Genomic DNA, 56,115 nt, shown 5'->3' with positions numbered 1-56,115 from the left:
CCAGGATCACCGCGATCAACAGTACCACGATGGCAATGCCGAGGACGGTGCCAAGCAATTCATCAGAAGTCATATCTCAAATCTCCTTTGGGAAAATACTGCGGAAGAAATGCGTCTCGCACCACAAAAGGAACTAATCCCCGCCGCTCGCATCTCCTCCTTCAAAGCTTCCGAAATCTTGGCCCTGTTTCCGCAAGCGTCCGGAAGGAGGTCCGCGAGAAATAAGGGCTGTATCAATCGGATCAATGCTCGTGTGAACGTCGTCTGTTCGGCGACGACTGATGTGATCATATCCACCAGCGCGCAGGGTGAGAAGAACGCGGGCAATTGCCCAAATCAAAACGCCCAGACCAATCGTCAATACAATGGCGAGAGTGAATTCCATCGGGATACCGCGCTCCATATTGGCTTGAACTACACCATTAAGAATATTCGAGGTTAATTATGTCTGACTATAATTTTGCATACCTTGACGAACAAACCAAGCGGATGATCCGCCGCGCCATCCTGAAAGGTCTGGCTGTGCCGGGCTATCAGGTGCCCTTTGCCAGCCGCGAGATGCCGATGCCCTATGGCTGGGGCACCGGCGGCGTGCAGGTCTCGGCGGCGACATTGACGCCAGAAGACACGCTCAAGGTGATTGATCAGGGCGCGGATGACACCACCAATGCGGTGTCCATTCGTAAGTTCTTTGAACGCACCGCAGGGGTTGCCACTACCGAGGAAACCACCAAGGCCAGCGTTATCCAGACCCGCCACCGGATCCCCGAGGCGGAGCTCACCGAGGATCAGATTCTGGTTTATCAGGTGCCAATTCCGGAACCGCTGCGCTTTTTGGAACCGCGCGAGACCGAGACCCGCAAGATGCACAGTCTTGAGGAATATGGCCTGATGCATGTGAAGCTCTATGAAGACATCAGCCAGCATGGCGATATCGCTACCTCCTATGCCTATCCGGTGAAGGTGGAGGATCGCTATGTGATGGATCCTTCGCCGATCCCAAAATTCGACAATCCCAAGCTCGAGATGGCTGCGATCCAGCTGTTCGGCGCGGGACGAGAGCAACGCATCTATGCGGTGCCGCCCTATACACGCGTCGTCAGCCTCGATTTTGAGGACTACCCCTTTGTGGCCAGCAAGGCCGACCACGCCTGCGATCTCTGTGGATCTGAGCAAAGTTACTTGGATGAGGTGATTTTGGATGATGCGGGTAACCGGATGTTTGTCTGTTCTGACACCGATTTTTGCCGTTCGCGCCGTGCTCAGGGTCATGTGGGCCGTTTAGGTGAAAACGAAGGGGAGGCCGCGTGATGAGCCCGCAAACAGGAGCACAGGATATGACACCGCTGTTGCAGGTGAAATCACTGACAAAAATGTATGGCCCCCGGATCGGTTGCAAGGATGTGAATTTTGATCTCTACCCTGGTGAGGTCATGGGCATCGTTGGTGAAAGCGGATCGGGGAAGTCGACGCTGCTGAACGCCATGGCGGGACATCATCCGCCGGATCGCGGCGAGGTGGTGTTTGACACCCGCGCAGATGGGCCAAGGGACACATTGCAAATGTCCGAACCCGAACGGCGGATGCTGGGGCGCACCGACTGGGCCTTTGTGCATCAGCATGCCCGCGATGGTTTGCGCATGTCGGTTTCGGCCGGCGGCAATATTGGCGAACGTCTGATGGCTGTGGGTGGGCGGCACTATGGGGACATCCGCGCGCAGGCCGCCGATTGGCTGGGCCGGGTGGAGATCTCTGACGCCCGTATTGATGACCGACCCAGCGCCTTTTCCGGTGGCATGCAGCAGCGGCTGCAGATCGCCCGCAATTTGGTGACCGGCCCGAGGCTGGTGTTTATGGATGAACCCACCGGAGGCTTGGATGTTTCGGTGCAGGCACGGCTGTTGGATCTGCTGCGCAGCCTGGTGCGTGAAATGGGGCTGAGCGCCATTATCGTCACCCATGACTTGGCCGTTGTCCGCCTGCTGGCGGATCGGTTGATGGTTATGAAAGACGGTCATGTGGTGGAAAGCGGCCTTACCGATCAGGTGCTGGACGATCCGCAGCATGCCTATACCCAGCTTCTGGTTTCCTCGGTGCTGCAGGTTTGAAGGACAAAGACGATGATTGAACTCAACAATGTGAGCAAAAGCTTCACCCTGCACAACCAGGGCAGCGCGGTGATCCCGGTGATGGAGCGGGTGAACCTGGCCGTTTCTGCCGGGGAGTGCATTGGCCTGGTGGGCGCTTCTGGGGCCGGGAAATCCACCCTGATGCGGCTGATCTACGGCAACTATCTGGCGGCCGCTGGTGAGGTCAAAGTAGGTGGGCTGGATGTGGCCCAGGCGGAGCCGCGCCAGATCATCGCGCTGCGGCGCGAAACCCTCGGCTATGTCAGTCAGTTTCTGCGGGTGGTGCCCCGGGTGCCCGCGCTCGATGTGGTGGCAGAGCCTTTGCTGGCCGTTGGCTCTCCGGTTGACGCCGCGCGGGACAAGGCCGCCAGCCTGCTGGCGGAGTTGAACATTCCCGAGCGGCTCTGGAGCCTCAGCCCGACGACCTTTTCCGGCGGCGAGCAGCAGCGGGTGAATATCGCACGCGGCTTTGCCTATGACTATCCGGCGTTGTTGCTGGACGAGCCCACCGCCAGCCTGGATGCAAAGAACCGTGCCACCGTGCTGCGGTTGATCGAGGGGGCCAAGGCACGCGGTGCGGCGATCATCGGCATCTTCCATGATGAGGCTGCCCGTGACCAGGTCTGCGACAGCTCCATAGACGTCTCGGCATTCTCGCCACAGGCGGCGGCATGACTGCCAGCTCTGAAAAAGGGCCGGTGATTGCGGTTGTCGGTCCCTCGGGCGTTGGCAAGGACAGTCTGATGGAGGCCCTGGCAAAGACGGATCCGCGACTTTGCCTGATGCGCCGGGTGGTGACCCGCGCACCAGAGGCCGGGGGGGAAGATTACCACGCGGTCAGCGAAGAGGAATTTTTCAGGCAGGTGAAGGCCGGGCAATTTGCCCTGCATTGGCCCGCGCATAGGCTGCACTACGGCATTCCGGAGAGCATCGAGGCGCTGCGCGCTGCGGGCAGAGGCGTGTTGGTCAATCTGTCGCGGGCGGTGCTGCTACAGGCGCAAGAGATCTTTGGCGATCTGATTGTCTTATCTGTCACGGCCAGCCCAGAGGTTCTGGCTGAGCGGCTGGCAAAGCGCGGGCGTGAGGACGCCGCCGAGGTTCAGCGTCGTCTTGCCCGCGCGCGCCAGCCCTTGCCTGCGGGGCTACGGCAGCTGCACCAGATCGACAACAGTGGCGACTTGGCGCTGGCGGTATCTGCCGCCCGTGCGGTGATCTACCCGGCCTCGACGCCAGTGAGGGCATAGCGGTGGAGCAGATGAAACCGCCCCTCTGGATCTTCCCCCACCAGTGCAAAATTGCGGATCACCAGCGGTTTGGGCAGGAGTGGGATAAGATGTGTGTTGAGGGCCGCCTCGACCGCGGGCAGGTCTGCTTTGGGCAATTTGCCAGTGAGGGTCAGGTGAAAGCGGAACTGATCCAGCACATAGGGATAGCCCCATGTGGTGAGGTTTGCCTCCTGCGCCGGGGTGAGCCCCGCAGCGCGGCGTTTGGCCAGTTCCGCCTCGGAAGCGGGTGCGCGAAAACGGTCGAGACCCTGCACGCAGGCGGCGGCAAACTGAGAAAGCGCTGTTTCAGCGCCACTGACCTGCACGACCAGAAACCGTCCCAGGCGCGCCAGATGCAGCCCCTCCAGGGTCACAGGCGCCAAATGGGAGGCCAGCGCAGCGCAGGCCGCCTGCAGATCCTCCAGCGTGCAGCCCGCAGCCAGGCGCATTGGCGGCTTCAGCGTCGCATGCAGCCCGTATTTGCGCGGCACCGCAGTGATTTCCGCCAGATCAAGACCGGCAATTTCCGGCTGTGTAGCGGCGTGTCCAGCCTCCATGTCCCACCCCAGCCATTGGGTGGCAAACTGGCTCCACTCGGCATCCGCCGGGGGGGCGTAATAAATCGCGTATCGCGTGAATGTCACATTGGCCTCCTATACGTGGCCGTTCCTATAGCTCGAAAGTTGTGAAGCTCAGATGACAGATGAATTGATCCTTGCCAATGCCACCCTTGTTTTGCCCGTTGAAACACTGCGCGGACAGGTGAAAATCCGCGGCGAAGAGATTGTGGAGATCTCCACAGGCGCGGCAGTCCCCAAGGGGGCGCTGGACTGTGAGGGCGACTACCTGAGCCCCGGAATGGTCGAGCTGCACACGGATAATCTGGAGCGCCATATCCAGCCGCGCCCCTCGGTCGATTGGCCCCATTCTGCCGCCATCATGGCGCATGATGCCGAGCTGGCAGGGACCGGGATCACTACCGTGTTTGACGCCATGCGGGTGGGGTCGGTCAGCCGCAAGGAAAGCCGCTATGGGTCCTATGCCCGCGGTCTGGCGATGGAACTGCTGGAGATGCGGGCGAAGAATGCGCTGAAGATCTCGCATTTTCTGCACCTGCGGGCAGAGGTCTGTTCTGACACCCTGCTTGAGGAATTGGCAGAGTTTGGGGAAGAAGACCGGGTTGGTCTGGTCTCCCTGATGGATCACACGCCGGGGCAGCGTCAGTTTCGTGACATCTCCAAACTAGAGGCCTATGTCAAAGGCAAGCACGGTTTTGATGAAGCTGGCTTTCAGGCGCATGTGGCGCATCTGAGACAGTTGCGGGAGACCTATGGCGACCTGCATGAAGTCGAAGCGGTCAAGGCGGCGCGGCGCTTTGGAGCAGTGCTTGCCAGCCATGATGATACCACTGCCGATCAGGTTGCGACCTCTGCCGATCATGGCATTCATTTGGCGGAATTCCCCACTACGGTGGAGGCGGCGCGGGCCTGCCATGCTCATGGCATCAAGGTGATGATGGGGGCGCCCAATTTGATCCGGGGAGGCTCGCATTCGGGCAATGTCGCAGCACAGGAGCTGGCCGAGCTGGAGCTTCTGGATATCATCTCTTCTGACTATGTGCCCGGAGCGCTGCTGATGTCGGCGGTGAAACTGGGGCAGATCTGGGGGGATATGGCGCGTGGGCTGTCCACCGTGACACAGGCCCCGGCGGATGCGGTTGAACTGTCTGATAGAGGCCGACTTGAAGTTGGCAAACATGCGGATCTCATTCGCTTCAAACTCATCGACAACACGCCAGCCCTGCGCGGCACCTGGGCACGCGGGCAGCGGGTGGCCTGAACAACCCAAACAAGGGTGACCCGTTTCTTGCGGTTTGAAAGCAGGCTTTGCAACAGGCGCAAGAAACGGATCGCTTGGGCGTCACACCTGACCCTAGACCATGGGCATGCAACAGAGGAAAGGCATGTCCATGGAACTTCAAGGTAAGACAATCATCATCACGGGGGCGAGTAGTGGCATTGGCGCGGCGGCAGCCTTGCTGTTTGCCTCAACCGGGGCAAACGTCGTATTGGGTGCCCGACGGCAGGGAGAGCTCGACAGGCTGGTCGGTCAGATCACCCAGAGCCATGGCAATGCGGTTTGCCTGGTGGGCGATGTCAGCGAAGAGGCCTACAATCAAGAACTGGTGACGCTTGCAGAACAGCAGTTTGGTGGCCTGCATGGCGCCTTTAACAATGCTGGCACAACAGGAGACATGGGGTCGATCCCGGACATGAAGACCGAGACCTGGCAAGAGGTGCTGGCGGTCAATCTCACCAGTGGGTTCTTTGCGGCAAAACATCAGATCCCATCTCTGCGCAAAAGCGGCGGCGGCTCTTTGGTGTTCACCTCATCCTTTGTGGGCCATACCATTGGGTTTCCCGGTATGGGCGCCTATGCTGCTGCCAAGGCAGGGTTGATTGGCATGACGCAGGTTCTGGCCGCAGAACATGGGGGTGAGGGCATTCGCGTCAACGCGTTGTTGCCCGGAGGAACCATGACCCCCATGGCCGGGGAAGATGCCGATTTTCATGCGATGGTACGCGGATTTCACGCCCTCAAACGCATGGCAGAACCAGCCGAGATCGCACAGGCCGCATTGTTCCTACTCTCGGACCGGGCTTCCTTTGTCACCGGGAGCGCCATGCTCGCAGATGGCGGTAACTCCATAACCAAGCTGTAATTTGGACAGAGGTCACAAAAAAGGAGGGGGCTCTGGGTTAGATCCCAAAGCCCCCTCTGTTGGGTGAACACATCGGCCAAGCCCTAGGCGCGGTAGAACATGTAGCGGCCTTCGGGAATGCCTTCGGGGCCTTTTAGCTCTTCAAATCCGACCAGGGGCTGGCCTGAAACCACGATGCCGCCTTTGGCCATAACGGAAGCGATCACCGGTGACATAGCGGCGGCTTCTGCCACATCCTGTTCTTTGACACCAAAGCCAAAATCATAATGGGCCAGAACGATCTTATGGCCCTCGGCCTTGAGGCGCTCCAACATCGGAACCGCTTCGCCTTGTAGGAAATCCTCTTCGGGTGGCACACAGGAGGGGTGGCATTGAAGGACCCGGTCGATGACCCAGACGCGGCGGTCGGGCAGGGTCTCGCGCAGGTGATCATAGGTGCGGCCATTGCCTAGCCCCATATCCAGCACATCGCCCGCAACCCCGGAAATTTCAGCGGCGGCCCAGTTCAGCCCGTCGCGTTGAGCGGTAAAACGGCGCAGCATTGAATCCAATCGGCTCATGTCAGATCTTCCTTGTTGTCAAATGTCCAGACCACTCCAGGGCCTTGCATCAGGTGCGAGATCAATGCCTCGGTAAAATCCCAGATGGCCCTGTCATGCGCCAGATGATGGGTGAGGATACCATAGGGCTCGGTATTCTCTGCAGTGCTGGTCCGGCGTGCCTGCAACTGTTCGCTGACTTGGTTGATCAACCGGTCGGGTGCAACCAGCGACCGGCTGCCCTTCCAGTCAATCGGGTCCAGATGGGTGTTGATCTGCGCCAGTCCCGGCGCGGCCTTAGGGCTTTTGCGTGGGGTAAAGGTCGACAGGGCGGTAAATCCCAGATCTGCCATCTTTGGAGGCAGTTCAGCGGCAATCCGGTTCCAGGGGGGCACAAACATCGGCAGCAGACGCGGGCCAAACAGGGTGTTTAGCCGGGCCAACCCCTGTGCCATATCCGCTAGGGCGTCATCGGTGGGCCGGTCTGCCGGGAACTCGCATTTTTTCCGGCTTGGATCTGCGCGGTTCTGATGCGCCCAGCCATGCACAACAGGGATCAGTTCTGGATGCTGCTCGAGATAAGCGGCGAGTTCAGGCGTTGCGGTCTTGGGGATCACCGCAAGATGCACTGGCAGGGCCAGTTTGCGCGACAAGGCGCTGAGCTGGTCCAACTCTGGTGTCGGCTCAGTCGCGTCATCGTCGCGCCACCACAAGGGCAAGGTCATCCCGGTGTCGCGCCATGTAGCCAGCTCGGCATCCAATTGGCTCCAATCTGGTGTCATGCACCTGCTCCTGCCAGTTCATGGGCAATGCCCACCGCGCGCTGGGCGCCATCAAATTTAAACTGCGCGGCGGAGCGGCGCGGGGATTGGAGCACCTTTTCAACAGCGGCTACCAGACGTTCCGGAGTGAGATCTGCGGTGCGCAGGGCCTCAAATCCTGGCAGCTGCGTCAGGCTCTTGGCACGCAGGCCCTGTTCGACCTCTTTGCCAGCATCAAAGGGGATCACCACGGCAGGGGTCTCTGCCTGCAGCAGGTCTAGTGCAGTGTTGTAACCACACATGCTGACAGAAGCCGCCACATGGGTCAGCATCTGGCGAAAATCAGGACGCGTGGATTCTATCTTGGCCGGAGAGATGGATTTTGACAGCGCGGCAATGCGAGCCGTCGCATCTGTGCCGCCTACTAGGAGCCGCCAGCGATGATCTGGCATCAGCCGTGCCGCCGCCAGAGCTGCCTGATAGATTTCATCTCCGACGCTGCCGCCCCCGGCGCTTACCAGGATCTCACCTAGACCTGCGGCCTGCGGGTGAGCCCCAGCTGCAGCCGGCGCGACAAAGCCCGTGTAACGCAGTTTGGCAGCCAGCATGTCAGAAACTGGCCAGCTGAGCTCAAGCCGCGCGGCCTGTGGATCGGCATGCACCAGAACCGCATCGTAGAAATCTGCTATCACCGCATCGGCCTTGGTGGCCTTTTCCGGTTTGGAGGGCGGCGCCAGGATATCGCGAATCGAAGCCAGGATCTTGGGCGGTTTTGGCAGCGCCTTGGCAGTGCGCAACAGGGCAAGGAATTCATGCCGCAAAGACCGACGGCCAAAAGGGTAGAGCTCGGTGATCAACACATCTGGCTGCATCTGCTGCAACGCTTCGCAAAGTGCAGTCTGGCGGTGCTGGTGATATGTTTCATCAGCCAAGTCGCCCTGGGCCGTTAAAAGCTGGGTGAAACTCACCCCGTCTGAGCGCAGCGGCGGCAGTTGCAGCAGGTCAATCCCCTTGCTGTCCAGTTGTGGTGCAGGAAACCCACCTGAGACAATCTGCACCCTGTCGCCAGCCTCTTGAAAGGCCCGCGCCAGCGTCAGTGCCCGAGACAGATGCCCGGTGCCCAACAGGTGGGTGACAACGATCATCACCTTCATGCTGCGGGCCTTTTCAGCAGGCGCACGGGCTCGGCCCAGGGGGTGAGGGTCCCACCGTCCAGCTCAACAACAAACAGCCGATTGCGTTTGATGCGGAAGGGGGCGGGACCGTCAAAACTCCAGCCATAGGCCTGCGCCAGGATCATCCGCATGATGCCGATATGGCAAACTGCAACCGTGTCGTGCTGCAGGCTGGCAAGCCAGGGTTTGATGCGGGCCCAGACCTCGGCGGGGCTTTCGCCCTGTGGCGGGCGATAGTCCCAGCCCCAGTGCTCGATATCGCGAAAACCACTCTGCGGATCGGCCTTGAGCTCAAGCCCCTTTTTGCCTTCCCAATCGCCCCAGAACATCTCTGTCAGGTTTGGCGCTGTTTGGGGTGTCTGGCCGGTGACCAGTTCGGCGGTTTCCACCGCGCGCGACAGCGGGCTGGACCATAGGTCAGCCTGATCCCAGGGGGCAGGTAGGGAAAATTCGCGAAGCTCTGCACGGGCGGCCTCATCCAATGGGATGTCGCTGCGGCCCTGGATCTGACCAGCGCGGTTCCAGGCGGTATGGCCATGGCGTAAAAGGGCAAGGCGGATCATCTGCTTTTCTCCAACAAAGGCGCAACAGCACTCCAGAAGCGGGCAGAGGCTGCCGGGGCGAGATGGTGGCCCGCGATCCTTTCACGGGCCTTCTTTCCCAGTTTCTGGCGCAGTTCTGGATTGGCCAACAGCTCTTGCAAACGACTGGCCAAGGCGTCGGCTCCAAGTTCCGGGTCAGGATAGCTACCCGGTGCAAGAATGTCCCGCATACCGGGGCGGTCCTGGGCCACAACCGGGAGCCCATGGCTTTGCGCTTCGAGATAGACCATGCCAAAGGCCTCATTAACGCCGGGCCAGAGGAACAGGCTGGCCTGTTCGTAGGCTGCCGCCAGTTCAGATTGAGAGCATTGTCCCAAAAGGGTGACGCGGGTTCCAAAGGGCGCCATCAGGGCCTTAACCTCGGGCCGGGCCGGCCCATCCCCGGCGATCTGGAGCTGCCAATCGCCGTCAAGCGCCTGTAGGCAATCGGCGATGATCTGATAGGAGGCGAGCTTGTCGCCGGGGCGCATCATGCCCACCGTCAACATCGGACCGGATGTTGCGCTGGCTCTGGGAAGGGAGGCGTTTGGTAAAAATGGCGCTAGGCAAACTAGCGTCTGATTGGGATGCTTTTCCCGCTCCAGGGTGATCAGATCATTGGCGGTCAGATAGAAAATCAGCGCTGCGGCATCAGCCGCATCGTGGGCGGCCTGGGCAAACTCGGACCAGGCACCGCTGAGGCGGCTGGTGGCGCGGGTACTTTCGATCTGCACATAGGGGATGTCCCGGGCGCGGGCCACTACTGGGCCGACAAGATCCGGCGCCTTATAGTAGTTGTGGTAGGTCACCCAAAGGTCCATCTTTGGCATCTCTTCGATCAGCCGCCCGGCCTCTAGCGCGGCCTTTTCCCGCAGGTTCTCTTGCAGACTCTGGTCGCCATGTTTGTCAAAGACCTTGAGCTCGGTCACCAATTCGACCTCGGCGCCGCCTGCCTGGATGATCGCCATCAGATTGCGGGCCATTTCCCGATCCCCTGAAGGCACCGGGTGGCGCGGCGATTTCATTGGCGCATAAAAGGCAACTCGTATGGGAGCAGGTTTTTTCATGACCCCTGTAGCATGGCGTCCAGTCGGGCAACCAGCTGGGCAATGCCGGGATCCATGCCAAAGTCACGGCGCAGTCGCTCCAGCGCGGCCTCGGCCATGTTTTGGGCCATGCGTGGCTGCTGTGCCAGCGACAGGAGGGCTGCGGCCAGCGCCTCTGGGTCATCCTTGCTGAGCAACCCATGGGCGCCGCTGTCGATGAATTCCGGGATGGCAGAGACCGGCGTTGACAGGATCGGCAGCAATTGCGAGGCAGCCTCCATCAGCACATTGGGCAATCCGTCGCGATCGCCATCCGCCGCCACCCGACTGGGCAGAACAAAGAGATCAGAGGCCCGCATCGCCGCAATGACCTCGGGTTGGTCACAGGCACCGCGCCAGGTAATGCGCTGGGAGACACCAGCGTCCTCTGCCATGTCCTGCAGCAGATCGTTCAACCCGCCACCACCGATATGAGTCCAGTGCCAATCCAGTTCAGGTGGCAACAAAGCCAGCGCCGCGATCAGCCGGTCAAAACCCTTCTTCTCCACCAGACGCCCCACGGACATCAGTTTGAGCGGATCCTTTGCGCTGCGCCATTTGCGGGCTGGGGGTTTAGGAAACCGTGCCAGATCAAGCCCGTGATAGATCAGATCAATGCGGGTGGGATCATCTGACATTTCTTGCAGGTGACGCGCGCCAAATGCGGTGCAGGTGGCGCCAAAGGCGGCGCCATGGTGCTGGGAGGAAAGTTTCTCGGAAATTTCCCAATCGGGCGAGGTCCAGATGTCCTTGGCATGAGCCGAGAAGCTCCAGGGCAGCCCGCGCATGATCGCCGCATAGCGCGCGACGGATGCGGGTGTATGCAGGAAATGGGCGTAGAGCCCGAGCACCTCGGCAGGGGCTTCGGCTGCCAGCACACAGGCCTGCCCAAAACGGCGGATGCGATTGCGGCTGGGATCGCGGCGCAGGTCTGCCCGCCAGACCCGATAGGCTTCGCCGTAGCCAGGCAGGGCCTGGGCTGTTGTGCGGGCGGCCCAGACGCGACCGGGCTCTTGATAGAGATATTCCGGCAGGTAGCGCACCCGCGCCTGCAACCTGTCGTGCAGCGGGTGGCGTTTGACATCCGTAGGATGACGCAGCGACCAGATCTCAAAGGCCTGCCCGGCTTCTTCCAAGGCCACAAGCTCCTGCGCAATAAAGGTCTCTGACAGCCGCGGCCAGCCTTTGACCAGAACCGCCAAGGGCGGAGTGTTGGAGCTCATTCGGCGGCCTTTCGCGGCTGTTCTTGCAGCAGGGTCGCGACCCGTTTGGTCACGCAGTCCAATCCGTCCAGCAGCCCTTCTGAGAAGGCCGCCGAGGGTGGCTTTTGATTTTCCAGGGCGGCAATGGCCCTGGTCATGGCTTCTGGCGTCCAGCCATCGCGGGTCTCATCGAGCATGGCCACAAGGCCCAGCTCTTCGGCGCGGCTGGCGCGGATCCATTGTTCCAGACGCGGCGTGGTACGCGGGACTATGACGGCGGGTTTGTCAAAGGACAGCACTTCGCAAAAGGTGTTGTAGCCACCCATGCAGACCACGCCCTGCGCTCCGGAAAACAGGTTCTCGATCCGCGATTCAAACCCGACCGAGGTGACCCGCCCCTGCAGGGCCTCAACACGGGCCTCAAAGGCCTCGCGGGTTTCACCGGACAGGAAGGGACCATAGACCAGAACCGCGCGGGGGGACAGGTCAGGATTTTGCTCATAGGCCGAAAGCACCAGATCAACCATCATTGCGCCATCACCGCCACCGCCGGGGGTGATCAGTACATAGGGCTGTTCCTGTGGCGCATCCCATGCGCCCAGATCGCGGCGCAGATAACCGGTCCAGTACATTCGATTTTGCGCCGCCGGGCTGAGGTTCAGCCCCTGGGTCGGGTTATAGATAGAGGCAAGCCCATAGACCCAGATTTCGTCGTAAAATGTCTCGGTGGCCTCAATGGCCTCTTTTCGGGCCCATTCTTCGGCCAGAACCTCTGGCTCGTCCAAAACATCGCGCAGACCGAGCACCAGTTTGCAGCGGCCCTGATCAGCCAGGAATTCCAGCGCAGGCAGCAACTCGCCGCGAAATCCGGTGGGCTCCTTGTCGACAATCAGCACGTCAGGTTCAAATTGCTCGGCCATGGAGCGGATCAGGCCACTGCGCAATTCGGTGGTCTCTTCGATGCTCATGCCCATGGTGCGCGAGGCATAGCTGCCATCGGAGCGCTTGATCACGCCGGGCAGGCGCATGTGGTCAACACGGGTTGGAAAGGCGAAGCGTCCGGCCACGGGTGATCCGGTCAGGATCAAGGCAGAGGCAGAGGGATCGGCGGAGGTGATTGCCCCGGCGAGGGCACGTGATCGGCGCAGATGGCCCAGTCCAAAAGTATCATGACTGTACAGCATCACCCGAGGGCCGCGTTGGGGGTGGTCTGGCTCGCAAGAGGAGTCTGTGGTCGAAGTCATGGGCTAGCCTGCAGGTGTACTACTAGAAGGTGGTGCAATAGGAAGGTGCTGAAAGCAAGGGGGTTACCCTTTGAAACACCCGATTTTGAAGCGAAATGGCGCCGAGAGGGCAAAAGCAGCAATCCTCTGCATCGTTTCCACCTTTGGCTCAGGCGATTTTGCCCTCTCAGCGCCGATTTGACCCTGCTGGGCCGTACAAAAAGGCTTCCGGTGTCCGTGGCAGCATGATTGCCCATTTGCATCGCTGACAGGTCATTGGGGGCCGGCGGGAGGTGTTCAATTGCGCAATCAAATCAGCGCGGTTACTTTGCTTCAACTAATATCGGAGCCTGTTTGGTATGATCTCTCGTTTTCTTCAGTTCATCTGGTTGAGCCTGGCGCTCATGTTTTTGTCCTTGGCGGTACCACAAACTGGGCTGGCGCAGGAGGCTGTGGAGGGCGCCACGGATCCAGTCGCCCGTGCGGTAGAACTGGCGGCCGAAAGCGGACTTGGCGTCATCATCGTTGATGGCAGTGGGGTCGTGACCGGCGGAGATGAACCCGCGGTTGCGCCCGCTGCCAATTCGATGGAAGGGGCGTCAGCGCTGATGAAGGCGCAGTCGGAATTCCAATCATTCCGACAGGAGCTGCGCAGCCGTCTGGAGGCGCTGCCCTATTCGATCTTTGAGATGAAGTATATTCTGCGCCAGACCAGCCCGGACGGGCGCATCATCACCTATGTCGAAGTGTTGGGCTGGAGCTTGTTGTTTTTGTTTATCGGGCGTTGGCTGTCGGTGGAAATCTACGGCAAACGCATAGCCAAACGCTATGTGGTGGCGCGGATTAAGGAAAACCCGGAGGGCTATTACGAGAAGATGCCCTTTTTGGTCTATCGGTTCTTCATGGGGGTCTTGGGGACTATCTTTGCGATGGTCTTTGCCCTGTTGCTCTCCTATCTGATTTTTGGGGCTTCGGGGGACAGCTCAATCGAATTCACCGTCACTGCGATCTACACGGCCTTTTTTGTCGCCAGTGTTGTTTCCGATCTGTGGCGGATGGTTCTGTCTCCCTATCTGAGCCAATACCGGATGCCGGTGTTTTCTGACGGGGATGCAAAACGGCTGTATTTGTCTGCCTCCCTGCTGGCGACCTATGATGTCTTTTCCCAGATCTTTGCCACCTGGGTTGGTGATTTTGGTCTGAACTATAACGTCTTTGCGCTGGTATCCGGCTTCCTAGCTTTGATTGGTGCCTTGGCCAGCGTGTTTTTGATCGCAATCAACGCCCGTGCCATTTCCAATGCAATTCGCGCGGGGCAGAGCAAGGAAGATTGCTCCTGGTTGCTGCGGATCCTGTCGATGCTCTGGTCACCCGTCATGGTCACCTACATCATCTTTGGTTGGCTGAAACTGGTGTTTGATCTGGTGCTGGAGCGGGAGATGTCGATCCCATTGATGGCGGGCACCTATATGGTGCTGACCTCGATTTTAGTGGTCTATGGCGTGATCAATTACGGCATTGAGGCCTATGCCCAGCGTCGCCGCCTGCCAGAAGTGCTCGACCCGCTGCCCACTGCGGGCGAAGAGGGAACAGGCGAAGATGGCGCTGTTGCGGAGATCTCTGAGGAAGAGATCAAGGCTATGGCGCAGAGCCAGGGCTATCAGCTGTCAAGCTATGAAGACCTGGCGCGACGGGTTGCAGGAATCCTCGCCTTTCTGGTTGGCGCCTATGCCCTCGTTATGGTTTGGAACCCCGAAGCCAAATGGATGACAACCACTGCCGCCGAGCGAGCCTTTGATGTGGTGGTGATCCTGTTCATGGGCTACGTTGTTTATCATACCGCGCGGATTTGGATCGACAGCAAGATCGACGAAGAGGTCGGTGATGTCCAAGAAGCCGAACTGGGGGATGAGGGCGGCCATGGCGGCGCCAGTCGTCTCGCCACCCTGCTGCCATTGTTTCGCGGCGTTATCCTGGCCGTAGTTGTTGTCTCCATCATTCTCATCGTGTTGCTGGAACTGGGCGTCAATGTGAGCCCGCTGTTTGCCGGTGCTGGTGTGGTGGGTCTGGCTGTTGGCTTTGGCTCGCAGACCCTGGTGCGGGATATCTTTTCGGGCGCGTTTTTCCTGGTGGATGATGCCTTTCGCAAGGGGGAGTATATCGATATTGGCGATGTGAAAGGCACGGTTGAAAAAATCTCGGTCCGGTCTTTCCAGCTGCGTCACCATCTGGGCGCGCTGCACACCATTCCCTTTGGCGAGATCAAGGTGCTGACCAATTACTCGCGCGATTGGGTGATGATGAAGCTGCCGCTGCGGGTGACCTATGACACCGATGTCGACAAGGTCCGCAAGATGATCAAGAAGTTGGGGCAGGAACTGCTAAGCGATCCGGTGATTGGCGACAGCTTTATGCAGCCGCTGAAATCGCAGGGCGTCATCGAGATGCAGGATTCAGCAATGATTATCCGGGTGAAGTTCATGACCAAACCGGGGGATCAATGGCTGATCCGTAAACGCGTCTATCAGGATATCCGCGAACTCTTTGCCCGCGAAGGCATCAGGTTTGCGCATCGCGAGGTCACGGTGCGCCTGGCGGAAGATCAGGCTGAGGACATTCCGCAGCAGAAAAAAGAAGCCATGGCAGGTGCCGTTCAGGCCGCCATTGATGAAGACATAATGGATGTGAATGGCGGCGGCGATGACCGCTAAGACGATTTAGGGCGGGCGTGTTTCCATCTGCAGAAGCTGTTCTGCAGGGCAAAGGGGGGGCTCCCGCCCCCAACACGGTCCGCTGGCGCGCCTCGTTTGGCGTTGGGCTTGGCGCCGGGCCAGAGGCCCGGCGCGCGATCGCTTTGCCGCAGCCCGTATTGGTCACTAATAGCCTAGGAAGATGCCAACCACTGCGGTGATGCGCTGCCACAGGCGCGGGCCGGGCTGTCCCATTGCATTCGGGTTTCGCCAATTTGCAGCGCAGGTTTCAGGCGCCGCGCCGGTCCCCAGCTGCTGTTCTCAACCTCTTCGGCGTAGTCCTCTGGGGTGGGGGCGGTGATTGGGGCGCCTAAGAGCTGCCTCGGGATCTGGACCAGCTCTTCGGCCATGCGGGCTAGGGAAAGCCGGGCGCTGGCGGCAGCTTGGGTCGTTTGTGCCCTGGTGAGGGCATTCAGAACCGCGGCGGCGAGCAAATAGCCGGTCGCATGATCCAGGGCCTGAACCGGCAGGGGTGTTGGCTTGTCGGTCGCAGCCCAGTGGGATCCGGCCTCAGCGATACCCGCACTCATCTGCACCAGGCTGTCAAAACCGCGCCGCTTGGCCCAGGCGCCGGTCCAGCCATAGGCATTGAGGCAGACCTCGATCCGGTTGGGGGCAATTTGTGTGCGCTTGGGACGGCTGAGGCCAAGACCGTCCAGAGCGCCGGGGCGATAGCCGTGCACCAGAACATCTGCCTGAGCCAGCAGTTCTTCGAAACGTTGCAAATCCTCCCTGTCACGAAGATCTAGTGTGGCCATGGACTTGCCCAAGGAGATATCCTGTATCACGCCGGGCTCGTCCCAGCCGGGGGGGTCAATGCGCAAGACCTCTGCTCCAAACCCCGCCAGGGTTCGGGTGGCAATCGGACCGGCCAATACCCGCGTGAGATCCAGCACCCGCAGTCCGGCCAGAGGGCGCGCAGCTGTTGCCTCGGGACGATTGCGGAGCAGAACGGGACGCGGGGCCACCCAGTTCACCAGCGGCTCTTGCGTGACGGCCTGCCCCTGTGGATGTTCCAGCCACTGCGCCCGACTGCGCATGAAGGCGGCAACGCCACCGCGCTCCACCACGGCGCTTTCCAGCTCTGACCCATTCCATGTCTCCACGGCGCTACGCACCGCTGCGGGGTCTTCGGCGCAGCCCAGAACAGACAAGGCCGCCGCGCGGTGATGCGGCAGGTTGGTGTGCAGCCTGATCCAGCCATCCCGGCAGGGGTAGTTGCCGGCAATCGGGTCCCAGAGGCTGGGCAGTTCCCAGCCCTGGGCGGCAAAACTATAGCCAAACCAGAGCGAGGCTAGGCGCTGATTTACAGTCACCGGCAAGACCTCAGAGCTAAGCTCTGTGGCCTGCATCAGCAGGGCCATTTGTTGGCCGACGGCGGCAAAGCTGGCATTGGCCAGCTCACTCACGGCAAAGGCGCTGTCGTAGCGCCCGGACCCGGTAACCTGATAGCTTCCTGGGGCCGGGAAGTCTTGTAGCAGCGTCATTGTTGGTAGGGGTCCAGACTGTCGCGCAACCCGTCGCCAAAGAAGTTGAAGGCCAGCACGATAATGACAATTGGCAACATCGGGATTGCGGTCCAGGGGTAGATCTCGATTGAAGCGAGGTTCTGCGCATCATTGAGCATCACCCCCCAGCTGACCGCTGGCGCCCGCAGGCCGAGGCCAAGGAAGGACAGCGCCGTTTCGCCAAGGATCATGGCCGGGATCGACAGGGTAGCCGAGGCAATAAGATGTGACATGAAATTGGGGATCAGGTGTTTGCGGATAACCCGGCCCGAAGAGGCTCCCATCATTTCAGCTGCGCGGACATATTCCTCTTCGCGTAAGGAGAGGAATTTGGCCCGTACCGAACGCGCCAGTCCCGGCCAATCCAGGATGCCAAGGATCACCGAAATGATAAAGAACACCGCCACCGGTGACCAGTTGGAGGGGACTGCCGCTGACAGGGCCAGCCAGAGCGGTAGTTCAGGCAGCGAGCGCAACACCTCGATCACCCGGTTGATCACCCAGTCGATCTTGCCGCCGAAGTAGCCCGCAACCGAGCCGAAGAATATGCCCAGCACAAAGGAAACCGAAATACCAATGAGGCCGACGGTTAGCGAGAGCTGCGCCCCGTAAAGGATGCGGCTGAAGATATCACGCCCCAGCCTGTCAGAGCCCCAGAGGAAGACCGTGGCACCTTCGGGAGCGCAGAACAGATGCGTCTTTGATGGGATCAAACCGGCGATATTGTAACGCTTGGCCTCGCAAAAGAAATCCAGCTTGAGCGGGTTGTCCAGATCCGGTTTGAACACCCATTGAAAGGTTTCCAGATCGGCCTCGGAGGTCATCGGATAAATGAAGGGGCCGAGGAATTCGCCCTCGTGGAAGAAGTTGATCGATTGCGGCGGCGAGTAGAGATGCTCGCTCATCCGTTGGTTCGGACCATAGGGGGCGATGAAACCCACTACCGGCAACAACAGATAGCAGATCAACAGGAAGGCCCCAGAGATCAGCCCCAGCTTGTGGGTCTTGAACTTGCGCCAGATCAGCACAGAATTGGGGGCATCCAGATCTTTGCGCTCTAGCTCCAGCAGGGAGGCCTGCGGATCATAGGGCGCGTCATCAACAAAACGTCCGTCAGGAAGATGGGTCATGCGTCACGCCCCTCGTATCGAATGCGGGGATCCAGCAGAACCAGCAGCACGTCGGAAATCATGGTGCCGATCAGGGTCAGCAGGGCGACAAACATCAAGACAAAGGCTGACAGGAACATATCCTGGGTCTTGAGGGCTGTCAGCAGGGTTGGCCCGATGGTCTGCAGGCCGAGGACGACCGAGACCAGAACCGATCCGGAAATCATCGAAGGCAGCAGGTTGCCGATATCCGCCACAAAGGGATTAAAGGCCACCCGTAGTGGGTATTTTGCCAGCATCCGCGAGGGTGACATTCCCTTGGCCACGGCGGTTTCGACATAGGGTTTACCCAGTTCGTCCAGCATATTGGCGCGCAGCCGCTGCATCATCGCCGAAGCCCCGGAGGTGCCAATGACAAAGGTTGGAACGATCAGGTGGATCAGGATGGATTTAACCTTGTCCCAGGTCATCGGCTCGCCTTCAAAGGCCGGATCCATCAAGCCGCCAATGGGCAGGTTGAACCAGCGGTGGCCATAGTAGAACAGGATCAGCGCCAGCAGAAAGTTTGGCGTGGCAAGGCCGAGGTAGCCCACAAAGGCCGAGGTGTAATCCACCCAGCTACGGGCGCGGGCTGCCGCCAGAACACCCAGCGGCAGGGCAACGAGATAGACAAAAAGCACCGCTGCCAGATTGACCAGCACAGTGAGCCAAAGACTGTCTCCGACGATCTCGGCCACAGGGCGGTCAAACTCAAAAGACCAGCCAAAATTGCCTTGGATCAACCCGGAGAACCCATGCGGGCCGGGCAGGAAGCCAACCCAGATGAAGTACTGCTGCCACAGTGGCTTATCCAGCGCATATTCACTGCGCAGGAACTCAGCCTTGGCAACCCCGGCGGATTGCCCGCTGGCACGCAGTTCAGCGATCTGGTTTGACAGATAGTCGCCGGGTGGCAGGTTGATAATCACAAACACCAGAATAGAGACCACCCAAAGGGTCAGCAACATCGTGCCAAACCGGTAGATGGCGTAGCGTAGAATTTCCATCAGCCCTCACCATCCTGAAAATAGAATTCATCCGGGCGATAGACGCCAAAATGCGCGCCGGGCTCCCAGGCCCAGATGCCCTGTTTTGGGACGTTGCGCAGCCGCTTGGAGACAACGACCGGCTGCGGCGCGGCGGCAACAATGCCGATACCATAGACCTGGTCGGAATGGATCCAGAGCATCTGAGCCCAAGCCTCAGCGCGTTCGGCGTCGGAAGTGGCGGCCTTCCATTTCTCCATCAGTTCCATCAGGCGGATGGCGGGTTCCATGTCGGGCTCTTCGCCCGACATGCCGCCGGTCTGGTAGTGCTGTCCCCATTTTGGCCAGGCCAGGAAGACCTGATCGGTGGGCGCCAGATAGGCGGGCGATGTGTGTTTCTGCGGCAGACCGTTGTCCCAGCCGTACCAGACCGAGGCCATGGTGGTGCCGGAAAACACCCGATTGCGCAGGATGTCGCGGTCTAGCGGGCGCATGATCAGTTTGACGCCAATATCATTCCAGTCATCGGTGATGATCTGCAGGGCGTTTTCGACTTCCTGTCGCTCGCCTGCTGTTTCGACGATCAGCTCCATGGGGCGGCCGTCCGGCAGATAGCGAATACCATAGCCGTCCTTTTCCGTGAGCCCCGCATTGTCCAAGAGTTCATTGGCCAGATCTGGGTCAAAGGAGGCCCAGGCCTCCCGCAGTTCCGGCTTGAAGAAGGGGCTTTGCTCCAGCACCGACATGGCACCGGGTTTGGCCAGCTTGAAATAGAGCGCCTTGTTGATGGCAGCCCGGTTGATCGAGAGCGACAGGGCCCGGCGCACATCAACATTGCGCAGCACGTCACGCCAAACGGGGTCCGAGACATTCAGGTTGGGGTAGATGGCGATCTGCGAGGCCGCCCCGGTTCCCCAAAGATAGGTCTGATAATTGCCGCCATCGTTTTCGCCTTTGCGCAGGATCGGGATATCACGAAAGCCAAGGCCACGGGCCTGCAGGTCAGATTGCCCGGCGTTGGATTTTGCCGCAACCAGCCCGCCTGCCACAATCTCCATCTCAACGGTATCGATATAGGGCAGCTGCAGGCCGCGGCTGTCGACCCGGTGGTAGTAGGGGTTGCGCACAAACTGATGACGGATCCTCTTGCCTGCGGTGGCATTGATCCAGGGCTGCAGGGTGGGCAGTTCGTGGTTATCGAACTTGTACATATTGTCGTATTTGTTGTGCAACGCTGCCCAGCTTTTGACGCGGGCGTAGTCGACTTCCGCCGCCAGAGACTCGGAATCTGTGTAGTCTGCATGAAACTGCATCAGATAGGTCGACGGCCGGTAGATGAAGGGAGGACGTGCCTGCGCCAGGTTTTGCAAAAACTGTGGGTTGGGACTGTCCCATTCATAGACAACTGTGGTCTCATCCGGAAAACTGACCTCAGGCAGTTTGCCATCCGCATAAAGGAAATCCGGCGGCCCCGCCGGGCTTAGCAGCGGGTTGTTGGCGATGTCATTCCACCAGTATTCAAAATCTGCCGAGGTAAAGGGATCGCCACTGGACCAGCGATGACCTGGGCGCAGTTTAAGGGTGTAACGCTTATTGTCTTCATTCTCATAGCCCAGCAGGATATCTGGTTGCAGCTCGTAATCCTCGGTGTAGCCCACCAGGCGGGCGTAGCCATAGACAACCATCTGCCGGATGTCCTTGGAGCGGGTCACCATGGTGTTGAGCGTGCCGCCTTGCTGGCCAAATTCCCGGTCCCGTGCCTCCAGATCTACAATCAAAGGAACATGTGGCAGCCGTTCAGAGATGGGAGGCATATTGCCAGCCTCCACTTCTGGCTGCCAAAAGCTGCTTTCGACAAAGCTGGGTCCGGCCAGGCTGGGGAGCGGGGTCAACAGGCAGGCCGTGGCAAGAGCAAGGGCGGTTTTTGTGAGGTTAAACATGGCAGCGTACCTTGTGACCGGGTTCGAGCGGCACCAGGGGCGGCGCTTCGAAGCCAGAGAATTTGAAGTTTTCAGGCCAATCTTCGGGGCTGCCTGCCCCCTGCGCCACCAGCTTGAGGTCAATTGGCCGGTGAATGTCCGGCTCTGGTTGGGCGGCAATAAGGGCCTTGGTGTAGGGGTGCTGCGGATTGTGGAACAGGGTTTCAGGCGTGGCCTGTTCAACCACCAATCCGCGCCGCATCACAGCGACTTCATCGGCAATCCGAGCCACCACGGCCAGATCGTGACTGATGAACAGATATGAGAGCTGTTTCTGATCGCGGATCCGTTCCAGAAGGCGCAGGATCTGTTCCTGTACCGAGACATCCAGCGCAGAAGTAGGCTCGTCACAGACCAGCAGCGAGGGCTCCAGCATCAGGGCGCGGGCAATTGACAGGCGTTGGCGTTGGCCGCCAGAAAAGGCGTGAGGAAAGCGTTGCAGCATATCCGCGCCCAGCCCGACCATCTGCAGCATCTCTGCTGCCTTGTCGCGCTGTTCAGCACGGCTGCCGATCTTGTGAATTTCCAAAGGCTCAACCATCGTGTCAAAAATGCGCATCCGTGGGCTGAGCGAGGAATAGGGATCCTGAAACACCATTTGGGCTTCGCGCTGAAAGGCGGTGCGGGCGGTGCGATCCATCTTGTGCACCTGGATCGCTGCGTCCCCTGAGTTGGCGCGAAACAGCACCTCGCCGCCCTCGTCTGGTGGTTCTGCACCCAGGGCAATGCGGGCAGCAGTGGTCTTCCCGGACCCGCTTTCGCCAACAATGGCGAGGGTCTTACCACGCGGCAGATGCAGGTCAACGCCGCGACAGGCATGGATCAGGCTGGGGGCTTTCCAGCCCTTGCCAGCGCGCATGGTGTAGGTTTTGGAGACGGAATTCAGCTCAAGAATGAGGTCCTGCTGGGCGGGGACCGGCGTCGGTGCCGCAGCAGCTGGTATCTTTGGTGCCGCGTCGATCAAGGCACGGGTGTAGGCATGAGCTGGCTCTGAAAGCAGAGGTTCTGCCGCACCGGATTCCATGACACGCCCCTTGTGCATCACCACGACCTGCTCTGCCATATTGGCCACCACGCCAAGATCATGGGTGACCAGGATCATCGCCATGCCGGTATCGCGCTGCAGTTCCTTCATCAGCCCCAGAACCTGCGCCTGAGTGGTCACATCCAGTGCGGTGGTCGGCTCATCCGCGATCAGCAGTTTTGGCTTGGCCACCATGGCCATGGCGATCATCGCCCGCTGGCGCATGCCGCCGGAGAGCTCAAACGGATAAGAGCTGTAGGTGCGTTCGGGGTCAGGGAAGCCAACGCGTTCAAAACAGGTGAGCACTTCTTTCTTGGCGGCAGCTTCGCTTTTGCGGCCATGCAGCCAAAGTACTTCGGCCACTTGGTTGCCAATGCGGTGCAGGGGCGACAAGGAGCGCATCGGCTCCTGAAAAATCATCGAGATTTGATTGCCGCGCAGGTCCCGCATGGCGCGTTCCGGCAGGCGGACAAGATCCCTGCTGTCAGAACCATCATTGAACTCAATAGTGCCAGAGCGGATCTGCGCGGCCTTGGGCAGGATGCGCAGCACCGCACGGCAAGTCACAGTCTTGCCAGAGCCGCTTTCACCGACCAAGGCGAGAGTCTCTCCAGCGGCCACATCAAAACTGACATTGCGGACAACAGCATCTTCCTTGCCAAAGCCGATGCTAAGGTCTTTTACCGAGAGCAAAGGCGCCATTTAACGCTGCCCACGGTCATGTTTAGGTCCGGTCATAGTGTCCCGTCTTTCCCTGATCTTTTTTGCCCTCACCTTCGCGTGTGGCCCGCTGCCTAGTCAAACCCCATTTGCCTGAGTGCTGTTTTCCGGAGAGAAAATTGATCGAACGGGGCTACAGGGCCACAATTTGCGCCTCTTGGGGGGTAATAGTCAGCAAGTGCTACACATTTGTGGCGAGATCTGACAGATCAGGGCGAGGCGCAGGCGCGGCAATTGGGTGACCCCTTTGCGGAGCGCGCGCGGGCTGGCCAAAGGAGACCTGGCATGATCACTCGATTGGATCTTTTTATTGACCGCATGGTGTCGCAACGCGCCTGTTTGGATTTTGGCATCAGCCAAACGGAGGACCTGCCGGGGCCAGTGTTTGAATTGGGCCTGGGCAATGGTCGCACCTACCATCACATGAAACACAATATCAAAACCCGCGACCTCTATGTGTTTGAACGCGCTGTGGCTTCGCATCCAGACAGCACCCCGCCCGAAGAGCTGACCATCCTTGGGGATGTGCGCGAAACCCTGCCTGCCGCGCTGGAGCGGTTTGGCGCTACTGCCAGTCTGATACATGCAGATCTGGGTGGCCACGATCGGGCCAAGAACGATGCTTTTGCCCGGTTGATTTCACCGCTGGTTGAACCACTTTTAGGCGTTGGTGGTTTGATGGTCTCTTCTGACCGGATGTATTTCGAAGGCCTGACGGAAATGCCTTTGCCACCCGAGGCGGTCGAAGGGCGCTGCTTTATCTATCGCCGTGACGCCTAACGCAATTCCGGACTGGGACGTGTGGTCACACTGGTCGTTACCCGCCCTGACCTCCTAGGCTGTGCCGCAATCACGTAGGGATCCAGGAGGCCAGCCGATGATTTTTTATGATTGCTCCACCGCGCCCAACCCGCGCCGAGCGCGGATGTTTCTGGCGGAAAAAGGGCTTAAGCCAGAAAGCCATGACATCTCGATTGCCAAAGGCGAACAGTTGCAAGACGCCTTTCGTGCCGTCAATCCACGAGCGACCATTCCGGTCCTGGTGACCGATGCGGGCAGCGTGTTGACCGAAAACCTAGGTATTGCCGCATATCTTGAGGCCCATACCCCTGAGCCGGCCCTGATGGGGCGCACGGCGGATGAAAAGGGCCTGGTGCTGATGTGGAACTCTATCGTCGAGCAGCAGGGCGGCATGCCCATCGCTGAGGCGCTGCGCAACACCCATCCAGCCTTTAACAACCGTGCTATTCCCGGCCCGGATAATTATGCCCAGCTGCCGCAACTGGCAGAGCGTGGTTTGGCCCGTACCCAGGCCTTTTTTGCCCTGCTCGAAGAACGGCTGAACGAAAGCCCCTATCTGGCTGGCGAAGAGTTCACCCTGGCGGATATCTCGGCCTTTGTCTTTGTCGAATTTGCCCGGGTCATCAAACAACGCATTCCCGAAGAGAACGCTGCCAGCCTTGCCTGGTACAAGTCCATCAAGGCGCGCCCCAGCGCCCAGCTGTGATCGCAGGGGGCTTACCCATCTGACAAAGACTGGACAACACCCCGCGCCCGCCGCAGGGTGTTTGTGTCCAACTCTGTATGAGATCTAAGCCATGCCGCCAAAACCGCTTTTGCACCGTGATGACCCCAGCGCCGAGCCGCTGGTCGGCAATGTCAAAGTCACCCGTGAAGATTGGCTGAACGTGGCCATGGATGTGCTGATCTCGGATGGGGTTGAACAGGTCAAGGTGCTGGCTCTGGCGGAGCGGATGAATGTCTCGCGCTCGTCTTTTTACTGGTACTTCAAGTCGCGCCAGGATCTGCTGGACGCACTGCTGAAAACCTGGGAACAGACCAATACGGCCGCCATGGTGGCCCGCGCCGAAGCCCCGGCAGAGGCGATCACCGGTGCGGTTCTCAATGTGTTTCACTGCATCGCCAATCCAGCCCTGTTCAACACCGCGTTGGATTTTGCGGTGCGGGACTGGGCGCGGCGTTCAGGCAAGGTACGCAGTCTGCTGGACCGGTCGGATGCGCGCCGGGTAGAGGCCTTTACTCAGATGTTCCTGCGCTACGGCTTTGGTGCGCTGGAGGCTATGACGCGAGCCAAGGTGCTGTATTACATGCAGCTCGGCTATGACATGGCGGAGCCAAATGAGAGCCACGCGCATCGTTTGGAGATGACGCCGCAGTATCTCAAGGTTTTCACCGGCTGTGAGCCAAGCGCGACGGAGCTGGAAGAGTTCACTGCCTTCACCAAGAAATACTGGGACCTTTGAGGTTTTGCCTCGCTGGCGCGACTTCGTAGCAAGGGAAAAAAGGACCCCGACTGGGGCCCTTTTTGTTTTAGAGCTTTTTCAAAAGACGCTCAGCAGTGGCGCGATGCTTGTGAGCCGCCTCTTGTCTGACCGGACCGTAGCCGCGAATTTCCATCGGGGCCTTTAGGATCAGCAGGCAGTCGCGGTGCTTTTCACTGTTGTAATTGGTCGAGACTGACCGCATTGCCGCTTCAAACCAGGCCAGCAGGCTACGGTGCAGACGGGCTTCCTCATGGTAGCCAAAGGGGTTCAGGATACTGCCACGCAGGCGTTTTCCGCGGGTCAGTAGCGACAGGGCCGGACGCAGCCAGGGGCCAAATGTTTTTTTGACCGGGCGGCCACGGGCATCCTTTTTGCGGCTCAGCAGCGGCGGGGCCATGTGGTACTTGATGCTGTAATCACCCTCAAATTCCTGGGCGATCTGATCCTTGAAGCCCTCGCCGATCATCAGGCGGGCGACCTCAAATTCGTCCTTATAGGCCATCAGTTTGAACAGAGACCGGGCAGTGGCCTCGGTAAGCTCATCCTTGGCGCCCTGGGGCAGCAGGCTGGTAAAGGCCCGCAGCGTTTCTGTGTAGCGGTTGGCATAGGCGGCATCCTGATAACCGGCCAGGAAAACAGCGCGGCGCTCGATGATCTGCTCAAGTGTTTCCGCGACCTCTGGGGTCTCTGAATAGAATTGCGACACCAGAGCGGGATCCACTGCCATGGCCCGGCCAATGGTAAAGGCGAGGTGGTTCTTCTCGATGGCGACGCCGTTCAATTCAATTGCTTGTTCCAGCGCGACGGCGCTGACAGGGACCAACCCCTGTTGCCAGGCAAAACCCAGCATCATCACATTGGCCAGAACCGCATCGCCCAACAGGGCCTCGGCGGCCTCGTTGGCGTTAAACCCGCTGAGGTTTTCAGGACCGACAGCCGCAGCGATCTGTTGTTCACGCACCCCTGTCATAAGATCGGCGTCGCGGCGCAGCACCAGATCTCCGGTGGGCATCTCGGCGCGGTTCAGTACGATGCGGGTGCCTGCGCGGTAATGGGCCGAGGCTTTGGGAGCCGAACTCACCACGACATCACAGCCAATCACCGCATCTGCCGCTGCCTGATCGATGCGCACCTGGTTGAGGCCGTCGGGGCTGGCAGAGAGGCGGATGTAGCTCAGAACAGTGCCAAATTTCTGGGCAAACCCGGTGAAGTCCAGCACGCTGGAGCCTTTGCCCTCCAGATGCGCCGCCATGGTGATTAGCGCCCCCACGGTGACAACGCCGGTGCCGCCAACCCCGGTGACCAGTAGGTCAAAGGGCCTGTCCAGAGCGGGCAGGGCGGGGGCCGGCAGTTTTGCCGCCAGTGCTGCACGGTCCAGACCCGCGGGCAGTTTCTTGCGCCGCGCGCCGCCTTCGACAGTGACAAAGCTGGGACAGAAACCGTTGAGACAGGAGAAGTCCTTGTTGCAGGAGGAGAGGTTGATTTTGCGCTTGCGGCCAAAGACGGTTTCCTTTGGCTCGACGCTCAGGCAGTTGCTTTCAATCGAGCAATCGCCGCAGCCTTCACAGACCAGATCGTTGATAAAGGCAAACTTCTTGGGGTCTTCCATGGTGCCACGCTTGCGGCGGCGACGTTTCTCGGTGGCGCAGGTCTGCTCATAGATCAGGGTGGAGACACCTTTGACCTCGCGCAGCTCGCGCTGGACCAGATCCAGATCGACGCGGTCGTGGAAGGTGGTGCCGCTGGGGAAGTCGGCGCGATTGAATTTGCTGATGTCATCCGAAACCAGGGCGATGCGCTGCACGCCCTCGGCGCGGCAGGTCTGGGCGATGCCGGTGACAGAGACAGGGCCATCAACAGGCTGGCCACCGGTCATGGCAACTGCATCGTTATAAAGGATTTTATAGGTGATATTGGTCCGTGCAGCCACTGCCTGGCGGATGGCCAAGGATCCCGAGTGATACCAGGTGCCCTCGCCGAGGTTCTGGAACACATGTTTGCCGCCATTATACTGCGAGGCCGCCGTCCAGGTGACGCCTTCGCCGCCCATTTGCGCGTAGCCAGAGGTCTCGCGGTCCATCCAACTGGCCATGACGTGGCAGCCAATGCCGGATTTTGCCTCGCTGCCCTCGGGCAGTTTGGTCGAAGAGTTATGCGGGCAACCGGAACAGAAATAGGGCGTGCGGTTGGCGCCGGGCACATTGATCAGTTTCGGGGGCTCTGCCAGCAATTCGGCGGCCTTGGCGGGCAGGCCTTCACCGGGGAAGAATGTGTCCAGACGTGCAGCGACAATGGGCGCCAGCATCAGGGGGCTCAGCTCTCCGGTCCAGGGGATCAGCGGCTCGCCCTGGCTGTCGTATTTGCCGACCATCTTGTTGGGTTTGTCGCCGGGCCAGTCGTAGAAATACTCCTTGAACTGGCTTTCAATGATGCCGCGCTTTTCCTCAACCACCAGCACTTCGTCTTTGCCGCGCATGAACCGCAGCGCCTCGGGGCGGGCCAGGGGCCAGACCATGCCGACCTTGTAGATGTCGATACCAAGGCGACGACAGGCCTCTTCGTCCAGACCTAGCAAACGAAGGGCCTCCATTAGGTCCAGATGACCCTTGCCGGTAGTGACAAAGCCAAACTTGGCCTCCTCCACGTCGTAGATACGCCGGTCAATTGGGTTGGCCTCTGCAAAGGCGCGCACGGCTTTGATCTTGGCGCGGATGCGGGTCTCGATCTCGGGGGAGGGCAGATCAGCACGGCGGATGTGCAGCCCGCCGGGGTAGTCCGGCAATTCAGGATAGGTGAAGTCGCGATCCTGTTGCAGCTCGACCGAGCGGGCACTTTCCACGGTTTCTGACACCGCCTTGAAGCCGACCCAGGTGCCGGAATAGCGCGACAGGGCAAAGCCATATTCGCCATAGGTGAGGAATTCGGAGACATCTGCCGGGTTCAGCACCGGCATGAACCAGGACATGAAGGCCACGTCAGACTGATGCGGCATTGACGAGCTGACGCAGCCATGGTCATCCCCCGCGACGACCAGAACGCCGCCCTTGGAAGACGAGCCATAGGCATTGCCGTGTTTCAATGCATCGCCAGAGCGGTCAACGCCGGGACCCTTGCCATACCACATGGAAAACACGCCCTCGACCTCGCAATGCGGATCAAGAATGGCTTGCTGTGCCCCCAGAACCGCCGTTGCGCCGAGATCTTCGTTGACCGCAGGCATAAAGATGACGCGGTTTTCTTCCATCCGCTGGCGGGAGCGCCAGAATTCAAGATCCACGGCCCCCAGCGGAGAACCCCGATAGCCAGAGACAAAACCCGCAGTGTTGAGCCCGGTAGTGCGGTCGCGCCGGGATTGGTCCAGCATGATCCGGGCCAGAGCCTGGGTGCCGGTCAGAAAGACGCGACCCTCTGTCTGTTCATAGCGGTCGTCAAGTTTATAGCTGCGGAATTCGTGGCTCAGCTCGGTCATTCTGGCGGTCCTTGCGGGTTTTTTGGCTGGGATGAGCGGGAATACCGCTCTTTGTGGCAGGATATTCCTGATTTTCTGAAAAGATCTGCCTGAATTGCTGGTTTTTTCACTTCATTTGGGTATTTTACCCGTATCAGATTGAAAAAATGGTTTAGTTACTCGAAATGCACTCACTTGACGACCGTGACCGCCACATTCTGCGCCTTCTGCAGGAAGATTCACGCATCTCCAATGCGGAGCTAGCCGAGCGGGTCGGCATGTCAGCCTCGGCGCTGTGGCGCCGGGTGCGGGCGCTGGAAGAGAGCGGCGTGATCGAACGCTATGGTGCGGTGGTCAATGCGCCCGCTATGGGGCTGGGGTTTCAGGCTATCGTGCATGTGCATCTGACCCGGCATGATCCGGAAAAACTGGCAGAGTTCATTCGCGCCGTCGAGCTGAGTCCATTGGTGCAGGAATGCTATGCCACCACTGGTCAGTCCGATTATCACCTGCGCATTTTGGCACCGGATCTGGAAGCCTATAACCGTTTCTTGGAGGAGTTTCTGTTTCGCCTGCCTGCCGTTGCCTCTGCGCAAACCAATGTGGTGCTTCGCACCATCAAGCGCGATCAGCCTGTGGTGCCTTAAAAGGGGAGGTGGTGCCTGCGGCTACCGGGTCTTAGACCCCGAGGCATTTGACCCAAAGCGCGGTCATGGCGATATAGGTCAGCTGATGCAGACATTGATCGGTGCCCATGGCCCGCCAGAACACTGCCTGCTGCGGGTTCAGCTCTTTCTTTTCAGAGTAATGCGCCTTGCCAAAATCGATGTGGAAATGCACCACCCATTCGGCCAGACACAGGGCAAGAATAAAGCCAACCGGCGCGCCCATGATCACAAAAACGACGACCGAAAACAGCGCATGGACCCCGGCGTGCTGGGCGCGGCCGGCATGGAGATAAACATTGCGGCCAGAAAGCATCTTGGGCGTTTGCAAAAAGAAGTCGGCAAAAAGATGTTTTATCTGCAACAGGCAGAGCAACATCAAAACGGATCCGACAATTTCTGGCAAGGCAGTCCCCTGTGACAATTAAACGCTCTGAAACCATACGGGTTTTTTACAAGCTGGCAAATACTGCGTAGCACAGATGCCGTAACGGGACAGTGAACTTCGTCACACCCGCCGTGCACTTCTGCCCATTGCCTGTCAGGGGCAATCCGCGTTAGGCATAGGGGGTCTTTTTGCTGCAGCCAAAGTTGGAGCTCTCCCATAGAACGTTCCCTATTCCGTTTTATCTGGAAATATTCCAAACGCGACCAAGTGATCCTGCTGGCGGTCACCACCTGTCTTTTCCCGCTTTTGTATCTGACGCTGGAACTGCCCAAGCGGATCATCAATGACGCCATCGGCGCGCAGAGCAGCCGGATTGACTTGTTCGGCTCCACCATTGATCAGCTGGACTACCTCTGGATCCTCTGTGGAGGGTTTTTGCTTGCGGTGCTGCTGCACGGGCTGCTGAAGATGCGGATCAACACCATGAAAGGGGTGCTGGCTGAACGCATGCTGCGGCGGTTTCGCTACAAGCTGATCGCCCGGGTGCTGCGTTTCCCGCAGCCCTATTTTGAACGGGTCAGCCAGGGTGAGCTGGTTTCGATGATCACCTCGGAAAGCGAGCCGATGGGCGGGCTGATGGGCGATGCCGTCAGCCAGCCGGTGCTGCAGGCTGGCCAGATGCTGACCATCCTGTTTTTCCTGTTCACCCAAAGCCCCTGGTTTGGTCTGGCCGCAGTGGCGCTGATCCCATTGCAGGGCTGGTTGATTCCGATGTTGCAGCGGCAAATCAACCTGTTGAACAAGACCCGCATCCACCAAGTGCGGGCCTTGGCGAGCGAAATAGGTGAGAGTGCTGCCGGGGCCTCGACCCTGCGCATCAATGGCGGCTGGCGCTACCGGATGGCGGTGATCACGGATCGGCTGGGGCGGCTTTATGATATCCGCTTCCAGATCTATCAGAAAAAATTCTTCATGAAGTTTCTCAACAACTTCATCACCAATCTGACGCCTTTCTTTTTCTATGCGGTTGGCGGCTACCTGGTGTTGCGTGGGGATGTCTCTCTTGGGGCGCTGGTGGCAGCGCTTGCGGCCTACAAGGATCTGGCCTCACCCTGGAAGGAACTGCTGGCCTATTACAACCAGACCCAGGACATGGGGCTTCGGTGGGATGTGATCCTGGAACGATTCGCGCCTGCGGGCATGGTGCGCGAAGAGCTGATGTCAGGCGAACCTGACAAGCAGATCCATCTGAAAGGGGATATTGCACTGAACGGGGTCAATGTCCGGGACGCCGATGGCAACCTCGTGCTGGAAGAGTTGAATGCAACACTACCTGCCGGGCAGGTGATTGGCATTGCCGCGCCTTCGGAAGAAGATCGACGGGCCCTGGCGGAACTGTTGACGCGCGAAGTCCTGCCTTCGGCTGGTCAGGTAACAATTGCGGGCGAAGATATGCGCGAGCTGCATCAGGCAGTTCTGGCGCTGCGCATTGGGCATGTTACCTCACGCCCGGTGCTGTTTCAGGGGTCCTTTGGGGATAATGTGATGATGCCGATGCGGCATCGCCCAACGGGTGGTGCACAGGATCGCAGCCGGTTTCATGCGGCGCAGCTGGCTGGCAACAGCGCCGATCCCTTTGATGCCCCTTGGCTGGATCCGGCGCTGGCGGGATTTGCTAGTGAGCACGACCTACGCGACTGGTGGGTTCAGCTGCTGGCAGGCATCGGCACCGACAGTGCCCTGTTCCGTCGCGGGATGGAGCAGAGCTTTGATCCCAAACAGCATCCGCGACTGGCACAGACCCTGGTTGATTTGCGGCCAAAAGTTCGCGAGGCCATCGCCAAGGCAGATCTGGCAAGCCAGGTGCATGGGCTGGCACCTGACGCTTACAACCCGGCGCTTCCGGTGGCGGAAAACCTGCTCTATGCCACGCTATGCGAGCCGATCTCTGAAGAGATGCTGCAAGAGCATGTGGAGTTCCTGAATCGTCTGCGGGCCTTGAAACTGGTCGATGACCTGGTTGCCCTTACCCAGGATGTGGTTGACATTCTGCGCCAGATCTTTGGCATGGATGGAACGGATCACCCATTGTTCCGCAAACTGGGGCTGGACCCCAAGGCCTATGAGCGAGCCTCGGCCTTGGTGGACAAGACCCGCAGCAAGGGCGCGCAGGCGCTGGAACACGAAGAGCTGGCCCAGCTGATGATTGTGCCCTTCAGCATCTCTGCTGAACAGATCGGTCCGGCTTTTACGGATGAGATGAAGGCGCGGATTCTGGACTTCCGCAAAAGCCATGCAGATGAGCTGATGACCACCTTGTCGGATGTTTTTGTGCGCCTGGATGAAGTTGAATTTGCGCCGGGCCTGACGGTGCTGGAAAACGCGCTGTTTGGGAAGATCACCGACAGTTCAGGAGCGCGCGGTGACGAGCTGCGGCGGTTGATCTCTGATGTGCTGGTGGAAAATGGCGCGCGTGACATGGTGGTCGAACTGATCTTTGATCTGCCGATCGCTCTGGGTGGACAGGGCCTGCCCGCCAGCTATGCCGAGCCTCTGGCCTTTGCACGGGCGACGATCAAACGGCCTGATATCCTGCTGCTGGACGGGGCGCTGACCAGCTATGATCTTGAAACCAGAATTGCGGTGCATAAAAATCTGAGGCGGCTGCTGCCGCAAACAACGTTGGTCTATCTGGAAACTGGATTTGAAAACGCCGATGTCTTTGATGTGTTCTACGAACTGCGTCAGGGCCGGTTGGTCAGCGATGAGGGCCATCAGGAAAATGTCGAAGACAGTGCGGCCAGTCAGGATCTGGCCCGCAAACTGAGGGCGCTGGAACAAACGGAATTGTTCTCAGGGTTGAACCGACGGCAGCTGCGCCTTTTGGCCTTTGGGGCGCGTTGGTACGCGGCAGAGGCCGGAGATACGGTCTTCTTAAAGGACGATGTGGCCAGCGATGGTGTCTATATGATCATCGAAGGCGAGGCCGGGTTGTTCCTGCCACAGGAGGGGAAGAAAGACCGCAAGATTACCTCGGTGGGGCCAGGGCATCTGGTTGGGGAACTGGGGCTGATCCGCAATGAACCACGGGCACTCAGCATGATTGCCCAGACGGAGCTGACCTGTTTGCGGATTGGCGAAGAGGAGTTTCTGGCAGTGGTCGAGAACGACGCCAATACCGCCTTCAAGCTGCTGCAGGTGGTCGCCGGCTACGTGGGAAATTGATAGCTTGGAATTCGGGCCTGCGATAGTCGGGAATTGACGCAGGCCGACAGCTCCCCTTAGTCGGGGCTGCAGAACTGACGGTAGAGCAACCCGATGATTTCTTCGGTATTGGGATCTTTCAGCGAGTAGAAAATGGTTTTCCCATCGCGACGCGTCTGCACCAGATCCTCTTCCCGCAGACGGGCCAGCATCTGGCTGACGGCAGCCTGACGCATCTCCAGCAGAGCTTCCAGCTCGCCGACGGATTTTTCTCCGGCACCAAGGTGGCAGAGAATCATCAGCCGCCCCTCGTGCGCGAGGGTCTTGAGAAAGGCAGCAGCCTCGGCGGCGCGGGCCGCCATATCGATTGGCGTCTCCGGTTGGAACCCCGGTTCGCTCTCTTCCGCGGTCTGCGCAGTAGGCGTCCCGGCGGCATTGTCTGTAGTCTGAAGCGTCACGTATCAAACATCCTATGGTCAAAAGTCGCGGCATAGTGCCCCAATTCCCACAGGAAAGTCACCCCCTGAGGTGACGGTCCGTAAAGGTTTAGCTTTCCAGTGGCGGCGCACCGCCGGCAAAGGAGTTGCCGTTTTGGTAGTCGCAGGGCTCCTCGCGCATGTTGAGATGCAGGTCAGAACCCGAAAAAGGATGCGCCCGGGCGAGGACCTCATCGACCTCGATTCCCAGTCCTGCTGTCTTGGGCGGGGTGATAAAACCGTCCTCGACCCGGATGGTTCCTTTGATCAAGGCGTCATGGAAGGGGGTCTCGATGCATTCCGCCATCAGGATATTGGGGATCGAGGCCGCCAATTGGATATTAGCTGCCCATTCCACCGGTCCCGCATAAAGATGTGGCGCCATCTGCGCATTAAAGACCTCTGCCAGGGTCGCGACCTTTTTCATTTCCCAAATGCCGCCTGCGCGACCCAAGGCGGGCTGCAGGATTTCTGCGGCACCGGCGCGCAGCACGGCAGAGAATTCGGATTTGGTGGTTAGCCGTTCTCCGGTGGCGACCGGGATGCGGACACTGCGGGCAACGCGGGCCATGTCTTCCACATTGTCGGGTGGTGTGGGTTCTTCGAACCAAAGCGGCACATAGGGTTCTAGCGCCTGGCCGAGACGAATGGCGCCCGCAGTGTTGAACTGGCCATGGGTGCCAAACAGCAGATCGGCCTTGTCGCCAACCGCGCCCCGAATGGCCTTGCAAAACGCGACCGAGAGCGAAATATCCTGCATCGCGGGCATATGGCCGCCGCGCATCGTATAGGGGCCTGCGGGATCGAATTTGATAGCTGTGTAGCCCTTACGAACCATTTCGACGGCGGATTCGACCGCCAGTTCAGGGGAGGTCCAGAATTCGGCCATGTCGTGATGGGGCAATGGATACAGGTAGGTATAGGCGCGGATCCTATCGTTCATCCGCCCGCCAATGAGCGCATGCACGGGCCGGTCGCGGTCCTTGCCCAGGATGTCCCAACAGGCGATCTCCAACCCCGAAAAGGCGCCCATGACCGTCAGGTCGGGGCGCTGGGTGAAACCCGAGGAATAGACCCGACGAAACATCAGCTCGATGTTTTCCGGGTTCTCTCCCGCCATATGGCGTTCAAACACATCCTGGATCACCGGCTTCATCGCCTCGGGACCAATGGTCGATGCATAGCATTCGCCCCAGCCGGTGATGCCGGTATCGGTGGTCACTTTGACCAGGATCCAATAGCGCCCGCCCCAGCCCGGTGCAGGCGGGGCGGTGACAATGATTTCGAGGTCTTGCAGTTTCATGGGCTAGCCCTTCAAGATTTCATCCAAGCCATCCAGTTGCGTGTCGATTTCCGCAACCACTTCGGCTGAGCCATAGAAGGTGAGATCCGGCGCATCCAACTCCTCCATGAGGATCTGGATCTCGATCCGCGTGGCGGCGCCGTCAAAATCGCCATCCACCCGCCAGCGTCGGCTTTGGTCCAGCTCCAAATCGGGTAGCGCCCCTAGGATGGCCTCAGCAAAACCCCGCGGTAGGGTAAACCGTGGGCTGTCTGCCAATCTGTTCAAAAACGGGCCGAGGTCGCGCAGCTTGATGCTGGTCGAGGTCCTCGAGGTGATCGGAGGCGCCACGGCGGGTTTGGGTTTGAACAGATCGGTCAGGAATTGCAGCACGTGCGGGGCTCCGGTTTATTTGCTCCGGTCAAACACAATCACATTGCGCTTGGCGCTGCCAGTCTTGGTGTCCGCGATGGCTTCATTGATTTGATCTAGGCTCCAACGGCCCGAGATCAACTCGTCCAGTTTCAAGCGGCCCTGTTCATAGAGATCCACCATCCAGGGAATGTCGCGCTGAATGACCACATCGCCCATCTTTGAACCGATCATGCCCTGACCAACAGCCGCCATGATCACCGGCTCATAAGTGGCCTTTTGCCCGGAATGCGGCATGCCGATCATCACTGCCTTGCCGCCATAGCCGAGATAGCGCAGCGCCTGCTCATAGGCGGGAATGGCCCCCACGGTGACCAGCACCACATCGGCGCCTTTTCCACCCAGCGCCTTGAAGACGGCTTTCCAGGGGGACTTCAACGTGCCAAGCACCCCGTCAGTGGCGCCAAACTCCTTGGCGATCTCCAGCTTTTCTTCGGTCATGTCAACCGCTACGATGCGGCGGGCACCAGCAATGCGCGCGCCTTGGATGGCGTTCAGACCGACACCGCCGGCACCTATGACAACCACATCCTGCCCGGCCCGCAGTTCAGCAGCGTTCACGGCCGCGCCAACGCCGGTGATGACGCCACAGGAAATCAGCGAGGCGGCTTCCTTGTTGAGGCTTTCAGGGATTTTGACAATCTGGCGCTGGTCTACAACCACCTTTTCGGCAAAGGCGCCACAGGCCATGGCCTGCATCAACGGGCCGCCATCGGCAGTGGTGATCGGTCCGTCGTTGATGGAGTCATAGGGGGTTTCGCAAATGGTGGGTTTGCCGCCGGCGCAGCTGGGGCAGCTGCCACAAGAGCGGATCAGGGTGACAACAACGCTGTCGCCCTCGGCAAAACCGCTGACGCCTTCACCCAGACCAGTGACGACCCCGGCGGCCTCATGGCCAAAAACGGCGGGCAGGTGGCCACCCCAGGCGCCTTCGGCAAAGGAAATATCGCTATGGCAGATTGCAACGGCATCCAGCGTCACTTCGACTTCGCCCATGCGCGGCGCAGCCAGTTGGATCTCTTCGATGACCAAAGGGTCACCATGTGAATGGCAGACGGCGGCTTTGATGGTTTGCATGGTGTTCTCCCGGCTGTTTGAACGCACGGTCGCTTGCAGGGTCTTTAGCCGCAAGATGGAAACCGCTACGGCGATGTCGTTTTACGCTGCGGAAGTTCGGCTGCGCAAAAAAACGATTGCGCCGATGCCCATCAGAACAAGGGCCAGCAAGAACGGAGCCCCAGGCAGATAGTAGGCGGTTTCTTTATCAGAGAAAAAGGCAAAGGTGGCGGTCATCATCAGAGGCGAAATGACCATTGCCAGGGCATGCACGGCGGTCATGACGCCCTGCAGTTCACCTTGTTGGTTGTCGTCAACCGCCCGCGACATCAATCCCTGAAGGGCGGGTTGTATTACCGCACCTAGGGCTGAGATCGGAATCAGAGCAAGGGCCAGGCTGCCGCTGGAAATCACCGCGAGAATCCCAAAGGCACCAAAATCAAAAAGCTGCCCCCACAAAACAGTGCGGCGTTCGCCAAACCAGCGGATCATATAGCGCAGCAATCCTCCCTGCACCACGGCCATGCAGATGCCGTAGACCGCTAGGGAGATACCTATCATCTGGGGTTGCCAGCCAAAGCGCTCTGCGGTGAAAAAGGACCAGATCGCGGGATAGACATAGATCGCTACGGAATAGAGAAAATAGACCCAGAGCAGCCCGGTAATGCCAGGAATACGGGACATCGCCCGAAAGGCGCCTAGCGGGTTGGCACGACGCCAGTCAAAGGCGCGTCGCGTTTCATCGGTGACGGTCTCGCGCATCACAAACCAACCAAGGGCAAAGTTCAACCCGGCCAGAATTGCGGCCGCATAAAACGGCGCACGGGTGCCCAGCTCTCCCAGGACGCCGCCCAGCAGTGGCCCCAACACAAAGCCGGCGCCAAAGGCCGCGCCAAGCAGGCCAAAATTGGCGGCTTTCTCTGTGGGCTTGGAGATATCGGCGATATAGGCGCCCGCGGTGGCATGGGTGGCTGCGGTAATGCCGCCGATGATGCGCCCGACCAGTAACAGCCAAAGCGATCCGGCCAGCGCCATGACCAGATAGTCCAATACCATCACAAAGAGCGAGACCAACAGCACGGGACGGCGTCCCAAAGCATCTGAAAGGGAGCCAAGAACCGGGCTGAACAGGAACTGCATGATCGCAAAGGCTGTGCTGAGAATGCCGCCCCAGATCGCCGCATCCGCAAGGTCTCCTCCCTGAACTTCACGTAGCAAGTGGGGCATGATCGGCATGATCAGGCCAACGCCCATGGCGTCGATCATCACGGTGGTCAGAACAAAAATCAGAGGCAGACGCATAAAGGAGATCTTTGCTGGGGCAGGAGGGGGTATTGGCGCGCGAAGAAGCTGCGCCAATCTCGCTTAGGTATCGGCGCTCAGTTCCGCGATTTTCACACTGAAACGCAAGGCTTCCGCTGGGGCATCTCCCAGTTGCGTGGCGGAATCAAACAGCGTCTTGGCGTCGATCTGCGGGAAGTCCCGCGCCACCAACTGGCGCAGGGGCTGGTTACTGTCCCCGGCTTCGCGACACAGGGCTTTGACGGCGGCCTGTGCTTCGGGTCGGGGCATCTCAGCGGCCAGGGCAAAGCTCAGCGCCTCAGCGTGGATCATGTCGAGACCTGAATCAAGCGCCGCAGCCATTGTAGCGGCATTGGGGCTGATCCCGGCGCTCAGGTCGCGGGCGGTTCGGGCCGCGCTGGCCGCGCCCAGTACAATTTGCGGCAGGCAAAGCCATTCGCTGAACCAGGCGGCGCCATCGCGCTGATGCTGTTGCAGCGCGCTGCCATGCAGGATCGACAAGAGCCCGCTGCCCTGCCGGGCCAGCGCCACCAGCGCCGAGGGGGCGACCGGGTTTTGTTTTTGCGGCATGGTCGAAGAGGCCCCCGCGCCGCCCAGCGAGATTTCTCCAATGCCGGTCTGCACCAAGGCGATACAGTCCTCGCCCAGCTTTCCCAGGGCCAGATTGACCCGCACCATCCAGTCCATCAACCGCAAAAGCGGTGTGCGATCGGTGTGCCAGCTGCGTTCTGGATCCTTCAGGCCCAGTGACTTGGCCATTTCGGCGCGCACTTCGGCTGCTTTTGGTCCCAGCGCCCCAGCGGTTCCGGCAGCGCCAGACAGCGAAATCAACAGGCAGTTCTGGCGTAGGTTTTCCAGCTCTCCTACCAAGGACAAGATGGGCGCCCCCCAGGCGGCGGCAACGGCGCCAAAACTGGTAGGCGTTGCATGCTGACCATAGGTGCGTGCAGGCATGGGCAGGCTGGAATGGGTCTTAGCCAGCTTCGCAAGGGAGGCCAGCACCAGCTTCAGATCGTCTTCGATCAGCGCCAGTGCTTGCCGTAGGCGCAGCATCAGGGCGCTGTCCATGATGTCCTGGGAGGTCGCGCCCCAATGGACAAATTGGGCGTGTTCGGGCGCGTTCATCTCACTTCGAAAGGCGGCGATCAGGCCCGGCACTGGCACGCCGTTCTGGCCTGTGGGCTTGCGCAGAGCGCCCGGATCCATCGCCACTTCCATCACTGCGCGGCCAATGGCGGCGGCACTTTCCTGTGGAATGACCCCAGCTGCGCCCTGGGCCTTGGCCAGTGCACCCTCGACCAGCAACATGGCGCGGGCTTCTGCCGTATCGGTGAAGAGGCGGCCCACATCAGCCGAGGTGAAAAGGTCGCCATAGATCTGGCTGTCAAAGACGGAACCCGCCATTCAGAAGTCCTTTGCGATATGCCCGATGAGATCCGCCAGACCACTCGGGTCGGCAAAAAAGGGCGAATGAGAACAGTGCATATCATGCACGGAATTGCCCGGCCAATCCGCCACCATCTGCGTTTGATATTCCGGTGGGATGGTTTGATCCTTGGTGCAGCGGATATAGGATTTGGGGGTATCCTGCCAGTTCTGGCCAAGCTCCAGTGGCGTCTCCTGCGGCAGGATGGGCTGGGCACAAAGCCGCGGTAGGGCGTAGGCAACGGCCTCGGAGGAGCAGTCGTGATAGAACAGTCGCGGAGCTTCGGTGGGATCAATTGTGTAGCTGGCGCCACCTGGATCTTTGATCGCGGCAGAGCCAATGGTTTGGCGCGGCCCGGCCTTGCGCATATCAATCAAGGACAAACCCGAGACCGGCACATAGGCACAGAGATAGATCAACCCGCGCAGCGTTTTAGGCGCGATCTCCGCCGCAGCGGAAATCGGATATCCACCCCAAGAGTGGCCAACGACAATTGTTCTGGGGCCAGAGGCTTTCACAATGGCCTCGGCTGTTTCAGCCAGGGTCACGGCGGCCGGGTCACGGGCGTCGCTATGGCCCGGCAGGTCAATGGCACTGGCGCTGTGGCCCTTGGATTCCAGTGCGGGGATCACGTCGCGCCAGCACCAGGCGCCGTGGCAGGACCCATGGATCAGAAGAAAATCAGCCAATGTGACCGGTCTCTTGCAGGAATTGAACAAGGCGGCTGGCATATTCATCCGGTTGCTCGACGCAGGGGATATGACCGGCGCGGCGGATCAGGTGGAACTGGCTGCCGGGAATAAGGTTCACCGTTTCGCGGACCAGATCTGGCGGGGTGGCGCCATCTTCGGATCCGGCAAAGCCCAAGCACGGCAGGCGCAAGCCACTGGTGGGGGTGTAGAAGTCTGTCCCAGCAATAGCCGCGCAACACCCCGCATAACCTACCCGCGACTGTTGCACCAACATATTGCGCCATAGCTGTAGTTCAGGTTTGGCGTGAAAATCGCGGGCAAACCAGCGCTCCATCACATTGTCGGCCAAGGGTTCAATACCCTGGTCCGTCACGGCCTTTACCCGGTCTTGCCACATTTCGGCGGTGCCAATTTTGGCCGCGGTGTTTGAAAGCACCAAGGCGCGCACCATGTCCAGACGTTTGACCGCCAGCCCCTGGCCAATCATGCCACCAATGGACAGGCCGACAAAGGCGGCATCGCGCACTTCTAGCTGGTCCAGAAGGCGCTCGGCATCGCGCACCAGCGCGCCCATGGAATAGGGGCCAGGCGGGCAGGAGGATAACCCATGGCCGCGTTTGTCATAGCGGATAATCTTCAGCCCCGCAGGCAGGCGTTGCACCACCGCATCCCAGACCCGCAGGTCAGTGCCCAGAGAATTGGCGAAAACAAGCGGCGCCCCGTCGGGGTCACCATCAATTTGGTAGTGAAGCTGGACATCGCCCAGATCTGCGATCTGCATATGGTCTCTCCGGTCAGTCTGGCGCGCAATCTAGGCAGCTACCGGCGCAGGGTAAAGCCCGCTTGAAAGCTCGACAGGGTTATTCCGGTGGCTCGGGTGTAGTCAGCTCCATATGGGCCATGATCTGCCCGTGATCCGAGGCAAGTTTGTTATAGGGCGCTTCGGGGTGGCTGCCATCGGTCAGATGATCGTTGAAGACGCTGAAGTAATGCATCTTGCCCATGGCGCCTTTCCAAGCGGGGTCAAAATGGCGTGACATATAGATCTGATCGATGCTTTCATGCACGCCGCCAAAGGCGGTGGTGTAGACCACATCGCGCAAAGAGCGTTTCAGGAAAGTCTTCTCCGCCGAGCGCAGGCGGACCTTATCCACGGCTTCCTGGATTTGGTCATTCTCGGAGCGGCTGTAGCGGTCGCTGCCGTGTTTGGCATCGTGGCGCAGCATCCAGGAGTAGTTGCGAAACGGCACCTCGCCCGAGATGATCTCGCTGCTGACCGCATGTTCGCCATCGTTGAAGTCTCCTAAGACCAGCACCGGGCGGTCCTGCTCCAGCTCCTCGAGAATGGCGCGGCGCAGTACCCAGGCTTCGCCCATGCGGCGCAGGGCAGCACGCATTGCCCCCAGGGCGCGGCCTGCGGCGTCATAGGCGGTCAGCACGGTTTCAGGGGCCTGCCCAGCACCGGGCGGGGTGATGAATTCGCCGAGTTTGGATTTCAGATGGCAGTTGAAAACGGAGACGATCTGACCATTGATCGGAATGCGCGCCTTTAGGATGGGGCGTGACAGGCAGCGCAGAGTGTAGTGGCCGGCCTCTTCTTCGCCACCCAGGTGGGACATCGGGATATCCAGCGGTGGATCCAGGTCTTGAATGATTTCCGGTGTGCCAACAAAGCCAAAACGGGACAGGATGGCCAGACCTGGGCGGCGGTGGCCAGACTTGCCAGTGTCATTGACGTTGGGCGCAAAGACGAGACCGCCTGTGCCATAGGGGCCATAGGCCAGTTTGCGAAAAATGGCCTTGCGATGATAGCGCTTGGAGCGATCAGGTACCGTGGCGGCATTGGCCTGAATGCCTCGGGCGTCGGCTTCGGCAATGACCTCGCGCAGAGGCTCTTCCTCAAAGATTTCCTGAAATCCGACGATATCGGCATCCAGCGTCAGCAGTTGATCGGCCATCCAATCCGATTTCCAGGCGTATTCCTCGGGTGTGTAGCTTTGGAACCGGTAGTATTCCTGATCGGGACCGATCAGGTTTTTGACATTGAAGGATGCAATGGTGAAACGGCTCATGTCGATCTCTCCCGATTGGATGGCTGCCGTGCTGTCTCAAGCATAGCTGCTGATGGCGCGCTGGAACAGCGTTGCATCAACATTGCCACCTGTGGCCACGGCAATCACCGCATCGCCTTCGATCTGGTCGGGGTGGAACAGGGCCGCGGCCAGGGCCACAGCGCCGCCGGGTTCGAGGACGATTTTCAGGCGCAAAAAGGCCAAGGCCATGGCCCGCAGGGCTTCCTCTTCGGTAACGATCATGCCGCCACCACAAAGGCGCTGGAGCACTGGAAAGGTGAGCTCACCGGGGGCGGGTGTCAGTATGGCGTCGCAAATCGAGCCAGAGATTTCTGCGTTGCTCTGGATTTCGCCGCTTTCCAACGACCGGGCAACATCGTCAAAACCCTTGGGCTCTACCGGGCGGACCCGCAGGCCGGGGGCCATCCCCTCCAGCGCCAGGGCCACACCGCTGGTGAGACCTCCGCCGCCGCAGCAGACCAGTACCTCGGCCTCTGTAATACCCTCTGCCTTGGCCTGATTGGCGATCTCCAGGCCAACGCTGCCCTGTCCGGCAATCACCTGCGGTTCGTCATAGGGTTTGATCAGGGTGAGGCCGCGCTCCTGCGCCAGGGCCTGACCTATGACGCTACGGTCTTCGCCGCCAGCACGATCATAAAGCACCACCTCGGCCCCCAAGGCGCGGGTGTTGTCGATCTTTAGCTCAGGCGCATCGGCGGGCATCAGGATGACAGCGGCGACCCCGTGGGCCTTGGCTGCGGCGGCAACGCCCTGGGCGTGGTTGCCGCTGGAATAGGCCAGAACGCCGCGGGTGCGTTCCGCTTCGCCAAGGGCGGAAATTGCCGACCAGCCGCCGCGAAATTTGAAAGATCCGGTATGCTGCAGGCACTCGGCCTTGACCAAAACCCGGCGCCCGGCGATTTCGTCCAGAAAGGGCGATGACAGCATCGGCGTGACGCTGGCATGGCCGCGCAACCTTGTGGCGGCGGCTTGGATCATTTCAAAGGAAGACATCAAATAGACTCCAAAACGGATTGAATAAGGGAGAGGGACTGAGGCTCGTCCAGAAAGGGAACATGGCCGCGGTTGGGGAGTTCGACGGCCTTTATGCCAGGCAGGCGCTGCTGCTTTTCCAGATAGGTTTCGCGGCTCAGCACATCGGAATTCGCTCCACGAATGATGCCGCAGGGCACACCCTCTAGGGCCAGGAACAGTGGCGGGCCGGATTTGGCCTGTTCCAGCAGAGCATCGCGCAGGCGCGGGTCATAGCGCAGCTGCAGCCCCTCAGGTGTTGCCTCATAAAAGACTTCGACTTCTTCCCGCCAGCGCTGGGCAGGCACATCGCCAAAATCCGGGCCCATCAGACCAGCCAGAGTTTCCGCAGCCTTCGCATGGATTTTGGCAGCGGGACGGCGGCCGACATACATCATGATGCGTTCGATGCCATCGGCCGGAATGACTGGGCCAACATCGTTGAGGATCACTGCCGACAGGCGCGATTTGGCACTGGCCGCCAGCATCATGGCGACCATGCCTCCGCGCGAGGTGCCCAGCACGGCGGCTTTTGCCAGATCAAGGTGATCCATCAGTTCCAGCACATCCTGGGCCTCGCGCGGGACGTTGTAGTTCCCGAATTTGGGGTCATAATCCGATTGCCCGCGCCCCCGCGCATCCAGCGTGATCAGGCGGTAGTGTTGCGCGTGCGGTGAAAAATAGCGAAAATCCCGGCCGCACCGGGTCAGCCCGGCCAGACAGATCAACGGAGTGCCTGTTGCGGTGCCGCTTTCCTCATAGAACAGCGGCAGGCCATCGGAGGTGGTGAAAAAGCTCATGAAAAAGGCCTTTGACTATGCCCTGGCAAGATCCGGAATAGAGGTGAGATCCGTCAGGATTTGATCCGGAATCCAGGGCAGGCGATCAACCGGCTCTGCGGCGCGATTGACCCAGGCTGTGGTAAAGCCATAGCCCGCTGCTCCGGCTGCATCCCAGCCATTGGAGGAGACAAAGAGCACCTCATCGTTCTGGCAGTTGAACCGCTGCCCGACAAGATCATAGACCCGCGCATCCGGTTTGAAGATGCCGACGCTTTCCACCGAGAGCACATCATCCAGAACCGCGCCAATGCCGGCTGACTGCACGGCCCCATCCAGCATGTCAGGGGAGCCATTGGACAGGATCGCAGTGTTCATCCCGGCCTGTTTCAGCGCGGCCAGCATCTCGGGAACTTCCGGGTAGGCCTGAAGCTCCCAATAAAGATCCAGAAGTCGCTGTCGCAGCTTGGGGTCTCCCGTCAGGCCCGTGGCCTCGAGCGCCCAGTCGAGCCCATCTTGTGTCACCTGCCAAAACCCGCAGTGGGCATCCGTAATGGCACGCAGCCAGGTATATTGCAGCTGTTTCAGCCGCCAGTGATTGGCCAAAGCGGCCCAATTGTCCTGCAAATGCGGAAAGTCTGGTTCCGCAGCGGCCTGTCGCGCGGCGGCGGCTACATCAAACAACGTGCCATAGGCATCAAAAACACAGGTGGTGATTGGCATCGAGTTCTCCCTTGTGGGTATCCTGTCATGGGCTGGGCGCGGGTGCAAAGCGCGAACTTGTGATGGATACAATTCCCCGAAGCGAGAGCATGTCAACTGGCGTGACTTTTGCTCGCCCGTTCCCGGTCTGGGGCAAGAGCAGGGCATGAGCGGGTTTACATCACCCTCGGGAACTGTAGGGTGCCGGCCACTGTAACTCATAGATCAACTGGAGGTCACATGACCGAGGTAAAGAACGGCGATACTGTCCGCATCCATTATACTGGCACCCTGACGGATGGCTCTGTCTTTGACAGCTCCGAAGGGCGTGACCCGCTGGAGTTCACCGTCGGCACTGGTCAGGTGATTGCGGGCATGGATGCTGGTCTGCCGGGCATGGTTGTCGGTGACAAGAAGCGCCTCGAAATCCCTGCGGAAGATGCCTATGGCCCGCTGAACCCCGAAGCGCGCCAGGCGATCCCACGCGAAGGCATCCCGGATGATATCCCGCTTGAGCTGGGCACACAGCTGCAGATGCAAAGCCCCGAGGGTCACGTGCTGCCTGTGACCGTTGTCGAGGTCACCGAGGCCACCGTTACGCTGGATGCCAATCATCCCTTGGCGGGCAAAGACCTGAATTTTGACATCGAGCTGGTCTCAATCGGCTGATCTAGCCCTTTGGCAAGGCGTCTAGCTTTGCCATTGTTGGCTTGAGGCGGCGAAAATCAACCTGCAAGGGCTTCATTGCTCTTGCAGGTTTTTTAATGCCGACCGCGAGGAGGGGGTCACTCTTCCTGCGGGGAAAAAGAGATCTGTTTGCTGGCTACCAGACTGATACGTGCCCCGGTGTTTATGGCGCAGTAGACGGGGCGCGGTGGGCGATCGGCAGCGCTGACACTGCGCTCAACCCAGCCTTGCCCTTCCAAGAGTTGCAGGGATTGCGACAGGGCGCGGTCGGTGATCTTTGGCAGGTACTTTTTGATCTCACCAAAATAGCAAGGCACCGACAGCGCCGCCAAAATGGGTAGCGTCCAGGCGCGGCGCAACAGGACTTGGTCCTCAGCTTCCGCCGCTTTGAGAAGTAAACTTGCAGTGGCCGCTGCGTCACTTCCCGATTGGGTCAGGCGAAATTCAGGTCGCAAGGGGTGGCCGTGGCCGGGGTTGCGCTCCACCAATCCAATCTGGATGAGGTGCTGCATGCTGGCAGTAAAGGCTCCGCGACCGGCGCCGGTTGTCGCCAGCAAAGCCGCCTGCCGCCCAGGGACCTTGTCGTGCAGGCAGGACAGAATGGGCATGGCCCAGGCTTTTGAAGTGATGTTGACAAGCGAGTTAATGTGCATAAAGTATAGTTACTTTATTTTAGAATCAAAGGAAAGACGATGTCACTCATTTCACCAAATGAAACCATCACAATTGCCATTTCGGTCACAGATCGGCATTCCAGTGCCTCCTGGTACAAAGAGATGCTTGGATTCGAGACCCTCTATCATGCGGATGAGGCCGGTTGGTCCGAGGTGCAGACCAATACCAAAGGGGTGACAATCGGTCTGGGGGAGCAGGCCAGTGCCAGCCCCGGCAATTGTGTTCCGGTCTTTGGCATTGCCGACCTCGATGAGGCCCGAGGCAAGCTGGAAAAAGCTGAAGTGGCCTTTGATGGCGCAACCGAGGTCATCGAGGGCATGGTCAAGACGGCGACCTTTTTTGACCCAGATGGCAATGCGTTGATGCTTGCCGAAGATCTCACAGGCAATGCGTGAACTGTGATTGCCTCTACTTGGGGTATGCGGGTCTTGACAGGCTGGTTCTTCCGAAGGTTGGATTTGTGAATTTGGCGAGGGTCAGTAGAAACACTGGCCCTTTCCCTTTGTCTTGCCTTTGAGGCTGCATCTGGCTTTGCTGCGTCTAGAGGACAGCGGGAGGGTAGCCCATGCCGGGACAGGAGATTACAACGCGCATTGGCCTGGACTGGCCAATCTTTCAGGCGCCGATGGCGGGGGTCAGCACGCCTGAAATGGCTGCCGCTGTCAGCAATGCCGGTGGATTGGGGGCCTTGGGCATTGGCGCGGCCACTGCAGATCAGGCCGGCGCGATGATCTGTGCAACGCGATCCCTGACTCCCAAGCCGTTCAACGTGAATGTGTTTTGCCATCGACCAGCCCAGGCCGACGCGGAGGTTGAGGCGGCATGGACAACCCGGCTTGCGCCCTTGTTTGCACGGTTTGGCGCCTCTCCACCCGAGAGCCTGTCGGAAATCTATACCAGTTTCTGTGCCGATTCTGCGGTTCAGGATCTTTTGCTCACAGAGGCGCCTGCTGTGGTGAGCTTTCATTTTGGCCTGCCAGATGCGGATCTGGTTCAGGCGCTCCAGGCCAAGGGGATTTTTCTGATGGCCACGGCGACCTCGCTGACTGAGGGGCGGGCGATTGCGGCCGCGGGTCTTGATGCGATTGTGGCCCAGGGTTGGGAAGCTGGGGGGCATCGCGGGATTTTTGATGTTGAGGCGCCAGATGCGCGGCAGGATACATTTGCCCTGACCCGCGCATTGGTGGCGGAACTAAAGCTGCCTGTGATTGCAGCCGGCGGCATGATGACCGGGTCTGATATTGCCCAGGCGCTGCGCCTTGGTGCCAGCGCGGCCCAGCTTGGGACGGCCTTTGTCGGCTGTGACGAAAGCCAAGCAGATGCAGGCTATCGCGAAACTTTGGCCCAGGCTGTTGCAGGGGGGACGCGGATGACTGCGGCCATTTCCGGACGACCTGCGCGCTGCCTGGTGAATGGCTTCACCACCTGGGCAGAAGCCCAGGAAGAGTTGTGCATACCTGACTATCCAATTGCCTATGACGCGGGAAAGGCATTGAATGCTGCGGCAAAATCAATGGGAGAAAAGGGGTTTGGTGCGCAGTGGGCCGGCACCGGTGCTGATCGGTCCCGACCAATGGCGAGCGCGGATCTGGTGCATCTTTTGGTGCAGGAGTTGCGCTCGGCACAGGCTTGAATTTGGGTCCCAAAAACCCTTTACTTGAAAAGGTTTAGTCTCTTGTGGGTCAAACTATTTCAACGGTGCAGTGAGAACAAAGCAAAGACCGCGTTGTGCCTGGCCTTGGTGGCCAATCGCAGAGGAGTGGGGTCTTGACCCGCCAAATTGCCGATCAAGACCTTAGTCGGGGATGATCTATCCCTTGTATTTGCTCAGAACCATCGACCCATTGGTGCCACCAAAGCCAAAACTATTGGTCATGACACAATCGAGCCCAGCCTCTTCAACGAGGTCGGTGGCAACCTCACCGGGCAGGATGCCCTCGGCTAGGGTATCCACATTGATCGATGGGGTGATGAAGTCATTGTCCAGCATCAGGAGGCAGAAGATGGCTTCCAATGCGCCGGCGGCACCCTGGGCGTGACCGGTCATCGACTTGGTTGATGAGATTGGCGGGGTCTGGCCCTCGCCAAAGACCCGGCGCACGGCTTCGACTTCACCAACATCGCCAACGGGCGTGGAGGTGCCATGGGCGTTGATATAGCTGACCTTGCGCCCTTCGGGCACAGTTGAGAGCGCCAGACGCATGGCCCGTTCGCCCCCTTCGCCAGAGGGTGCAACCATGTCGTGGCCGTCAGAAGTCGCCGCATAGCCGACAACTTCGGCGTAGATCTTGGCTCCACGCGCCAGCGCGTGATCGAGATCTTCAAGCACCACCATGCCGCCACCGCCAGAGATGACAAAACCGTCGCGGTCCTGATCAAAGGCGCGGCTGGCCGCTTCAGGATCGTCGTTCTTCTTGGAGGACATCGCGCCCATTGCATCGAACAGGCAGGACAGAGTCCAGTCCAGCTCTTCACCGCCGCCGGCAAACATTACGTCCTGTTTGCCCATCATGATCTGCTCGGCGGCATTGCCGATGCAATGCAGCGAGGTGGAGCAGGCCGAGGTGATGGAATAGTTGATGCCCTTGATCTTGAAGGCCGTCGCGAGGTTGGCCGAAATGGTCGAGGACATGCATTTTGGCACCGCAAAGGGGCCAATCCGTTTGGTGGCGCCGGTCTTGGCCACCACCTGATGTGCGGTCAGCATGGCAGAGGTGGAGGGGCCGCCAGAGCCCGCAACCAGACCGGTGCGGGTGTTGATGACCTGATCCTCGGAAAGCCCTGCATCGGCAATGGCCTGGCTCATGGCGATATGGGCATAGGCGGCACCGGGTCCCATGAACCGCAGCGTCCGTTTGTCGACATGTTCTTTGATGTCGATCTTCAGTGTCCCGGCGATCTGGCTGCGAAAGCCGTGCTCGGTCATTTCCGGGCTGGCAACGATGCCCGACTTTCCCGCCTTCAATGAGGCGATGACTTCTTCGGTGTTGTTTCCGATAGAGGAGACGATCCCCAGACCAGTGACGACGACACGACGCATACGTGCACTCCCTTGTTTGCTTATGTCTTACTAGGCATTGCGGTGCTGAGGCGCAAGATAGGTTGAGATTGCCCGTCAGAACCCGGAAGGCAACAGGACGGATTGTCCCGAAGAGGCTGAACCCGTGGCGCAAACACCCGAGATGAAGCAATCTGCCTAAAAAATAGCACTTCAGACCCGCCTATATATTGCCAAGCTTCTTTTGATGGGTAATGGGATAGGGTAAGCTACACAACTGGTCCCACCACGCTAACGCATCCTGTCCAGGTAAAATCCGGCCGGGTAGACACAAAGCAGATGATATTGATGAAACACTCCATTCCCATGACAGCCCTCCCCGAAAACACTCTGTTCGAGAAGGGGGATGTTTTTGTTCTCTTTGGTGAACTCTTTGGTCGTGGCTATGCCACAGGGCTGATTGACGCCGCCAAGGCGGCAGGCATGGCAGTTATTGGCATCACCGTTGGCCGCCGCGATGACCAGGGCGCTCTGCGCCCGCTGACGGATGAGGAACTGTCTGAAGCAGAGGCCAACCTGGGGGGGCGCATTATCAATGTGCCGCTGATGGCCGGTTTTGACATGGATGCGCCAGCTGGCGGCGCCACACCAACGGATATGTTGGGCGGTATGACTTTGGACAACTGGCAGGAGTTCAAACTCGATTGGGCGCAGGTTGATCGCTGCCGCGAGATCGGCGTTGCGCGCTTCACCGATGCATTGGCGCAAGTCATGGCGCAGCTGGGTGAAATGATCCCTGAAGGCAAGAACGTGTTTTTTGCCCATACAATGGCGGGCGGAATTCCGCGCGCCAAGGCTTTCCTGGCAATTGCCAACCGGATCTACAAGGGACGTGGCGCGCGCCATCTGTCATCGCAGGCGCTGCTGGACAGCGATCTGGGCAAGTTGATCCTACAGAACTTTGATGAGGTGACGGCCAACAGCTTTGGCCATTTGCTGTCCCAGAGCGCCGCACTGCGGGCGCAGATCGAAGCCAATGGTGGCCAGGTGCGTTATACTGCCTATGGCTATCATGGCACCCGCATTTTGATTGAGGGGGAGTACCGCTGGCAGACCTATACCAGCTATACGCAGGGCTATGCCAAGATGCGCCTGGAAGGGTTTGCCCAGGCGGCCTGGGTCGATGGCATCAAGGCAACTGTGTTCAACTGCCCCGAGATCCGTACCAACTCGTCGGATGTCTTTGCTGGTATCGAACTCTCCCTGCTGCCCCTGCTCGAAGCGTTCCGCAAAGAGGGCGGCGGCGATTGGGTTGATGGGGTGTGGCAACAGTGCCAGGAGATGCTGAAAGAGGGCGTTCCACTGGAGACTCTGCTGCAAACGGTTCAGGACTACCAGTGCGACCCGGCGATGCAGCCATTTTATGATTTTGAAGCCTGGCCAATGGCCAATGCGGCGGATCAGGTCGAAAAAACCGTCGGCACCTCGCAGGACATCGTTGGCCTGCACAAGAACCGCAAGGAATTGGTGAGCGATGTGCTGAGCCACCATGTGGTTGATGCCACGGGTCAGTTGATCTTTGGCGAGGCCAGTGCTCCGGCAGGTCCGGTACTGTGGCTCGACCATGATCTGGTTGCCCGCCAACTTGCGGCTCAAAAGGGATAATCCCCCGCAAACCGCTTGCAACAAACGCGACCAATAAAAAAGAGGCCCTCGGGCCTCTTTTGTCATTCCAAGTCGCCTCTTACAGCGTGGCACTCTGACCTGTCGGGATGATCAGAGTGTTTAAGTCACCCCTCAAAAGGCAGGGAAGAGTGGTGCAGTACAATGCGCAGGGTGCCGTCTGCGTCTTTCTTGTAGCCAAAACTCTTGTCGACCTTGGTGACCTTGCCATCCTTGTCTGTCAGCATGACCCAGCCCATCCACATGGCAACATCACCTTCGATGAACTCCGCTGCGGTCACGCTTTCCATTGAACGCCAGCCCTGGATCGCAAAACCACTATCCAGTGGGTATTCCTCTGAATGACCGCAAAAATAGGCCAAAGCTCCGTCCTTGGTCGGGCGGAAGGTCTGCTCTCCGCGAGCCATGGTGGGTTTGAACAGTACGGGTCCCATATTGTACCCATAGATCGCATCTAGGTGGGTAGAAGCGACCTGACGAGCTGCGTCAATGCCGCCATCCTCGAATGCTTTCGAGATAGCAACCTTGCCATTTCCCCAAGCGGTAAGGGCTGCGGTTAAATCTGCTTTGGTGATCGACATGAGGGCTCTCCCTGCAAATTTTTGGCTTGAGTGAGGCCCCAAGGCCTCAAGCCGTTTCTGTTTATTAGTTCGGACAATCAGGCTTCGGACAGCACGACCTTCATATCCTTAACGTCGTAGATCATCTCACCATCGGCTTCGACAATGCCATCCGCAACGCCCATGGTCAGGCGACGGGTCTGGATCGCTTTTTTGAAGTCGATCTTGTAGGTCAGCATCTTGCGTTCGGGGCGAACCATACCGGTGAGTTTGACCTCACCCACGCCAACAGCCATGCCGCGACCTTTCCAGCCGCGCCAGCCGAGGTTGAATCCGGTGAGCTGCCACAGACCATCCAGGCCTAGGCAGCCGGGCATGATCGGATTGCCGGGGAAATGGCAGTCAAAGAACCACAGATCCGGGTTGATATCGAATTCGGCCAGGATGTGGCCCTTGCCATGGGCGCCGCCATCGGCGCTCACTTCGGTGATGCGGTCCATCATCAACATCGGCGGTGCTGGCAGCTGGGCATTGCCGGGGCCAAACAGCTCTCCGCGGGCACATTTCAACAGATCATCTTTGTCAAAGCTGCTGGGGTAATCGGCCATGCTGGCGCGTCTCCTGCCTGAGGTGTTTCATTTCTTTTCCCTCCTGTAGCACCCGGCCTGAGGGTCCCGCAAGGGCAGTGACCCTGTAGGAACAGGGGGAATATGTCACAGCAATATGCAGCTGCGGTTTTAGCCAATTGGGAATTCTGTTTGAAAAATGCAATTCATTCGCAGTATAAACAGCCCTAGCAACGCGATGCAGGATCCGCACATGACGCCAAACAGCGAAGACCTGGCAACAAATTGGCTGGTAGATGCCGGCCTGCGCCCCACCCGTCAGAGGCTCGCCCTGGCGGAACTTTTGGTGGGCGATGGCAATCACCGGCACGTGACAGCCGAAAGCCTGTTTGATGCGGCCAAGACCAAAGGCACGGCCGTGTCCTTGGCAACTGTCTACAACACGCTTCGGGCCTTTTGTGAGGCTGGCGTGCTGCAGGAAATCACTGTGGATGGGTCAAAAAGCTATTTTGACACCAACACTCATGATCACCCGCATTATTTCTGGGAAGAAGGTGGCCGGGTCACGGATGCGCCTTCGGATCAACTGGTGATCCAGCGTTTGCCTGATGCCCCTGAGGGGATGGAGATTGCTTCGGTGGATGTGGTCATTCGCCTGCGCAAGATCTGACCTAGCCCGTTCCCTAGGTTACCAATGCCTCCAGCAGTACTGCTCTGGCGCGTGCCAGGCACGAATCATCCTTTGGTCTGCCGTGGCAGACAAGGACCACAGGTTCTGGCGCCTCGGGGTCGCTAATGGGAACTCGGGACAGCGCTTTGCCGTCATAGCTATGTGAAAGGGCTGGTGCGCTATAGCTGATGCCGATCCCTTCGCCATTGGCGGCGAGGCTGCGCAGCACCTCAAGCGAAGCGGCCCGATGGGCAATGCGAGGCGTGAATCCAAGGCTTTTGAAAAGTGTCAGCATATGCTGCACAGAGAGACCTTCTTGGGAGAGCACAAGCGGTTCTGCAGCCAACTGTGCCAAGGAGACGCTTTTACTTTGTGCCAGCGGATGGGAAGGCGGCACCAGGGCCTGCGGGGCGCGATGGCCGATCACCTGGCGCTCAAACCCGGCGTCCAGCCCCAGATCGTAGGTCACAGCAAGGTCGATCTCTCCCTGGAGCAGCCCCTCGGTGAGGCTGGTGAAACTGGCGGTGCGGGTGGTTGTGACCAGATCTGGAAGCGCCTGACGCAGGGAGCGTAGGGCCGGGGCCAGGATAAAGGGGGCCAGATCTGCAAAACATCCGATAACCAGGTTTTGTTGCGCTGCGCGGGCCCCTTCGGGATCTTCCAGCCTGGCGGCCTGTTCGATCAGGCTTTGCGCCTCTCTGGCAAATTCCCGGCCCTGGGGTGTCAAAGTCAAAGGCGCGCCGCGTCGTCGCACAAACAGGGCCTGGCCCAGGTGATCTTCGATCCGGGCAAGGGCGGTGGAGAGGGCGGGCTGGCTCACATGCAGGGCCTGTGCTGCGTTCGACAGGCTGCCGTGATGAGCAACGGCGCAGATATATTCGTAGTGGCGCAATGTAAGATATAGCATGGGGTTATGACTATCTTAGCAATATATGATTTGAAACTAACTGGGGGAGGCGGCAGGGTCGGTGCAGCAAAAATACATCTTTTGATGCTCACTTCCCGGTGTCGACCCGCGCGGCGCCGTACAGACGGAGACCCTTTTCATGGTGCACCCCCTCATCACGCAAGATCATATCGAGCAGTTCCAGCGCGACGGTGTGGTTCTGGTCAAAGGCCTGTTCAAAGACCAGGTCGAACAGCTGCGCCAAGGCGTAGAAGCAAACCTGGCCGCGCCTGGCCCCTATGCGTCAAACAATGAAAAGGCTGGCCAGACGGGGCGGTTTTTTGACGACTATTGCAACTGGCCGCGCATCCCGCAGTTTGGGGCGGCGATCAAGGCTTCTCCGGTGGCCGAGGTGGCCGCGGATCTGATGCAGTCGGATCGGGTGCAGATATTCCATGATCATGTATTGGTGAAAGAGCCTGGCACTTCGATGGCAACTCCCTGGCATCAGGACGGGCCCTATTATTTTGTCGAAGGTGCGCAGACGATCAGTTTCTGGTCGCCGTTGGATCCGGTAACCGATGCCACACTGCGCTGCGTGGCGGGGTCGCACCGGTGGGAAAAGGAAGTGCTGCCGACGCGCTGGGTGTCAGAGGAGGGGTTCTTTGTCGATGAGGGGCAATATATGGCGGTGCCTGATCCGGATGCCGAAGAAATGACAATCCGTGAGTGGGAAATGGAGCCGGGCGATGCGGTGGCGTTCAACTACAAAACCCTGCATGGCGCGCGGGCCAATACCAGTGAAACCCGTCGTAGGGCGTTCTCCTTACGTTTGGTCGGCGAAGATGCGCGTTATGTGGAACGTCCGGGCCCAACCTCGCCACCCTATCCCGGCCATGAAATGAAGCCAGGGCAGCGCTTGCGCGAAGATTGGTTTCCGGTATTGCTGCAGCGCTAAGTGCTGCTGGGGTTCCGGGTCGGGGGGGGCTCTGCCCCCTCTTGCGCCTTTGAGGCGCAATTCACCCCTGGGATATTTGGGGCCAAATGAAGGGCGCGGCAGTGGTTCTGGCCTGGGGGGTTAGAACCATTGTCCAGGTTCCATCAACCCAAGGTCCAGAAGCTGGCGGGAGTGCCAGTCAAAAGGGGTTGAATTGTGCCAGCGGAAACTGTCGATGGCAAAATCTGATCCCGGATTGCGTTTCAGCGCTTTGGCGGTTCTGAACGAGCAGATCGCGGCCGTCAGGTTGTGGTGCCAGGGGCAGGCATAGGTGTTGTATTCTTGATCATTAAAGGTGTGGTCGCTTTGAAGCTCCAGCCCTTCCTTGGCTTGAAACAGGGAGATCCGATCGATTTTGCGGCTGGCCCAGGGGATATGCTCTTCGTGGCGCCAGCGCACCCCGCCAAAGAAATCCAGTTGGCGTTCGCGCGGACCTTTGGCCAGGTCATCCCAGCGGGCCTGGGCATAATAGCCCGATTTATCAAGAAAGGCCGTTTCCAGGGAAACTGCACTGGGGTGTTTGTCCAGATCACCGGCATAGAGATCAATTACGTAGGACAGCATGGCCGAGCGCCGCTCTTCGGTGTGGAAGGTCAGCATTTCTGCCACCGTGCGGGTTTCGCAGAAAGGGTAGAACAGGAATTCGGCGTTGTAGCAGTAGTAAAGCCAGCACCCCGGCTGTGCCGCTGCAATGATACGGTTGACGGCGGCAAAAACCGATTCCGGCGCGCTGCAGTCAAAAGGCACCCGGTGAATTTTGGCCTTGATGTCGCGCGGCAGGTCAAAGGCATCCGGCATCAGGGCTATGATCGCTTTGAACCCGGATTGCAGATGGTGACGCAGGGTGGTGGCCACCTCTACATCGTCTTCGACAAAGATCAGCGCCACCGGTCCTTTGACCAGTAGGGCCTTTTGTTGGTTGAGAAAATCATCCAGCGACGAATACATCATGCTCATGTGCCTCTGCCTTTCTGGCATTTGCCCCTAAAATCGGGTAATCCCGCCTGCATTGCAAGCCACGAGATTTGCCGCTATGGCAGGCCGTTGTTCCCCTCTCGCTGAAAGGCTCCACCGACATGACCGCGCCCAAGAAGCTGTTTATCAAGACCTATGGTTGTCAGATGAATGTCTATGACAGTGAACGCATGGCCGAAGCGCTGGGCGGGCAGGGCTATACGGCGGCCAAATCAGCGGATGAGGCCGACATGATCCTGCTGAACACCTGTCATATTCGCGAGAAGGCGGCTGAGAAGGTTTATTCGGAGCTTGGGCGGTTCAAGAAGCTGAAGGCCGAGAAGCCTGATCTGAAGATCGGCGTGGCGGGTTGCGTGGCCCAGGCGGAGGGACAGGAGATCATGCGGCGCCAGCCATTGGTCGATTTGGTTGTGGGGCCGCAAAGCTATCACCGCCTGCCAGAGATGGAAGAAAAGGCGCGCGAGGGCGAAAAGGTGCTCGACACGGATTTTCCGGAAGAAGACAAGTTTGAAAAACTCAAACGGCGCCCCAAGGCAAAACGTGGCCCCACGGCTTTCCTCACAGTGCAGGAAGGCTGCGACAAGTTCTGTGCCTTTTGCGTGGTGCCCTATACCCGCGGTGCCGAAGTCTCGCGCCCGGCGGATCGTATCCTGACCGAGGCTCGTGATCTGGTAGAGCGTGGCGTGCGCGAAATCACCCTGCTGGGGCAGAATGTGAATGCCTACCACGGTGCCGGAGCCAATGGCGATCTGACCTTGGCGCAGCTGATCTGGGAGCTCGACAAGGTCGACGGGCTCGAGCGTATCCGGTTTACCACCAGTCACCCCAACGACATGATGGATGATCTTATCGAGGCGCATGGCACCTGTAAGAAGCTGATGCCCTATCTGCATCTGCCGGTGCAGGCCGGGTCTGACAAGATCCTGAAGCGGATGAACCGCAGCCATACTGCTGAAAGCTATCTGCGCCTGCTGGAGCGAATTCGTGCCGCGCGTCCCGATATTCTGATCTCAGGCGATTTCATTGTCGGCTTCCCTGAAGAGACCGAAGCGGATTTTCAGGCGACGCTGGATCTGGTGGAAGAGGTCAAATACGGCACCGCCTATTCCTTCAAATACTCCACTCGCCCAGGCACACCCGCAGCGGAACGCCCCCAGGTGGATCCGACCGAAGCCGACGATCGTCTGCAGCGTCTGCAGGCGCTTTTGACTCGTCAGCAACGCGAAATTCAGGACAGCATGGTGGGGCGCGAAGTTGGCGTGCTGTTTGAAAAGCCGGGGCGCGAGGCGGGGCAGATGCTGGGTAAGTCGGACTATCTGCACGCGGTCCATGTGGCGGACTGTGATCTTCAAGCCGGCGATCTGGCACGGGTGCGCATTG

General features: G+C 59.3%; 53 protein-coding genes (1 of these 53 only partly in view). 19 read left to right on the top strand and 34 right to left on the bottom strand.

Features of this window, described 5'->3' with window-relative positions; all coding sequences use genetic code 11:
* On the bottom strand, window positions 1-73 hold the 5' portion of the coding sequence (locus tag ABJP42_RS06055) for a hypothetical protein (protein WP_348339300.1). It extends 110 nt beyond the left edge of the window; 73 of the gene's 183 nt are visible here — the first part of the coding sequence; the start codon lies at window positions 71-73; its stop codon lies beyond the left edge, outside the window.
* Window positions 74-444: 371 nt separating this feature from the next.
* On the opposite strand from ABJP42_RS06055, the gene ABJP42_RS06050 reads away from it, so the two are divergent.
* Genes ABJP42_RS06050 through phnN form a run of 4 tightly spaced genes read left to right on the top strand, consistent with a single transcriptional unit; the run spans window position 445 to window position 3,373 of the window.
* Window positions 445-1,311 carry an alpha-D-ribose 1-methylphosphonate 5-phosphate C-P-lyase PhnJ gene (locus tag ABJP42_RS06050; RefSeq protein ID WP_348339298.1) on the top strand — a complete coding sequence of 289 codons (867 nt, stop codon included), beginning with the start codon at window positions 445-447 and terminating at the stop codon, window positions 1,309-1,311.
* 26 nt (window positions 1,312-1,337) lie between these two features.
* Entirely contained in the window at window positions 1,338-2,108 is a 771-nt protein-coding gene (gene phnK, locus ABJP42_RS06045) for a phosphonate C-P lyase system protein PhnK (RefSeq protein ID WP_348339326.1), read from the top strand.
* A 12-nt stretch (window positions 2,109-2,120) separates the two neighbouring features.
* Window positions 2,121-2,804, top strand: a complete 684-nt coding sequence (gene phnL, locus ABJP42_RS06040) for a phosphonate C-P lyase system protein PhnL (RefSeq protein ID WP_348339296.1) — start codon at window positions 2,121-2,123, stop codon at window positions 2,802-2,804.
* A complete protein-coding gene (gene phnN / locus ABJP42_RS06035) occupies window positions 2,801-3,373 on the top strand; it encodes a phosphonate metabolism protein/1,5-bisphosphokinase (PRPP-forming) PhnN (RefSeq protein WP_348339294.1) in 573 nt (190 codons plus the stop codon). The genes phnL and phnN overlap by 4 nt, the downstream gene beginning before the upstream one ends.
* Here phnN and ABJP42_RS06030 read toward each other — a convergent pair.
* Window positions 3,343-4,038 carry a DUF1045 domain-containing protein gene (locus tag ABJP42_RS06030; RefSeq protein WP_348339292.1) on the bottom strand — a complete coding sequence of 232 codons (696 nt, stop codon included), beginning with the start codon at window positions 4,036-4,038 and terminating at the stop codon, window positions 3,343-3,345. The genes phnN and ABJP42_RS06030 overlap by 31 nt on opposite strands.
* A gap of 52 nt (window positions 4,039-4,090) precedes the next feature.
* On the opposite strand from ABJP42_RS06030, the gene ABJP42_RS06025 reads away from it, so the two are divergent.
* Both ABJP42_RS06025 and ABJP42_RS06020 read left to right on the top strand, forming a co-directional pair.
* A complete protein-coding gene (locus ABJP42_RS06025) occupies window positions 4,091-5,233 on the top strand; it encodes an alpha-D-ribose 1-methylphosphonate 5-triphosphate diphosphatase (protein WP_348339290.1) in 1,143 nt (380 codons plus the stop codon).
* 130 nt (window positions 5,234-5,363) lie between these two features.
* Window positions 5,364-6,116 (top strand): SDR family oxidoreductase, encoded by a 753-nt coding sequence (locus tag ABJP42_RS06020; protein WP_348339289.1) that lies wholly within the window; start codon window positions 5,364-5,366, stop codon window positions 6,114-6,116.
* Window positions 6,117-6,199: 83 nt separating this feature from the next.
* Here the strand turns inward: ABJP42_RS06020 and ABJP42_RS06015 are convergent, their stop codons facing one another.
* Genes ABJP42_RS06015 through ABJP42_RS05985 form a run of 7 tightly spaced genes read right to left on the bottom strand, consistent with a single transcriptional unit; the run spans window position 6,200 to window position 12,703 of the window.
* Window positions 6,200-6,676: a class I SAM-dependent methyltransferase gene (locus tag ABJP42_RS06015; protein WP_348339287.1), complete on the bottom strand. Its 477-nt coding sequence runs from the start codon at window positions 6,674-6,676 to the stop codon at window positions 6,200-6,202.
* Window positions 6,673-7,437: a polysaccharide deacetylase family protein gene (locus ABJP42_RS06010; protein WP_348339285.1), complete on the bottom strand. Its 765-nt coding sequence runs from the start codon at window positions 7,435-7,437 to the stop codon at window positions 6,673-6,675. Before ABJP42_RS06010 ends, ABJP42_RS06015 begins: the two co-directional genes overlap by 4 nt.
* Window positions 7,434-8,570 (bottom strand): glycosyltransferase family protein, encoded by a 1,137-nt coding sequence (locus tag ABJP42_RS06005; RefSeq protein ID WP_348339283.1) that lies wholly within the window; start codon window positions 8,568-8,570, stop codon window positions 7,434-7,436. The genes ABJP42_RS06010 and ABJP42_RS06005 overlap by 4 nt, the downstream gene beginning before the upstream one ends.
* Window positions 8,567-9,154 (bottom strand): histidine phosphatase family protein, encoded by a 588-nt coding sequence (locus ABJP42_RS06000; RefSeq protein WP_348339281.1) that lies wholly within the window; start codon window positions 9,152-9,154, stop codon window positions 8,567-8,569. The genes ABJP42_RS06005 and ABJP42_RS06000 overlap by 4 nt, the downstream gene beginning before the upstream one ends.
* Window positions 9,151-10,239 carry a glycosyltransferase family 4 protein gene (locus ABJP42_RS05995; RefSeq protein WP_348339279.1) on the bottom strand — a complete coding sequence of 363 codons (1,089 nt, stop codon included), beginning with the start codon at window positions 10,237-10,239 and terminating at the stop codon, window positions 9,151-9,153. Before ABJP42_RS05995 ends, ABJP42_RS06000 begins: the two co-directional genes overlap by 4 nt.
* Window positions 10,236-11,480 (bottom strand): glycosyltransferase family 4 protein, encoded by a 1,245-nt coding sequence (locus ABJP42_RS05990; RefSeq protein ID WP_348339277.1) that lies wholly within the window; start codon window positions 11,478-11,480, stop codon window positions 10,236-10,238. Before ABJP42_RS05990 ends, ABJP42_RS05995 begins: the two co-directional genes overlap by 4 nt.
* A complete protein-coding gene (locus ABJP42_RS05985) occupies window positions 11,477-12,703 on the bottom strand; it encodes a glycosyltransferase family protein (RefSeq protein ID WP_348339275.1) in 1,227 nt (408 codons plus the stop codon). Before ABJP42_RS05985 ends, ABJP42_RS05990 begins: the two co-directional genes overlap by 4 nt.
* 338 nt (window positions 12,704-13,041) lie before the next feature.
* On the opposite strand from ABJP42_RS05985, the gene ABJP42_RS05980 reads away from it, so the two are divergent.
* A complete protein-coding gene (locus tag ABJP42_RS05980) occupies window positions 13,042-15,393 on the top strand; it encodes a mechanosensitive ion channel domain-containing protein (RefSeq protein ID WP_348339273.1) in 2,352 nt (783 codons plus the stop codon).
* 173 nt (window positions 15,394-15,566) lie between these two features.
* Here ABJP42_RS05980 and ABJP42_RS05975 read toward each other — a convergent pair whose 3' ends face one another.
* Genes ABJP42_RS05975 through ABJP42_RS05955 form a run of 5 tightly spaced genes read right to left on the bottom strand, consistent with a single transcriptional unit; the run spans window position 15,567 to window position 22,779 of the window.
* Window positions 15,567-16,919 (bottom strand): CoA transferase, encoded by a 1,353-nt coding sequence (locus ABJP42_RS05975; RefSeq protein WP_348339271.1) that lies wholly within the window; start codon window positions 16,917-16,919, stop codon window positions 15,567-15,569.
* Window positions 16,916-18,070 (bottom strand): ABC transporter permease, encoded by a 1,155-nt coding sequence (locus ABJP42_RS05970; RefSeq protein WP_348339269.1) that lies wholly within the window; start codon window positions 18,068-18,070, stop codon window positions 16,916-16,918. Before ABJP42_RS05970 ends, ABJP42_RS05975 begins: the two co-directional genes overlap by 4 nt.
* Window positions 18,067-19,095, bottom strand: coding sequence for an ABC transporter permease (locus tag ABJP42_RS05965; RefSeq protein ID WP_348339267.1), 1,029 nt, complete (start codon window positions 19,093-19,095; stop codon window positions 18,067-18,069). The genes ABJP42_RS05970 and ABJP42_RS05965 overlap by 4 nt, the downstream gene beginning before the upstream one ends.
* A complete protein-coding gene (locus tag ABJP42_RS05960; protein ID WP_348339266.1) occupies window positions 19,095-21,014 on the bottom strand; it encodes an ABC transporter substrate-binding protein in 1,920 nt (639 codons plus the stop codon). The genes ABJP42_RS05965 and ABJP42_RS05960 overlap by 1 nt, the downstream gene beginning before the upstream one ends.
* Window positions 21,007-22,779: an ABC transporter ATP-binding protein gene (locus tag ABJP42_RS05955; protein ID WP_348339264.1), complete on the bottom strand. Its 1,773-nt coding sequence runs from the start codon at window positions 22,777-22,779 to the stop codon at window positions 21,007-21,009. The genes ABJP42_RS05960 and ABJP42_RS05955 overlap by 8 nt, the downstream gene beginning before the upstream one ends.
* Before the next feature lie 303 nt (window positions 22,780-23,082).
* Here ABJP42_RS05955 and ABJP42_RS05950 point away from each other — a divergent pair, with 303 nt between their 5' ends.
* From ABJP42_RS05950 to ABJP42_RS05940, 3 genes are all read left to right on the top strand, one after another.
* Window positions 23,083-23,577, top strand: coding sequence for a class I SAM-dependent methyltransferase (locus ABJP42_RS05950; RefSeq protein ID WP_348339262.1), 495 nt, complete (start codon window positions 23,083-23,085; stop codon window positions 23,575-23,577).
* Between the two features lie 97 nt (window positions 23,578-23,674).
* Window positions 23,675-24,304 carry a glutathione S-transferase family protein gene (locus ABJP42_RS05945; RefSeq protein ID WP_348339260.1) on the top strand — a complete coding sequence of 210 codons (630 nt, stop codon included), beginning with the start codon at window positions 23,675-23,677 and terminating at the stop codon, window positions 24,302-24,304.
* A 91-nt stretch (window positions 24,305-24,395) separates the two neighbouring features.
* Complete coding sequence (locus ABJP42_RS05940; RefSeq protein ID WP_348339258.1) at window positions 24,396-25,061, top strand: TetR/AcrR family transcriptional regulator; 666 nt, start codon at window positions 24,396-24,398, stop codon at window positions 25,059-25,061.
* Between the two features lie 67 nt (window positions 25,062-25,128).
* Here ABJP42_RS05940 and ABJP42_RS05935 read toward each other — a convergent pair whose 3' ends face one another.
* Window positions 25,129-28,551, bottom strand: coding sequence for an indolepyruvate ferredoxin oxidoreductase family protein (locus tag ABJP42_RS05935; RefSeq protein WP_348339256.1), 3,423 nt, complete (start codon window positions 28,549-28,551; stop codon window positions 25,129-25,131).
* A gap of 164 nt (window positions 28,552-28,715) precedes the next feature.
* On the opposite strand from ABJP42_RS05935, the gene ABJP42_RS05930 reads away from it, so the two are divergent.
* Window positions 28,716-29,177, top strand: a complete 462-nt coding sequence (locus ABJP42_RS05930; protein WP_348339254.1) for an Lrp/AsnC family transcriptional regulator — start codon at window positions 28,716-28,718, stop codon at window positions 29,175-29,177.
* 31 nt (window positions 29,178-29,208) lie between these two features.
* On the opposite strand, the gene ABJP42_RS05925 is transcribed toward ABJP42_RS05930, so the two are convergent.
* Window positions 29,209-29,601, bottom strand: coding sequence for a DUF3307 domain-containing protein (locus ABJP42_RS05925; RefSeq protein ID WP_348339252.1), 393 nt, complete (start codon window positions 29,599-29,601; stop codon window positions 29,209-29,211).
* A 249-nt stretch (window positions 29,602-29,850) separates the two neighbouring features.
* On the opposite strand from ABJP42_RS05925, the gene ABJP42_RS05920 reads away from it, so the two are divergent.
* A complete protein-coding gene (locus ABJP42_RS05920) occupies window positions 29,851-32,808 on the top strand; it encodes an ABC transporter transmembrane domain-containing protein (protein ID WP_348339250.1) in 2,958 nt (985 codons plus the stop codon).
* A gap of 56 nt (window positions 32,809-32,864) precedes the next feature.
* Here ABJP42_RS05920 and ABJP42_RS05915 read toward each other — a convergent pair whose 3' ends face one another.
* From ABJP42_RS05915 to ABJP42_RS05860, 12 genes are all read right to left on the bottom strand, one after another.
* The gene (locus ABJP42_RS05915) at window positions 32,865-33,149 is read right to left on the bottom strand and encodes an ArsR/SmtB family transcription factor (RefSeq protein WP_348339324.1); all 285 of its coding nucleotides are present in this window, start codon (window positions 33,147-33,149) and stop codon (window positions 32,865-32,867) included.
* 184 nt (window positions 33,150-33,333) lie between these two features.
* A complete protein-coding gene (locus ABJP42_RS05910) occupies window positions 33,334-34,566 on the bottom strand; it encodes a mandelate racemase/muconate lactonizing enzyme family protein (RefSeq protein ID WP_348339248.1) in 1,233 nt (410 codons plus the stop codon).
* A gap of 3 nt (window positions 34,567-34,569) precedes the next feature.
* Window positions 34,570-34,938, bottom strand: a complete 369-nt coding sequence (locus tag ABJP42_RS05905; RefSeq protein ID WP_348339246.1) for a hypothetical protein — start codon at window positions 34,936-34,938, stop codon at window positions 34,570-34,572.
* Between the two features lie 15 nt (window positions 34,939-34,953).
* Entirely contained in the window at window positions 34,954-36,054 is a 1,101-nt protein-coding gene (locus ABJP42_RS05900; RefSeq protein WP_348339244.1) for a Zn-dependent alcohol dehydrogenase, read from the bottom strand.
* 81 nt (window positions 36,055-36,135) lie between these two features.
* Window positions 36,136-37,335, bottom strand: coding sequence for a TCR/Tet family MFS transporter (locus ABJP42_RS05895; RefSeq protein ID WP_348339242.1), 1,200 nt, complete (start codon window positions 37,333-37,335; stop codon window positions 36,136-36,138).
* 63 nt (window positions 37,336-37,398) lie between these two features.
* On the bottom strand, window positions 37,399-38,739 hold the full coding sequence (locus ABJP42_RS05890) for a class-II fumarase/aspartase family protein (protein ID WP_348339240.1): 1,341 nt from the start codon (window positions 38,737-38,739) through the stop codon (window positions 37,399-37,401).
* Window positions 38,740-39,450, bottom strand: coding sequence for an alpha/beta fold hydrolase (locus ABJP42_RS05885; RefSeq protein WP_348339239.1), 711 nt, complete (start codon window positions 39,448-39,450; stop codon window positions 38,740-38,742).
* Window positions 39,443-40,234 carry a 3-oxoadipate enol-lactonase gene (gene pcaD, locus ABJP42_RS05880; protein WP_348339237.1) on the bottom strand — a complete coding sequence of 264 codons (792 nt, stop codon included), beginning with the start codon at window positions 40,232-40,234 and terminating at the stop codon, window positions 39,443-39,445. The genes ABJP42_RS05885 and pcaD overlap by 8 nt, the downstream gene beginning before the upstream one ends.
* 79 nt (window positions 40,235-40,313) lie before the next feature.
* The gene (locus ABJP42_RS05875) at window positions 40,314-41,525 is read right to left on the bottom strand and encodes an endonuclease/exonuclease/phosphatase family protein (protein ID WP_348339235.1); all 1,212 of its coding nucleotides are present in this window, start codon (window positions 41,523-41,525) and stop codon (window positions 40,314-40,316) included.
* Between the two features lie 36 nt (window positions 41,526-41,561).
* Window positions 41,562-42,539 (bottom strand): threonine ammonia-lyase, encoded by a 978-nt coding sequence (locus ABJP42_RS05870; protein ID WP_348339233.1) that lies wholly within the window; start codon window positions 42,537-42,539, stop codon window positions 41,562-41,564.
* Window positions 42,539-43,357 carry an alpha/beta fold hydrolase gene (locus tag ABJP42_RS05865; protein ID WP_348339231.1) on the bottom strand — a complete coding sequence of 273 codons (819 nt, stop codon included), beginning with the start codon at window positions 43,355-43,357 and terminating at the stop codon, window positions 42,539-42,541. The genes ABJP42_RS05870 and ABJP42_RS05865 overlap by 1 nt, the downstream gene beginning before the upstream one ends.
* Window positions 43,358-43,372: 15 nt before the next feature.
* The gene (locus ABJP42_RS05860; RefSeq protein ID WP_348339229.1) at window positions 43,373-44,059 is read right to left on the bottom strand and encodes a haloacid dehalogenase type II; all 687 of its coding nucleotides are present in this window, start codon (window positions 44,057-44,059) and stop codon (window positions 43,373-43,375) included.
* A gap of 219 nt (window positions 44,060-44,278) precedes the next feature.
* Between ABJP42_RS05860 and ABJP42_RS05855 the strand changes: the two genes are divergently transcribed.
* Window positions 44,279-44,707, top strand: a complete 429-nt coding sequence (locus tag ABJP42_RS05855; RefSeq protein WP_348339227.1) for an FKBP-type peptidyl-prolyl cis-trans isomerase — start codon at window positions 44,279-44,281, stop codon at window positions 44,705-44,707.
* A gap of 116 nt (window positions 44,708-44,823) precedes the next feature.
* On the opposite strand, the gene ABJP42_RS05850 is transcribed toward ABJP42_RS05855, so the two are convergent.
* A complete protein-coding gene (locus ABJP42_RS05850) occupies window positions 44,824-45,333 on the bottom strand; it encodes a winged helix-turn-helix transcriptional regulator (protein WP_348339225.1) in 510 nt (169 codons plus the stop codon).
* Between the two features lie 84 nt (window positions 45,334-45,417).
* On the opposite strand from ABJP42_RS05850, the gene ABJP42_RS05845 reads away from it, so the two are divergent.
* Both ABJP42_RS05845 and ABJP42_RS05840 read left to right on the top strand, forming a co-directional pair.
* The gene (locus ABJP42_RS05845; RefSeq protein ID WP_348339223.1) at window positions 45,418-45,795 is read left to right on the top strand and encodes a VOC family protein; all 378 of its coding nucleotides are present in this window, start codon (window positions 45,418-45,420) and stop codon (window positions 45,793-45,795) included.
* A gap of 170 nt (window positions 45,796-45,965) precedes the next feature.
* Complete coding sequence (locus ABJP42_RS05840) at window positions 45,966-47,033, top strand: NAD(P)H-dependent flavin oxidoreductase (protein WP_348339221.1); 1,068 nt, start codon at window positions 45,966-45,968, stop codon at window positions 47,031-47,033.
* 177 nt (window positions 47,034-47,210) lie between these two features.
* Here the strand turns inward: ABJP42_RS05840 and fabB are convergent, their stop codons facing one another.
* Window positions 47,211-48,440, bottom strand: a complete 1,230-nt coding sequence (fabB, locus tag ABJP42_RS05835; protein ID WP_348339219.1) for a beta-ketoacyl-ACP synthase I — start codon at window positions 48,438-48,440, stop codon at window positions 47,211-47,213.
* A gap of 324 nt (window positions 48,441-48,764) precedes the next feature.
* Between fabB and ABJP42_RS05830 the strand changes: the two genes are divergently transcribed.
* A complete protein-coding gene (locus ABJP42_RS05830) occupies window positions 48,765-50,063 on the top strand; it encodes an enoyl ACP reductase FabMG family protein (RefSeq protein ID WP_348339217.1) in 1,299 nt (432 codons plus the stop codon).
* A gap of 125 nt (window positions 50,064-50,188) precedes the next feature.
* Here the strand turns inward: ABJP42_RS05830 and ABJP42_RS05825 are convergent, their stop codons facing one another.
* Both ABJP42_RS05825 and fabA read right to left on the bottom strand, forming a co-directional pair.
* Complete coding sequence (locus tag ABJP42_RS05825; protein WP_348339215.1) at window positions 50,189-50,662, bottom strand: metal-independent carbonic anhydrase family protein; 474 nt, start codon at window positions 50,660-50,662, stop codon at window positions 50,189-50,191.
* A gap of 77 nt (window positions 50,663-50,739) precedes the next feature.
* Window positions 50,740-51,249: a bifunctional 3-hydroxydecanoyl-ACP dehydratase/trans-2-decenoyl-ACP isomerase gene (gene fabA / locus ABJP42_RS05820; protein ID WP_348339213.1), complete on the bottom strand. Its 510-nt coding sequence runs from the start codon at window positions 51,247-51,249 to the stop codon at window positions 50,740-50,742.
* A 211-nt stretch (window positions 51,250-51,460) separates the two neighbouring features.
* Between fabA and irrA the strand changes: the two genes are divergently transcribed.
* A complete protein-coding gene (gene irrA, locus ABJP42_RS05815) occupies window positions 51,461-51,877 on the top strand; it encodes an iron response transcriptional regulator IrrA (RefSeq protein ID WP_348339211.1) in 417 nt (138 codons plus the stop codon).
* A 13-nt stretch (window positions 51,878-51,890) separates the two neighbouring features.
* On the opposite strand, the gene ABJP42_RS05810 is transcribed toward irrA, so the two are convergent.
* The gene (locus tag ABJP42_RS05810; RefSeq protein WP_348339209.1) at window positions 51,891-52,784 is read right to left on the bottom strand and encodes a LysR family transcriptional regulator; all 894 of its coding nucleotides are present in this window, start codon (window positions 52,782-52,784) and stop codon (window positions 51,891-51,893) included.
* Between the two features lie 139 nt (window positions 52,785-52,923).
* On the opposite strand from ABJP42_RS05810, the gene ABJP42_RS05805 reads away from it, so the two are divergent.
* Window positions 52,924-53,721 (top strand): phytanoyl-CoA dioxygenase family protein, encoded by a 798-nt coding sequence (locus tag ABJP42_RS05805; protein ID WP_348339207.1) that lies wholly within the window; start codon window positions 52,924-52,926, stop codon window positions 53,719-53,721.
* A 120-nt stretch (window positions 53,722-53,841) separates the two neighbouring features.
* Here the strand turns inward: ABJP42_RS05805 and ABJP42_RS05800 are convergent, their stop codons facing one another.
* On the bottom strand, window positions 53,842-54,711 hold the full coding sequence (locus ABJP42_RS05800; RefSeq protein WP_348339322.1) for a glycosyltransferase family protein: 870 nt from the start codon (window positions 54,709-54,711) through the stop codon (window positions 53,842-53,844).
* A gap of 125 nt (window positions 54,712-54,836) precedes the next feature.
* On the opposite strand from ABJP42_RS05800, the gene miaB reads away from it, so the two are divergent.
* Window positions 54,837-56,115: tRNA (N6-isopentenyl adenosine(37)-C2)-methylthiotransferase MiaB (miaB, locus tag ABJP42_RS05795; RefSeq protein WP_348339205.1), on the top strand; the 1,279-nt coding region annotated here is incomplete at its 3' end.

The sequence above is a fragment of the Pseudophaeobacter sp. genome (genome assembly GCF_039971195.1).
Taxonomy (GTDB): Bacteria; Pseudomonadota; Alphaproteobacteria; order Rhodobacterales; family Rhodobacteraceae; genus Pseudophaeobacter.
The sequence above is the reverse complement of the archived record's forward strand: the minus strand, read 5'-3'. Positions and strand labels throughout refer to the sequence as shown.

Bases quoted from the DNA above. Each gene is read 5' to 3' on its own strand.
- ABJP42_RS06050 (WP_348339298.1), top strand. From the start codon at position 445: ATGTCTGACTATAATTTTGCATACCTTGACGAACAAACCAAGCGGATG.
- phnK (WP_348339326.1), top strand. From the start codon at position 1,338: ATGACACCGCTGTTGCAGGTGAAATCACTGACAAAAATGTATGGCCCC.
- phnL (WP_348339296.1), top strand. From the start codon at position 2,121: ATGATTGAACTCAACAATGTGAGCAAAAGCTTCACCCTGCACAACCAG.
- phnN (WP_348339294.1), top strand. From the start codon at position 2,801: ATGACTGCCAGCTCTGAAAAAGGGCCGGTGATTGCGGTTGTCGGTCCC.
- ABJP42_RS06025 (WP_348339290.1), top strand. From the start codon at position 4,091: ATGACAGATGAATTGATCCTTGCCAATGCCACCCTTGTTTTGCCCGTT.
- ABJP42_RS06020 (WP_348339289.1), top strand. From the start codon at position 5,364: ATGGAACTTCAAGGTAAGACAATCATCATCACGGGGGCGAGTAGTGGC.
- ABJP42_RS06015 (WP_348339287.1), bottom strand. From the start codon at position 6,676: ATGAGCCGATTGGATTCAATGCTGCGCCGTTTTACCGCTCAACGCGAC.
- ABJP42_RS06010 (WP_348339285.1), bottom strand. From the start codon at position 7,437: ATGACACCAGATTGGAGCCAATTGGATGCCGAGCTGGCTACATGGCGC.
- ABJP42_RS06005 (WP_348339283.1), bottom strand. From the start codon at position 8,570: ATGAAGGTGATGATCGTTGTCACCCACCTGTTGGGCACCGGGCATCTG.
- ABJP42_RS06000 (WP_348339281.1), bottom strand. From the start codon at position 9,154: ATGATCCGCCTTGCCCTTTTACGCCATGGCCATACCGCCTGGAACCGC.
- ABJP42_RS05995 (WP_348339279.1), bottom strand. From the start codon at position 10,239: ATGAAAAAACCTGCTCCCATACGAGTTGCCTTTTATGCGCCAATGAAA.
- ABJP42_RS05990 (WP_348339277.1), bottom strand. From the start codon at position 11,480: ATGAGCTCCAACACTCCGCCCTTGGCGGTTCTGGTCAAAGGCTGGCCG.
- ABJP42_RS05985 (WP_348339275.1), bottom strand. From the start codon at position 12,703: ATGACTTCGACCACAGACTCCTCTTGCGAGCCAGACCACCCCCAACGC.
- ABJP42_RS05980 (WP_348339273.1), top strand. From the start codon at position 13,042: ATGATCTCTCGTTTTCTTCAGTTCATCTGGTTGAGCCTGGCGCTCATG.
- ABJP42_RS05975 (WP_348339271.1), bottom strand. From the start codon at position 16,919: ATGACGCTGCTACAAGACTTCCCGGCCCCAGGAAGCTATCAGGTTACC.
- ABJP42_RS05970 (WP_348339269.1), bottom strand. From the start codon at position 18,070: ATGACCCATCTTCCTGACGGACGTTTTGTTGATGACGCGCCCTATGAT.
- ABJP42_RS05965 (WP_348339267.1), bottom strand. From the start codon at position 19,095: ATGGAAATTCTACGCTACGCCATCTACCGGTTTGGCACGATGTTGCTG.
- ABJP42_RS05960 (WP_348339266.1), bottom strand. From the start codon at position 21,014: ATGTTTAACCTCACAAAAACCGCCCTTGCTCTTGCCACGGCCTGCCTG.
- ABJP42_RS05955 (WP_348339264.1), bottom strand. From the start codon at position 22,779: ATGGCGCCTTTGCTCTCGGTAAAAGACCTTAGCATCGGCTTTGGCAAG.
- ABJP42_RS05950 (WP_348339262.1), top strand. From the start codon at position 23,083: ATGATCACTCGATTGGATCTTTTTATTGACCGCATGGTGTCGCAACGC.
- ABJP42_RS05945 (WP_348339260.1), top strand. From the start codon at position 23,675: ATGATTTTTTATGATTGCTCCACCGCGCCCAACCCGCGCCGAGCGCGG.
- ABJP42_RS05940 (WP_348339258.1), top strand. From the start codon at position 24,396: ATGCCGCCAAAACCGCTTTTGCACCGTGATGACCCCAGCGCCGAGCCG.
- ABJP42_RS05935 (WP_348339256.1), bottom strand. From the start codon at position 28,551: ATGACCGAGCTGAGCCACGAATTCCGCAGCTATAAACTTGACGACCGC.
- ABJP42_RS05930 (WP_348339254.1), top strand. From the start codon at position 28,716: ATGCACTCACTTGACGACCGTGACCGCCACATTCTGCGCCTTCTGCAG.
- ABJP42_RS05915 (WP_348339324.1), bottom strand. From the start codon at position 33,149: ATGGCGGCCCGCGCCGCCGAGGCTGCTGCCTTTCTCAAGACCCTCGCG.
- ABJP42_RS05910 (WP_348339248.1), bottom strand. From the start codon at position 34,566: ATGAAACTGCAAGACCTCGAAATCATTGTCACCGCCCCGCCTGCACCG.
- ABJP42_RS05900 (WP_348339244.1), bottom strand. From the start codon at position 36,054: ATGCAAACCATCAAAGCCGCCGTCTGCCATTCACATGGTGACCCTTTG.
- ABJP42_RS05895 (WP_348339242.1), bottom strand. From the start codon at position 37,335: ATGCGTCTGCCTCTGATTTTTGTTCTGACCACCGTGATGATCGACGCC.
- ABJP42_RS05890 (WP_348339240.1), bottom strand. From the start codon at position 38,739: ATGGCGGGTTCCGTCTTTGACAGCCAGATCTATGGCGACCTTTTCACC.
- pcaD (WP_348339237.1), bottom strand. From the start codon at position 40,234: ATGCAGATCGCAGATCTGGGCGATGTCCAGCTTCACTACCAAATTGAT.
- ABJP42_RS05875 (WP_348339235.1), bottom strand. From the start codon at position 41,525: ATGAGCCGTTTCACCATTGCATCCTTCAATGTCAAAAACCTGATCGGT.
- ABJP42_RS05870 (WP_348339233.1), bottom strand. From the start codon at position 42,539: ATGTCTTCCTTTGAAATGATCCAAGCCGCCGCCACAAGGTTGCGCGGC.
- ABJP42_RS05865 (WP_348339231.1), bottom strand. From the start codon at position 43,357: ATGAGCTTTTTCACCACCTCCGATGGCCTGCCGCTGTTCTATGAGGAA.
- ABJP42_RS05860 (WP_348339229.1), bottom strand. From the start codon at position 44,059: ATGCCAATCACCACCTGTGTTTTTGATGCCTATGGCACGTTGTTTGAT.
- ABJP42_RS05855 (WP_348339227.1), top strand. From the start codon at position 44,279: ATGACCGAGGTAAAGAACGGCGATACTGTCCGCATCCATTATACTGGC.
- ABJP42_RS05850 (WP_348339225.1), bottom strand. From the start codon at position 45,333: ATGCCCATTCTGTCCTGCCTGCACGACAAGGTCCCTGGGCGGCAGGCG.
- ABJP42_RS05845 (WP_348339223.1), top strand. From the start codon at position 45,418: ATGTCACTCATTTCACCAAATGAAACCATCACAATTGCCATTTCGGTC.
- ABJP42_RS05840 (WP_348339221.1), top strand. From the start codon at position 45,966: ATGCCGGGACAGGAGATTACAACGCGCATTGGCCTGGACTGGCCAATC.
- fabB (WP_348339219.1), bottom strand. From the start codon at position 48,440: ATGCGTCGTGTCGTCGTCACTGGTCTGGGGATCGTCTCCTCTATCGGA.
- ABJP42_RS05830 (WP_348339217.1), top strand. From the start codon at position 48,765: ATGACAGCCCTCCCCGAAAACACTCTGTTCGAGAAGGGGGATGTTTTT.
- ABJP42_RS05825 (WP_348339215.1), bottom strand. From the start codon at position 50,662: ATGTCGATCACCAAAGCAGATTTAACCGCAGCCCTTACCGCTTGGGGA.
- fabA (WP_348339213.1), bottom strand. From the start codon at position 51,249: ATGGCCGATTACCCCAGCAGCTTTGACAAAGATGATCTGTTGAAATGT.
- irrA (WP_348339211.1), top strand. From the start codon at position 51,461: ATGACGCCAAACAGCGAAGACCTGGCAACAAATTGGCTGGTAGATGCC.
- ABJP42_RS05810 (WP_348339209.1), bottom strand. From the start codon at position 52,784: ATGCTATATCTTACATTGCGCCACTACGAATATATCTGCGCCGTTGCT.
- ABJP42_RS05805 (WP_348339207.1), top strand. From the start codon at position 52,924: ATGGTGCACCCCCTCATCACGCAAGATCATATCGAGCAGTTCCAGCGC.
- ABJP42_RS05800 (WP_348339322.1), bottom strand. From the start codon at position 54,711: ATGATGTATTCGTCGCTGGATGATTTTCTCAACCAACAAAAGGCCCTA.